Origin of the sequence: Microbacterium sufflavum, assembly GCF_023091155.1 — a bacterium.
GTDB lineage: Bacteria > Actinomycetota > Actinomycetes > Actinomycetales > Microbacteriaceae > Microbacterium > Microbacterium sufflavum.
This window is the reverse complement of sequence record NZ_JAHWXK010000001.1, coordinates 1679366-1734943: the sequence shown is the minus strand read 5'-3', so window position 1 is coordinate 1734943 and position 55578 is coordinate 1679366. Positions and strand designations below refer to the sequence as shown.

52 protein-coding genes and 2 tRNA genes (2 of these 54 only partly in view) are annotated in these 55578 nt (G+C 71.8%); 22 read left to right on the top strand and 32 right to left on the bottom strand.

Features of this window, described 5'->3' with window-relative positions:
* From KZC56_RS08440 to KZC56_RS08415, 6 genes are all read right to left on the bottom strand, one after another.
* Positions 1–3 carry the start of an NADPH-dependent F420 reductase gene (locus KZC56_RS08440; protein ID WP_136028968.1) on the bottom strand. The gene continues 639 nt to the left of window position 1, outside the view, so only the first 3 of its 642 coding nucleotides appear in the window; the start codon lies at positions 1–3; the stop codon falls past the left edge of the window.
* A 58-nt stretch (positions 4–61) separates the two neighbouring features.
* A complete protein-coding gene (sufU, locus tag KZC56_RS08435) occupies positions 62–496 on the bottom strand; it encodes a Fe-S cluster assembly sulfur transfer protein SufU (protein ID WP_136028966.1) in 435 nt (144 codons plus the stop codon).
* Positions 493–1800, bottom strand: a complete 1308-nt coding sequence (locus KZC56_RS08430; protein WP_136035604.1) for an aminotransferase class V-fold PLP-dependent enzyme — start codon at positions 1798–1800, stop codon at positions 493–495. Before KZC56_RS08430 ends, sufU begins: the two co-directional genes overlap by 4 nt.
* Positions 1801–1848: 48 nt before the next feature.
* Complete coding sequence (locus KZC56_RS08425) at positions 1849–2652, bottom strand: DUF1206 domain-containing protein (protein ID WP_136035603.1); 804 nt, start codon at positions 2650–2652, stop codon at positions 1849–1851.
* 67 nt (positions 2653–2719) lie between these two features.
* Positions 2720–3355 (bottom strand): GyrI-like domain-containing protein, encoded by a 636-nt coding sequence (locus KZC56_RS08420; RefSeq protein ID WP_247638348.1) that lies wholly within the window; start codon positions 3353–3355, stop codon positions 2720–2722.
* 96 nt (positions 3356–3451) lie between these two features.
* Complete coding sequence (locus tag KZC56_RS08415) at positions 3452–4315, bottom strand: AraC family transcriptional regulator (protein WP_247638347.1); 864 nt, start codon at positions 4313–4315, stop codon at positions 3452–3454.
* A 178-nt stretch (positions 4316–4493) separates the two neighbouring features.
* Here KZC56_RS08415 and KZC56_RS08410 point away from each other — a divergent pair, with 178 nt between their 5' ends.
* Positions 4494–5012 (top strand): hypothetical protein, encoded by a 519-nt coding sequence (locus KZC56_RS08410; protein ID WP_247638346.1) that lies wholly within the window; start codon positions 4494–4496, stop codon positions 5010–5012.
* A 94-nt stretch (positions 5013–5106) separates the two neighbouring features.
* Here the strand turns inward: KZC56_RS08410 and KZC56_RS08405 are convergent.
* Positions 5107–5198: transfer RNA gene (locus KZC56_RS08405), tRNA-Ser, on the bottom strand.
* Positions 5199–5356: 158 nt separating this feature from the next.
* Between KZC56_RS08405 and KZC56_RS08400 the strand changes: the two genes are divergently transcribed.
* Positions 5357–6061, top strand: coding sequence for a potassium channel family protein (locus KZC56_RS08400; RefSeq protein ID WP_136028680.1), 705 nt, complete (start codon positions 5357–5359; stop codon positions 6059–6061).
* A 17-nt stretch (positions 6062–6078) separates the two neighbouring features.
* On the opposite strand, the gene KZC56_RS08395 is transcribed toward KZC56_RS08400, so the two are convergent.
* Positions 6079–7083, bottom strand: coding sequence for a LacI family DNA-binding transcriptional regulator (locus KZC56_RS08395; RefSeq protein WP_247638345.1), 1005 nt, complete (start codon positions 7081–7083; stop codon positions 6079–6081).
* 147 nt (positions 7084–7230) lie between these two features.
* Here KZC56_RS08395 and KZC56_RS08390 point away from each other — a divergent pair, with 147 nt between their 5' ends.
* The 7 genes from KZC56_RS08390 to KZC56_RS08360 all read left to right on the top strand — a co-directional run bounded on the left by KZC56_RS08390 (position 7231) and on the right by KZC56_RS08360 (position 14502).
* Positions 7231–8748: a sugar ABC transporter ATP-binding protein gene (locus tag KZC56_RS08390; RefSeq protein ID WP_247638344.1), complete on the top strand. Its 1518-nt coding sequence runs from the start codon at positions 7231–7233 to the stop codon at positions 8746–8748.
* The gene (locus tag KZC56_RS08385; RefSeq protein ID WP_206251788.1) at positions 8745–9764 is read left to right on the top strand and encodes an ABC transporter permease; all 1020 of its coding nucleotides are present in this window, start codon (positions 8745–8747) and stop codon (positions 9762–9764) included. Before KZC56_RS08390 ends, KZC56_RS08385 begins: the two co-directional genes overlap by 4 nt.
* Positions 9761–10870, top strand: coding sequence for an ABC transporter permease (locus KZC56_RS08380; protein WP_247638343.1), 1110 nt, complete (start codon positions 9761–9763; stop codon positions 10868–10870). The genes KZC56_RS08385 and KZC56_RS08380 overlap by 4 nt, the downstream gene beginning before the upstream one ends.
* The gene (gene rhaS / locus KZC56_RS08375) at positions 10867–11901 is read left to right on the top strand and encodes a rhamnose ABC transporter substrate-binding protein (RefSeq protein WP_136028676.1); all 1035 of its coding nucleotides are present in this window, start codon (positions 10867–10869) and stop codon (positions 11899–11901) included. The genes KZC56_RS08380 and rhaS overlap by 4 nt, the downstream gene beginning before the upstream one ends.
* Positions 11902–11955: 54 nt before the next feature.
* Positions 11956–12339, top strand: a complete 384-nt coding sequence (locus KZC56_RS08370; RefSeq protein WP_136028675.1) for an L-rhamnose mutarotase — start codon at positions 11956–11958, stop codon at positions 12337–12339.
* Positions 12336–13502, top strand: a complete 1167-nt coding sequence (gene rhaI, locus KZC56_RS08365) for an L-rhamnose isomerase (RefSeq protein ID WP_136028674.1) — start codon at positions 12336–12338, stop codon at positions 13500–13502. The genes KZC56_RS08370 and rhaI overlap by 4 nt, the downstream gene beginning before the upstream one ends.
* Before the next feature lie 148 nt (positions 13503–13650).
* Entirely contained in the window at positions 13651–14502 is an 852-nt protein-coding gene (locus tag KZC56_RS08360) for an alpha/beta hydrolase fold domain-containing protein (RefSeq protein ID WP_240744484.1), read from the top strand.
* Positions 14503–14524: 22 nt separating this feature from the next.
* On the opposite strand, the gene KZC56_RS08355 is transcribed toward KZC56_RS08360, so the two are convergent.
* Complete coding sequence (locus KZC56_RS08355; RefSeq protein WP_136028673.1) at positions 14525–15253, bottom strand: SDR family oxidoreductase; 729 nt, start codon at positions 15251–15253, stop codon at positions 14525–14527.
* Positions 15254–15399: 146 nt separating this feature from the next.
* Here KZC56_RS08355 and KZC56_RS08350 point away from each other — a divergent pair, with 146 nt between their 5' ends.
* On the top strand, positions 15400–17550 hold the full coding sequence (locus tag KZC56_RS08350) for a nucleoside/nucleotide kinase family protein (protein ID WP_247638342.1): 2151 nt from the start codon (positions 15400–15402) through the stop codon (positions 17548–17550).
* A gap of 16 nt (positions 17551–17566) precedes the next feature.
* Here the strand turns inward: KZC56_RS08350 and KZC56_RS08345 are convergent, their stop codons facing one another.
* Positions 17567–18550, bottom strand: a complete 984-nt coding sequence (locus tag KZC56_RS08345; protein ID WP_247638870.1) for a LacI family DNA-binding transcriptional regulator — start codon at positions 18548–18550, stop codon at positions 17567–17569.
* 69 nt (positions 18551–18619) lie between these two features.
* Positions 18620–19528: a hypothetical protein gene (locus KZC56_RS08340; RefSeq protein ID WP_247638341.1), complete on the bottom strand. Its 909-nt coding sequence runs from the start codon at positions 19526–19528 to the stop codon at positions 18620–18622.
* Between the two features lie 84 nt (positions 19529–19612).
* Between KZC56_RS08340 and KZC56_RS08335 the strand changes: the two genes are divergently transcribed.
* The gene (locus tag KZC56_RS08335) at positions 19613–20827 is read left to right on the top strand and encodes an HAD-IA family hydrolase (RefSeq protein ID WP_247638340.1); all 1215 of its coding nucleotides are present in this window, start codon (positions 19613–19615) and stop codon (positions 20825–20827) included.
* 18 nt (positions 20828–20845) lie between these two features.
* On the opposite strand, the gene KZC56_RS08330 is transcribed toward KZC56_RS08335, so the two are convergent.
* The 12 genes from KZC56_RS08330 to KZC56_RS08275 all read right to left on the bottom strand — a co-directional run bounded on the left by KZC56_RS08330 (position 20846) and on the right by KZC56_RS08275 (position 33291).
* Positions 20846–21859, bottom strand: coding sequence for a 1-phosphofructokinase family hexose kinase (locus tag KZC56_RS08330; protein WP_247638339.1), 1014 nt, complete (start codon positions 21857–21859; stop codon positions 20846–20848).
* 16 nt (positions 21860–21875) lie between these two features.
* A complete protein-coding gene (locus KZC56_RS08325; RefSeq protein ID WP_136036972.1) occupies positions 21876–22610 on the bottom strand; it encodes an SDR family oxidoreductase in 735 nt (244 codons plus the stop codon).
* Positions 22607–23362, bottom strand: a complete 756-nt coding sequence (locus KZC56_RS08320) for a class II aldolase/adducin family protein (protein WP_247638338.1) — start codon at positions 23360–23362, stop codon at positions 22607–22609. Before KZC56_RS08320 ends, KZC56_RS08325 begins: the two co-directional genes overlap by 4 nt.
* Positions 23349–24833, bottom strand: coding sequence for a rhamnulokinase (locus KZC56_RS08315; protein WP_247638337.1), 1485 nt, complete (start codon positions 24831–24833; stop codon positions 23349–23351). Before KZC56_RS08315 ends, KZC56_RS08320 begins: the two co-directional genes overlap by 14 nt.
* Position 24834: 1 nt before the next feature.
* Positions 24835–25602: an SDR family oxidoreductase gene (locus tag KZC56_RS08310; RefSeq protein WP_136028608.1), complete on the bottom strand. Its 768-nt coding sequence runs from the start codon at positions 25600–25602 to the stop codon at positions 24835–24837.
* Positions 25603–25661: 59 nt separating this feature from the next.
* The gene (locus KZC56_RS08305; protein ID WP_136046229.1) at positions 25662–26660 is read right to left on the bottom strand and encodes an ABC transporter substrate-binding protein; all 999 of its coding nucleotides are present in this window, start codon (positions 26658–26660) and stop codon (positions 25662–25664) included.
* A gap of 51 nt (positions 26661–26711) precedes the next feature.
* Positions 26712–27794 carry an ABC transporter permease gene (locus KZC56_RS08300; protein ID WP_247638336.1) on the bottom strand — a complete coding sequence of 361 codons (1083 nt, stop codon included), beginning with the start codon at positions 27792–27794 and terminating at the stop codon, positions 26712–26714.
* Complete coding sequence (locus KZC56_RS08295) at positions 27791–28636, bottom strand: ATP-binding cassette domain-containing protein (protein ID WP_136028610.1); 846 nt, start codon at positions 28634–28636, stop codon at positions 27791–27793. Before KZC56_RS08295 ends, KZC56_RS08300 begins: the two co-directional genes overlap by 4 nt.
* Positions 28637–28639: 3 nt before the next feature.
* On the bottom strand, positions 28640–30049 hold the full coding sequence (locus tag KZC56_RS08290; protein ID WP_247638335.1) for an FGGY-family carbohydrate kinase: 1410 nt from the start codon (positions 30047–30049) through the stop codon (positions 28640–28642).
* Positions 30046–31092, bottom strand: a complete 1047-nt coding sequence (locus KZC56_RS08285) for a class I mannose-6-phosphate isomerase (RefSeq protein WP_247638334.1) — start codon at positions 31090–31092, stop codon at positions 30046–30048. Before KZC56_RS08285 ends, KZC56_RS08290 begins: the two co-directional genes overlap by 4 nt.
* Positions 31089–32159 carry a LacI family DNA-binding transcriptional regulator gene (locus tag KZC56_RS08280; RefSeq protein WP_247638869.1) on the bottom strand — a complete coding sequence of 357 codons (1071 nt, stop codon included), beginning with the start codon at positions 32157–32159 and terminating at the stop codon, positions 31089–31091. The genes KZC56_RS08285 and KZC56_RS08280 overlap by 4 nt, the downstream gene beginning before the upstream one ends.
* A gap of 124 nt (positions 32160–32283) precedes the next feature.
* Positions 32284–33291, bottom strand: coding sequence for an aldose 1-epimerase family protein (locus tag KZC56_RS08275; protein ID WP_247638333.1), 1008 nt, complete (start codon positions 33289–33291; stop codon positions 32284–32286).
* A gap of 152 nt (positions 33292–33443) precedes the next feature.
* Here KZC56_RS08275 and KZC56_RS08270 point away from each other — a divergent pair, with 152 nt between their 5' ends.
* The 7 genes from KZC56_RS08270 to KZC56_RS08240 all read left to right on the top strand — a co-directional run bounded on the left by KZC56_RS08270 (position 33444) and on the right by KZC56_RS08240 (position 42499).
* The gene (locus KZC56_RS08270; RefSeq protein WP_247638332.1) at positions 33444–34283 is read left to right on the top strand and encodes a class I fructose-bisphosphate aldolase; all 840 of its coding nucleotides are present in this window, start codon (positions 33444–33446) and stop codon (positions 34281–34283) included.
* Positions 34280–35434, top strand: a complete 1155-nt coding sequence (locus tag KZC56_RS08265) for a Gfo/Idh/MocA family protein (protein ID WP_247638331.1) — start codon at positions 34280–34282, stop codon at positions 35432–35434. The genes KZC56_RS08270 and KZC56_RS08265 overlap by 4 nt, the downstream gene beginning before the upstream one ends.
* 31 nt (positions 35435–35465) lie before the next feature.
* Entirely contained in the window at positions 35466–36494 is a 1029-nt protein-coding gene (locus KZC56_RS08260; RefSeq protein ID WP_247638330.1) for a LacI family DNA-binding transcriptional regulator, read from the top strand.
* Positions 36495–36503: 9 nt separating this feature from the next.
* Positions 36504–37265 carry a DeoR/GlpR family DNA-binding transcription regulator gene (locus KZC56_RS08255; protein WP_206251807.1) on the top strand — a complete coding sequence of 254 codons (762 nt, stop codon included), beginning with the start codon at positions 36504–36506 and terminating at the stop codon, positions 37263–37265.
* A gap of 84 nt (positions 37266–37349) precedes the next feature.
* On the top strand, positions 37350–39386 hold the full coding sequence (locus tag KZC56_RS08250; RefSeq protein ID WP_247638329.1) for a bifunctional aldolase/short-chain dehydrogenase: 2037 nt from the start codon (positions 37350–37352) through the stop codon (positions 39384–39386).
* Between the two features lie 13 nt (positions 39387–39399).
* Complete coding sequence (locus KZC56_RS08245; protein ID WP_247638328.1) at positions 39400–40809, top strand: rhamnulokinase; 1410 nt, start codon at positions 39400–39402, stop codon at positions 40807–40809.
* A gap of 199 nt (positions 40810–41008) precedes the next feature.
* Positions 41009–42499, top strand: coding sequence for an Ig-like domain-containing protein (locus KZC56_RS08240; protein WP_247638327.1), 1491 nt, complete (start codon positions 41009–41011; stop codon positions 42497–42499).
* 144 nt (positions 42500–42643) lie between these two features.
* On the opposite strand, the gene KZC56_RS08235 is transcribed toward KZC56_RS08240, so the two are convergent.
* The 4 genes from KZC56_RS08235 to serS all read right to left on the bottom strand — a co-directional run bounded on the left by KZC56_RS08235 (position 42644) and on the right by serS (position 46175).
* Complete coding sequence (locus KZC56_RS08235; protein WP_136030468.1) at positions 42644–43873, bottom strand: LCP family protein; 1230 nt, start codon at positions 43871–43873, stop codon at positions 42644–42646.
* A 52-nt stretch (positions 43874–43925) separates the two neighbouring features.
* Positions 43926–44010: transfer RNA gene (locus tag KZC56_RS08230), tRNA-Ser, on the bottom strand.
* A gap of 42 nt (positions 44011–44052) precedes the next feature.
* On the bottom strand, positions 44053–44874 hold the full coding sequence (locus tag KZC56_RS08225; protein ID WP_136030471.1) for an HAD family hydrolase: 822 nt from the start codon (positions 44872–44874) through the stop codon (positions 44053–44055).
* Positions 44871–46175, bottom strand: coding sequence for a serine--tRNA ligase (gene serS / locus KZC56_RS08220; RefSeq protein WP_136030473.1), 1305 nt, complete (start codon positions 46173–46175; stop codon positions 44871–44873). The genes KZC56_RS08225 and serS overlap by 4 nt, the downstream gene beginning before the upstream one ends.
* Before the next feature lie 56 nt (positions 46176–46231).
* On the opposite strand from serS, the gene KZC56_RS08215 reads away from it, so the two are divergent.
* Positions 46232–47230 carry a diacylglycerol/lipid kinase family protein gene (locus tag KZC56_RS08215; protein ID WP_241115050.1) on the top strand — a complete coding sequence of 333 codons (999 nt, stop codon included), beginning with the start codon at positions 46232–46234 and terminating at the stop codon, positions 47228–47230.
* Positions 47231–47256: 26 nt separating this feature from the next.
* Here KZC56_RS08215 and KZC56_RS08210 read toward each other — a convergent pair whose 3' ends face one another.
* Positions 47257–47916 (bottom strand): TetR/AcrR family transcriptional regulator, encoded by a 660-nt coding sequence (locus KZC56_RS08210; protein ID WP_136028483.1) that lies wholly within the window; start codon positions 47914–47916, stop codon positions 47257–47259.
* Positions 47917–48069: 153 nt separating this feature from the next.
* Here KZC56_RS08210 and KZC56_RS08205 point away from each other — a divergent pair, with 153 nt between their 5' ends.
* Positions 48070–48513 (top strand): hypothetical protein, encoded by a 444-nt coding sequence (locus KZC56_RS08205; protein ID WP_247638326.1) that lies wholly within the window; start codon positions 48070–48072, stop codon positions 48511–48513.
* A gap of 596 nt (positions 48514–49109) precedes the next feature.
* Here KZC56_RS08205 and KZC56_RS08200 read toward each other — a convergent pair.
* The 3 genes from KZC56_RS08200 to KZC56_RS08190 form a co-directional block, all read right to left on the bottom strand.
* Entirely contained in the window at positions 49110–49856 is a 747-nt protein-coding gene (locus KZC56_RS08200; RefSeq protein ID WP_247638325.1) for a hypothetical protein, read from the bottom strand.
* A 58-nt stretch (positions 49857–49914) separates the two neighbouring features.
* Positions 49915–51375 carry a cardiolipin synthase gene (gene cls, locus KZC56_RS08195; RefSeq protein WP_136029579.1) on the bottom strand — a complete coding sequence of 487 codons (1461 nt, stop codon included), beginning with the start codon at positions 51373–51375 and terminating at the stop codon, positions 49915–49917.
* A gap of 86 nt (positions 51376–51461) precedes the next feature.
* Complete coding sequence (locus KZC56_RS08190) at positions 51462–51635, bottom strand: hypothetical protein (protein WP_168387235.1); 174 nt, start codon at positions 51633–51635, stop codon at positions 51462–51464.
* 110 nt (positions 51636–51745) lie between these two features.
* Here KZC56_RS08190 and KZC56_RS08185 point away from each other — a divergent pair, with 110 nt between their 5' ends.
* The gene (locus KZC56_RS08185; protein WP_247638324.1) at positions 51746–52858 is read left to right on the top strand and encodes a DUF4192 family protein; all 1113 of its coding nucleotides are present in this window, start codon (positions 51746–51748) and stop codon (positions 52856–52858) included.
* 11 nt (positions 52859–52869) lie between these two features.
* Here KZC56_RS08185 and lysS read toward each other — a convergent pair whose 3' ends face one another.
* The gene (gene lysS, locus KZC56_RS08180) at positions 52870–54402 is read right to left on the bottom strand and encodes a lysine--tRNA ligase (RefSeq protein ID WP_136029575.1); all 1533 of its coding nucleotides are present in this window, start codon (positions 54400–54402) and stop codon (positions 52870–52872) included.
* A gap of 80 nt (positions 54403–54482) precedes the next feature.
* On the opposite strand from lysS, the gene KZC56_RS08175 reads away from it, so the two are divergent.
* Positions 54483–55578: the 5' portion of a DUF2207 domain-containing protein gene (locus KZC56_RS08175; RefSeq protein ID WP_247638323.1), read on the top strand. Its footprint extends 818 nt past the window's final position; only the first 1096 of its 1914 coding nucleotides appear in the window; it begins with the start codon at positions 54483–54485; its stop codon lies off the right edge, out of view.

Below are 55578 nucleotides of genomic sequence, written 5' to 3'. Positions count from 1 at the left end.
CATGTTCGGCCCAACGCCGAGCGGGCGACTCTATTCCCGTGAATCGGTCATCGGGGACGGCTCACAGGCGCGTCAGCGCGTCCTCGGTCGCCACCCACGCGAGCATCGCGCACTTCACGCGCGCGACGTACTTCGAGACCCCGCCGAGCGCGGCCGCGTCGCCGAGCAGCTCCTCGTCGGGGGCGATCGTGCCGCGCGAGCGCATGGCGTCGCGGAACGCCGCGATGCGCACCTCGAGCTCCGGCACGCTGAGCCCCTCGGCGAGCTCGGCCAGCAGCGACGCGGACGCCTGCGAGATCGCGCACCCGTGCCCCTCCCACGCGATGGCATCGATCGTCCCGTCGTCGCCCCGGTGCACCTGCAGGGTGATCTCGTCACCGCACGTCGGGTTGAGCTGGTGCGACTGCGCCGGGATCTCGTCGCGCAGCCCGTAGCCGTGCGGCGTGCGCGAGTGGTCGAGGATCAGTTCCTGGTACAGGCTCTGCAGGTCGCTCATGCGCCCCTCCGGAAGAAGTCGATCGCCCCGGCGACACCCGCGATCACGGCGTCGACCTCGGCCTCGGTCGTGTACAGGTACGTGCTGGCCCTGGTCGACGACGTGACCCCGAGCCGCCGGTGCAGCGGCTGCGCGCAGTGGTGCCCGACACGCACCGCGATGCCCAGGTCGTCGAGGAACTGTCCGACGTCGTGCGCGTGGATGCCCGCCACGTCGAAGCTCGCGAGTCCCACGCGCGGCAGATCGATGCCGGCTCCGAGCACGCGCACGCCGTCGATCGCGCGGAGCCCGTCCACCAGGCGCCGGCCGAAGGCGGCCTCGTGCGCGGCGATGCGCGACATGCCCACCTCGTCCAGGTAGCCGACCGCCGCGGCGAGCGCGATCGCCTGCGACACCCGCTGCGTGCCCGCCTCGAAGCGCTGCGGCGGCGGCAGGTACTCGGCCTCGGTCGTGGTGACGGTCGTGATCATGGAGCCGCCCGTGAGGAACGGGGGCATCGCGGCCAGCACCTCGCGCCGGCCGTACAGCGCACCGATGCCCGTCGGCCCCAGCATCTTGTGGCCGGAGAGCACCGCGAAGTCCACGCCCAGCGCCCGCACGTCGAGCGGCAGGTGCGGGGCGGACTGGCACGCGTCGAGGAGCGTCAGGGCACCGACCCCGCGGGCGAGCGCGACCAGCTCGTCGACCGGGTTGATCACGCCGAGCACGTTGGACACGTGCGTGAAGGCGATCAGTTTCGTGCGCTCGGTGACGAGCTCGGCGGCTACGTCGAGCCGGAGGGCGCCGTCGTCGTCGAGCGGGATCACCCGCAGCGTGGCGCCCGTGCGCGCCGCGAGCTCCTGCCACGGGATGAGGTTGGCGTGGTGCTCCATCTCGGTGGTGACGATCTCGTCTCCCTCGCGGAGGCGCAGGCGCTCCGCGGCCGTGCCGCCGCGTCCGAGCGAGGCATTCGAGAGGGAGTAGGCGACGAGGTTGATCGCCTCGGTCGCGTTCGAGGTCCATACGATCTCGTCGTCGTCGGCACCGACGAAGCGGGCGACGGCGGCCCGCGCATCCTCGAACAGCTCGGTCGCCTCGGCCGCCAGCGTGTGCGCACCCCGGTGCACCGCGGCGTTCATCGTGGTCGCGTAGTCGCGCTCGGCGTCGAGCACGGCGTCCGGTCGCTGCGACGTCGCGCCGGAGTCGAGGTACACCAGCGGATGGCCGTTCACCTGCGCGCGCAGGATCGGGAAGTCCCCGCGGATCCGCTGCACCTCGGTCTCGGTCAGCGGTGCGATCACGTCGACTCCGGGAGAAGCGCTCATCGTTCCAGTCTCCCATCTCCCGGACGCGGCCGGCGCGGGGGTCTGGGGCTACGACATGCGCGCGAGCCGGGCCCTGGCCATGCAGAACACGCCGTACAGGGCGAACCCCACCCCCACCGCGCCGAGCACCAGCCCGCCCAGCGGCAGCGCGAGCAGGCTGTGCAGCGCCGCATCCAGTCCCGCCGCCTTCTCCGGGTCCTGGGTGACCGCGGCGACCACGAAAAGCACCCCCGTCACGGCGACCGCGACGCCCTTGCCGAGGTAGCCCGCCACCCCGAGCACCACGATGCCCGCGCGCCCCGCGCCGGTCGGCAGCTCGATCAGCTTCTCGAACGACCGCGTGATGCCGCTGCCGATGAAGCCGAGGCCCACGCCGACCACCGACAAGCCGAGGATCACCAGCAGCGCCACGCCACCGGGCGCCGACAGCACGATCTCGCTGAGCGTGCGCGACGCGTCCTCCGACTCAGCACGACCGCCCACCGCGTAGATGGTCGCGAGGACCGCGACCACGAGATAGGAGCCCGAGATCCCGGCGAGCTTGATACGGCGGCCCCACTTCTTCGTCTCCGCGGGGTCGGCGGCGAGGAAGGCGCTGGCGATCTGCCAGGCGGCGAGCGCGATGAGGCCCACCGCGATCGACAGCAGCAGCAACCCGCCGATGGGGTTGTCGCGGATGCGCTCCATCGCCCCGTCCTGGTCGGCGTCGCCCGAACCGCCCACCGCGATGCTGAGGGCGATCGCGCCGATCACGACGTGGATGAGCCCCAGCACGACGAAGCCGACACGGGCGGTCCTCCGGAACGCGGTCGAGTCCTTCGCCGCGCGCGCCGCATGCTTCACGCTGCTCATGGGGGAAGCGTATCGCTCGGCATCCGAGCCGAAGAGGGGGTTGCTTTCGTCCGCGCCCGCGGTGAACTCACTCGACCCGCGCGACCGGCTGCCGCAGGATCGTGCGGAGTTTCGCGGGGTCGGTGCGGCGGATGTCGCTCAGGTACACCTCGTGGTGCCGACCGGTCATGCGCAGTCCGTGCTCCGGGATGAAGCGGTGGTGCAGCTCATCGAGCACCGGGGCCTCGTCGTCGAAGGGGCCGACGTGGAGCGTCTGCACGCACAGCCCCTCGTGCAGGGTCTCCAGCCGCACGGAGCGCAGGGCCGGCAGGGGCTCGCGCTTCTTCGCGCTCTTCGCCTCGACGGTATCGACCGCCCGCGCGAAGAGGTCGGGGGTCACGTGGTCGCCCACCAGGAGAAGCAGCGTCCACTCCCACTGCGACTTGTCCCGGCGCGACGTGAACGACGCCATGTCGGCCGCGTGCCACAGCCCCTCGAGCGGCATCACGACGGTGTCGATGCCGAGCTCTTCACGGCTCGCGAACTTGAGCGTGTACGCCAGGGGGAACAGCGCCGCCACGGCCTGCGCATACACGGGCGAGGTGTTGGGGTCTCCCGCGCCGTCGATCATGAGGTACCGCAGCGGCGGCACCTCGAGCACGCGGAACTCTCCGCGTCGTGCGCGGTAGGAGTCGAGGGTCTTCTTGGGGTCGATGGCCGCCATCGCCTGCCTCTCTGGGTGGGACTGCCCGGTGCGGCACAGTGTGCCAGGGGCCTCCGACACCGGGGCGGGACGGCTCGGCCGCCCCGCCCCGGTGACTCACTCCGCTTCCACGGGCAGCCACAGCTCGCACGAGGCCGTGTCTCCGCGGAACTCGCGATACCGCACCATCGACGGACCGGGGCGCAGTCGCCACGGGTTCGACGGGAACCACTCGGTCGCGGTGGCCGCCCACAGGTCCTGCAGGGTCTGCGGGAACGGGCCGTCGGCGGCGAACACGGCCCAGGTGCCCGCCTCGAGCCGCAGCACGTCGAGATCCTCCGGCACCGGGGTCGTCTCCTCCAGCGCGACGCCGTGGAGATACGTGAGCGGTGTGCCCTCGGGCGCGTCCGGCTCCACGTCGGCTGTCACGGCGAGGATGCCCGAGGGCTCCGCGTCGTTCAGACGCTTGAGCCGCGCGTGCTCCTCCGCCGGGATGGCCGCGATGTGCTGCTGGATGTGCGGGTTCTCGCCGCGGTGGATCAGCGGGACCTGCGTGGCATGACCGACCAGCTGGAGGGCGGGTCGGGGGGTGATGGTGACGTCCATCGGGGTGCTCCCTTCGACGCTCAGGCGGAACCGGAGCGTGGGTTGTGTACGGAGAGGACCCCCGTCACGGCGCGCCTCGGCCGGACCGATGCCGTGCACGGCGCGGAACGCCCTGCCGAACGCCTCGACCGAGCCGTAGCCGTGCCGCACGGCCACGTCGAGCAGGCTCGGCGCACCGCCGACCAGTTCCGCGGCGGCGATCGTCATCCGCCGACGGCGCACGTACTCCGACACGGGCATGCCCGCGAGGGCGGAGAACATCCGCCGCAGGTGGTACTCGGTCGTGCCGTGCGCACGCGCGACGGCCGCGACGTCGAGCTCCTGGTCTGGCGCGGCTTCGACGCGGTCGATCAGGGCGTTGAGGGTGCCGATCATGGGTTCCTCCTTTCCCCACCAGCGTGTCCGTCCATCGGGGTGCGGCACCCGATCATTCTGGTCCGTTCCGGTCGTGTGCCGCCGCTCCCCGTGCACCGTTCACACCCCGTTCAGACCCTGTGTGAACACGCATCCCGTATCGTCGGAGTTTCTGGGGGAGCACGGGGAGCGAGTCGGCATGCAGGTGAGAGACCTCCTCTTCGGCGTCCCCTCCGGCCTCCCGCCGCTCGCAGACACCGAGGATCCGTTCGCCGACGCCCTGGCTCTCGTGGACGCTCAGGTCACGCGCGTGATCGTCGACATCCCGGCCGGCGTGGTCGGGGTGCTGCTGGAACTGCGCCAGTCGACCCGGCTCCGCGGCACGACGGCCCTGCTGCGGGTGACCGGGGCGGTGCGCCAGGAGTGGACGGGCTCCGCGTCGGCCAACCGCTTCACGGCGTGGTCGATCACGGACGCTGCGGTCGACCGCGACCTCACCGCGATCCGCATCGCCCTGCACTGCCTGCCGGCGGGGTCGCTGCACCTGACCGGGACCGCGGCGGACTTCGTGCTGCTCTCCGCGCGACCCGATCGCACGCCGCCCTCCTCGACCGATCCCGCCGCCCTGCTCCGGTTCGGCGTGGTCGACGAGTCCACCGTGTGCGACCCGCTCGGCGCCGCGCACCTGCGCTCCTCGGCACCGTTCCCGCGCCACTGAGCGGCGACCGCACGGGCGGACCGCAGGCTACTCGCGCTGCGCGATCGCTCGAGATCGAGCGCCGTACCGTGATCGCGGTTCGAGGGGGAAGAACTGGCGGAGACGAGGGGATTTGAACCCCTGGTCCCCGTAAGGGGACTCCACCTTAGCAGGGTGGTGCACTAGGCCGGACTATGCGACGTCTCCAGGCATCCGGCCCGAGAGCGCGGATGCACTCGACCAGTGTAACGGGTTCGACGCGCCCTGACGAACCGCGGCCACGGCCGCGCCTCCCGACCCGCGCGCGACCGGCTGGGATACTGGCCGCGCGCGGGAGTCACACCACCGCGACGGAGAGGATCGCCATGAATCCGCACCCGCACGTCGGCGCTTCCCTGGGCACCGAGGACAGCGCCTGGAGCTACCGGGCGGTCGGCTACGCGATCGTGCTGCTGCTCTTGGGCGTCTCGTACGGCCTGTGCGCCGCGCAGCCGAGCGCCGACCCGAGCCCGTGGGCGTTCCTGGTCATGCTCGCGACGGTCGCGATCGTGTTCCGCGTGACGGGCGCCCGTGCGCTCGTGCAGCGGGTGACGTGGGTCGTGCTGTCCACCGCGGGCGCGGCGGCCCTGCTGGCGACCTTCTTCGGCACCGGCAGTCCCGCCCTGGCGGTCGGGCTGTCTGCGGCCTCGATGGTGGCACTGCTCGTCGCACCGTGGGCGATCATCGCGCATCAGGTCACGCGACGCGGGCTCGACATCGAGGCGCTGCTCGCCGCGGTGACGGCGTACATCCTGGTGGGGATGTTCTTCGCCTTCGCGTACAACCTCGCCTCGCAGTTCCTGTCGCAACCGCTCTTCATCGGAGCGGAGACCGACTCGCTCGGCGATCAGCTGTTTTTCTCCTTCACCGCCCTCACCACGACCGGCTACGGCAACCTCATCCCCCGGGGTGCCGGCATGCAGGCCGTCGCGGTGGCCGAGGGCATCACGGGGCAGCTGTTCCTGATCACGGCGGTCGCCCGCATCATGCGCGGCGCGAGCGCCCAGCACCGGTCGTCAGCCTCAGCCTGACGGCATCGCCGGCGGGGTCACGCGCCGGTCGTGGAGCGCCGCGCCACCAGCTCGGGGCGGAACAGCACGTGCTCGGGCTCCGGCGCCCGCTCCCCCTGACCCTGCAGCAGCAGATCGACCGCGGTGGAGCCGATCAGGGCGGCGGGCTGACGCACCGAGCTGAGCGGGATCACGGCGGCCGCGGCGAAGTCGATGTCGTCGTAGCCGATGATCGCGATGTCGTCGGGCACCCGGGCGTCTCCGGTCATCACGAGGCTCTGCAGCAGGCCGAGCGCGACGAGGTCGTTCGCCGCGAACACGGCATCCGGACGATCCGCCGGGGCGCGGCCGAGGATCCGCGACCCCGCCTGCCTCCCCTCCTCGACCGTGAGAGCGGCGGTCGCGAGGAACTCCAGGGCGACCCCGGCGTCGGCGGCCGCGGCCTGTGCCCCGCTGAGCCGGTCGGACACCTGCCGCAGCGACACGGGCCCCCCGACGAAGGCGATCCGCCGACGGCCGACCGCGAGCAGATGCTCCATGGCGATGCGGCCGCCCTCCACGTCGTCCACGGCGACCGAGGCGAAGCGCTCGTCCTGCGACTCCCGGTCGACGAGCACCGCGTGCGTGCCGCGCTCGTGCATGCGTGCCAGGCGCGGCAGCGACTCGGCCACGGGCGTCACCAGCACGCCCGTCACCCGCTGCTCCTCGAACAGGTCGAGGTGCATGGCCTCGCGCTCCTGCTTCTCGTCGCTGTTGGCCACCAGCACCGAGAGCCCGTGCTGATCGGCGCGCTCCTCGGCGCCGCGGATCACCTCAGCGAAGAAGGGGTTGCGGATGTCGAGCACGACCAGTCCGATGGTGCGGCTGCGTCCGGCGCGGAGCTGCCTGGCCGCGTCGTTGCGCACGAAGCCGAGCCGATCGATCGACGCCTGGACCCTGGCCACCGTCTCGGCGGCCACCTTCTCCGGCCGGTTGAGGACGTTCGACACCGTGCCGACCGAGACACCCGCGTCCTCCGCGACCTCGCGCACGCTGACCGCCATCCGCGACCTCCCGTCCTCCGGCGTGTGAAACGACTCACATTCCGCTCGGGACTCACACTCTCACGCCGTCTTGACAGCAGTCAACACATCGCCTAATCTCATCTCCGACAGGGTTTGAAACGATTCATTCCCTCAATGGAGAGAGAAATGATGTCCTCACCCGCGACGGCGCCCGTGCTCGAGCTCGCCGACGTCCAGAAGGCCTTCGGCTCGGTGATCGCCCTGCGCTCCGGCACGATCACGGTCGACCCCGGCTCCATCCACGCGCTCGTCGGCGAGAACGGTGCCGGGAAGTCCACGCTCGTGAAGATCGTCGCCGGCCTCTACCAGCGCGACGCCGGAACGTTCCGCCTGAACGGGGCCGACGTGGACTTCACCTCCACCGCCCAGTCCAAGGCAGCCGGTGTCGCCGTCATCTACCAGGAGCCGACCCTCTTCCCCGACCTGTCGGTGACCGAGAACATCTTCATGGGCCGCCAGCCCCTCGGACGCTTCGGCCGCATCGACCGGAAGGCCATGCGGCACGAGGTCGAGCGGCTCTTCACCCGCCTCGGCGTCACCATCGATCCCGACCGCCCCGCGGAGGGGCTCTCGATCGCCGACCAGCAGGTGATCGAGATCGCCAAGGCCGTCTCCCTCGACGCGGCACTGCTCATCATGGACGAGCCCACCGCCGCCCTGTCCGGCGTGGAGGTCGAGCGCCTGTTCGCGATCGCGCGCAGCCTGCGCGACGAGGGGCGCGGCCTCATCTTCATCTCGCACCGCTTCGACGAGGTGTTCGCCCTCTGCGACACCGTCACCGTGATGCGTGACGGCGCGTACATCGCCACCTCCGCCGTGGCCGACACCACGGTCGACGAGCTCGTGCGCCAGATGGTGGGCCGCGAGGTCGCCGAGCTGTTCCCCAAGCAGGAGGCCGCGATCGGCGAACCGCTGCTCGAGGTGGAGGGCCTCACCAGCCCCGGGCTCTTCCACGACATCTCCTTCACCGTGCGCGCGGGCGAGATCGTCGGACTCGCCGGGCTCGTCGGCGCGGGACGCAGCGAGGTCGCCCGGGCCGTGTTCGGCGTGGACGGCTACCGCGAGGGCACGGTCCGCATGACCGGCCGGCGCATCCCGCCGCGGCGCCCCGTCGACGCCATGCGGGCGGGACTCGCGCTCGTCCCCGAGGACCGTCGCAAGCAGGGCCTCGTGATCGAGTCCGGCGTGGGCGGCAACATCACCCTCGCGATCCGCCGGCGTCTGGCCCGGCTCGGCCTGCTGACGACCGCGATGGAGAACCGGGCCGCCCGTGAGTGGGCCTCGCGCCTCGAGGTGAAGACGCACGCGCTCGACACGGTCGCCGCCACCCTCTCCGGCGGCAACCAGCAGAAGGTCGTCCTGGCGAAGTGGCTCGCGACGCAGCCCCGGGTGCTGCTGATCGACGAGCCCACCCGCGGCATCGACGTCGGCACCAAGTCCGAGGTGCACCGGCTGCTCTCCCAGCTCGCCGGCCAGGGCATGGGCATCCTCATGATCTCGTCGGAGCTGCCCGAGGTGCTCGGCATGGCCGACCGGGTGCTGGTGATGCGCGAGGGTCGCATCACCGCCGAGATCCCCCGCTCGGAGGCCACCTCCGAGAACGTCATGTTCGCCGCGACGCACGCATCGGAGCTCTCCTCGTGACCACCGCCATCCCCGTCTCCGCGCTCACCACGCGCATCTCCGGCATCGGCAGGGCGCGCGAGTTCGGCATCCTGCTCGCCCTGGTGCTCGTGATCACCGCCGCGACCCTCAACAACCCGAAGTTCCTGTTCAGCGCCGACGGCTGGCGCGACCTGCTGCTCACGCCCTCGATCCTCGTGCTCGTCGCGGTCGGTCAGGCCATCGTGCTCATCACCCGCAACGTCGACCTCTCCGTCGGCTCGGTCATGGGCCTCACGGCCTACCTCACCGGACGGCTCTTCATCGACGTGCCCGGCATCCCCATCGTGCTGGTCGTGATCGCCGCCGTCGTGCTCGGCGCCCTCCTCGGACTCGTCAACGGCGCCCTCGTCGCCTACGCGAAGGTGCCCGCCATGGTCATCACGCTCGGCACGCTCTACGCCTACCGGGGCATCAACGTGCTGTGGACCGGCAGCGACCGCGTCAACGCCTCCGACCTCCCCCGCGACTTCCTGGCGCTGGGCACCGGACAGCTCCTGGGCATCCCGATCCTCGCGGTCGTCGCGGTGATCGTGCTCGCCGCGGCCGCCTGGTACCTGAAGAACACGCGCGGCGGGCGGGAGTTCTACGCGATCGGCTCCGACCCCGCAGCCGCCGAGCTGTACGGCCTGCGCGTCACGCGCCGCGTGCTGACCGCGTTCGTCCTGTCGGGTGCGCTCGCCGGGCTCGCCGGGGTGTTCTACGCGGCACGCTACGGCACCATCAACTCCCAGGCCGGAGCCGGATGGGAGCTCGACGCGGTCGGCGCCGCGGTGATCGGCGGCGTCGCCATCACGGGCGGCATCGGCTCGGTCTGGGGTGCGGCGATCGGAGCCGTGCTGCTGCTCACCATCAACCGTGCCCTGCCGATCCTCGGCATCCCCGACTTCTGGCAGCGCGCCGTCGTCGGCCTGCTCATCATCGGCGCCATCGTGCTCGACCGCGTGCTCGCGGTCCGGCAGAGACGGCGGCTCATCGAGGCGAGGGACCAGTCATGACCACCGCGACCACCACCACCGCGAGCGCCCGCGTCATCCGCGACTACGACAAGCCGCTGTGGCGCCGGCTGCTCCTCACGCGCGAGGCCGCGATCGTCGGGCTGCTGATCGTCGTGGCCGTCGTGGCCGCCACGAGCATCCGCGGCTTCGGTCAGCCGATCACCCTCACCTACCTGCTGCTCGACATCGCCCCGATCCTGCTGATCGCGCTGCCGATGACGCTGATCATGATCACGGGCGAGATCGACCTCTCGGTCGGCAGCATGGTCGGACTGTCCAGCGTGGTCACCGGAGCGCTCGTGCAGGGCGGCCTCCCGTTCGAGGTCGCCGCGCTCGCCGCGCTCGCGGTCGGCATCGTCGGCGGCGCGTTCAACGGCTTCCTGGTGACCGTCGTCGGGCTCCCCTCGCTCGCGGTCACGATCGGCACGCTCGCGCTCTACCGCGGCCTCGCGGTGGGCCTGCTCGGCACGGCCGCCGTCACCGACTTCCCGGAGTTCTGGAGCGACCTCGCGAAAGCCAAGATCGCCGGCACCCCCATCCCCGTCATCACCATCCCGTTCCTGGTGCTGGTGGCCGTGTTCGCGGTCCTGCTGCACTTCACCCCGTTCGGTCGCGGCGTGTACGCGGTGGGACTGTCGAAGGACGCCGCGCACTTCTCCGGCGTGCACGTCGAGCGCACCAAGCTCGTGCTCTTCGTGCTCTCCGGCGCGGTCGCCGCCTTCGCCGGCATCTTCTACACGCTCCGCTACGGCAGCGCCCGCGGCGACAACGCCACCGGCCTCGAGCTCCAGGTGATCGCCGCCGTCGTCCTCGGCGGGGTGTCCGTCTTCGGCGGTCGCGGCAAGATCTACGGCGTCATCGCCGCCGCCTTCCTCATCGGGGCGCTCGCGAGCGCGCTCCGCCTGGTGAACGTCACCTCCGACGTCATCAACATCATCACCGGCACGCTCCTCGTGATCTCGGTGGTGGCCGCAAGCGTCCTGGCCTGGCTGCAGAAAGCACGCCGCCGACCGGGCAGAACCCCCGCCGGTGCCGGCACCACAGCGCCAGGGGCACCGATGGACGCCGCGACCGCGGCATCCCCCGACGAAAGGAACGAACAATGACGTTTGCACGCAAGCGCGTGACCGCCTTCGCCGCCCTCGCGGTGGCCGCGGCGGTCGCCCTCACCGGCTGCGCCGGATCCGGCGACGGCGGCAGCGGCAGCGGCGGAGAAGGCGGCGGCGACGCCTCGATCACCTTCCTGCCCAAGAACCTCGGCAACCCGTACTTCGACACGTCCAGCGAGGGCGGCAAGAAGGCCGTCGAGGAGTTCGGCGGCACGTTCTCCGAGGTGGGACCGGCCGAGGCCACGCCCGACGCCCAGGTCAGCTACATCAACACCGCCACGCAGCAGGGCGTCGGCGCGCTCGTCGTCTCGGCGAACGACCCCAAGGCCATCTGCGACGCCCTGAACGAGGCCCGCGACGCGGGTGTCAAGGTCGTCACGTTCGACTCCGACACCAACACCGAGTGCCGCGACCTGTTCATCAACCAGGCCGACTCCGAGGGCATCGCGAAGGTGCAGATCGACCAGATCGCCGAGCAGATCGGCGGCGCGGGCGAGATCGCGATCCTCTCCGCCTCGGCCAACGCGACCAACCAGAACGCGTGGATCGACCTGATGAAGGAGTACGTCGCGAGCGACTACCCCGACATCACGATCGTCGAGACCGTGTACGGCGACGACGACGACCAGACGTCCTTCGACAAGACGGCGGCACTGCTGCAGAGCCACCCCGACCTGAAGGGCATCGTGTCGCCCACCACGGTCGGCATCGCGGCCGCCGCGCGCTACCTCTCCACGTCCGACTACAAGGGCACCGTGGCCCTCACCGGGCTCGGCACCCCGAACCAGATGCGCGAGTACGTCGAGGACGGCACCGTCACGTCGTTCGCGCTGTGGAACCCGGAAGACCTCGGCTACCTCGCCGCGTTCGCCGCCCACGCCCTCATCGCCGGCGACATCACCGGCAAGGAAGGCGACACGTTCGACGCGGGCGACCTCGGCGAGTACACGGTCGGCGCCGACGGCGTCGTGCTGCTGGGCGACCCGTTCGTGTTCGACGCCGACAACATCGGCGACTTCGACTTCTGAGTCGCCCGTCCGGCCGGTGCCGCGTGGCACCGGCCGGACACCGAAAGGACCCTCATGACCCGCGTGGCCTTCCAGCTCCAGGTGCGCCCCGAGCTGCTCGACGAGTACGTGGCCAGGCACTCCCCCGTGCGGCCGGAGATGCTGGCGGAGATCGCCGCCGCCGGACGACGCGACTACAGCCTCTTCCTCGGCGCCGGCGGCACGCTCTTCGGCTACTACGAGACCGACGACGACCGGGCGGCCCAGGCGTACCTCGCCGCGTCGCCCGTCGCCGCGCGGTGGGAGGCCGAGATGAGCCGCTTCTTCGTGGGCCTCGACGGCCGCCCCGATCAGGCCGCCACCTCCCTCACCGAGGTATTCCACCTCGAAGACCAGCTCGCCGCGGCGAGCGCCACCGACTCCTCCGCCACCACCGACACCGAAGGCCGTGCATCGTGAGCATCCTCACCCCCGACATCCTCGCCGCGCTCGAGAAGCAGAGCATCGAGCTGCCCAGCTGGGCCTTCGGCAACTCCGGCACCCGGTTCAAGGTGTTCGGCACGCCGGGCACCCCGCGCGACCCCTACGAGAAGATCGCCGACGCCGCCCAGGTGCACGCGCACACCGCCCTCGCGCCGACCGTGGCGCTGCACATCCCGTGGGACCTGGTCGACTCCTTCGACGACCTGCGCCGTCACGCCGAAGACCACGGCGTGACGCTCGGCACCGTCAACTCCAACACCTTCCAGGACGACGACTACAAGTTCGGCGCGCTCACGCACGAGGACGCCGCGATCCGCCGCAAGGCCATCGACCACCACCTCGCGTGCATCGACGTCATGGACGCCACGGGCAGCCGCGACCTGAAGATCTGGCTCGCCGAGGGTTCCAACTACCCCGGGCAGGCCGATCTGCGCGGTCGTCAGGACCGCCTGCACGACTCGCTGCAGCAGATCTACGCGCGCCTCGGCGACGACCAGCGGCTCGTGCTCGAGTACAAGTTCTTCGAGCCCGCGTTCTACCACACCGATGTGCCGGACTGGGGAACGTCGTACGCCCAGGTGAGCGCGCTCGGCGACAAGGCCCTCGTGTGCCTCGACACCGGTCACCACGCGCCGGGCACGAACATCGAGTTCATCGTGATGCAGCTGCTGCGGCTCGGCAAGCTCGGCTCGTTCGACTTCAACTCCCGCTTCTACGCCGACGACGACCTCATCGTCGGCGCGGCCGACCCGTTCCAGCTGTTCCGCATCCTGTTCGAGGTGATCCGCGGCGGCGGCCTGAACAACCCCGACGTCGCCTTCATGCTGGACCAGTGCCACAACGTCGAGGACAAGATCCCCGGGCAGATCCGTTCCGTGCTGAACGTGCAGGAGATGACCGCGCGTGCCCTGCTGGTGGACCGCGAGGCGCTGTCTGCCGCGCAGCGCTCGGGCGACGTGCTGACGGCGAACGCCGTGTTCATGGACGCGTTCTCGACCGACGTGCGCCCGGCGCTCGCGGAGTGGCGCGAGTCGCGCGGCCTGCCGGCCGACCCGATGGCCGCCTACGCGGCGTCCGGGTACCAGCAGCGCATCGCGGAGGAGCGCGTGGGCGGCGTGCAGGCCGGCTGGGGAGCCTGACCCACCGGCGCGAACCGTCGCTCGTCTGCCATGCTCGACGCATGTCCTCCCCCGACGAGAAGCCCTCCCGCCGCGGCGCGATCATCGGTCTGCTGTTCTTCGTGATCGGCACCCCGCTCGCGGTCTGGCTGCTGTACACGGTGCTGCCGTGAGCGCGGACCTCCACATCGCCGACCGGGTGCTGGACGGACCGCACGGAGCGCTGCGCGTACGCCTCTACACCCCGGCGTCGCCGACCGGCGCGGGTCTCGTCTGGGCGCACGGCGGAGGCTTCGCGGGCGGCGACCTCGACATGCCGGAGGCGGATGCGGTGGCGCGGGCCTTCGCGGCGCACGGCATCGTCGTCGTGAGCGTGGACTACCGCCTGGCGCCGATGACCCCGGACTGGACGAGCCGCCTGGGCTCGCCGGAGCGCGGCGGCATCCACTACCCGGTGCCGCACGACGAGATGGTCGCCGCGTTCCGCTGGGCCGTGTCCTCCCCGATCGCCGCGCGGGGATGGGCGATCGGCGGCGCGAGTGCGGGCGGCAACCTCGCCGCCGGCGCCGCCCTGCGACTGACCCACGACGGCGGACCGGTCCCGGGCCTCGCGGTCCTGGCCTACCCGACGCTCCAGGCCGTTCAGGACGCCCCCACCCGCGAGCTGCGCGCCCTGCTGGACGCGCAGCCGGACGCCGACGTCTTCACCGCCGCGTTCGTGCGCGGCATGTACGAGAACTATCTGGGCGGACCGCTGGACCGCGCCGACGTCTACGCGATCCCGGGGACCGCCGCGCCCGCGCAGCTCGCGGGCTTCCCCCCGACGATCATGGTCAACGACGAGACGGACGAGCTGCGCATGTCGGGAGAGGCCTTCGCGCGCGCCCTCTCGGCCGCCGGCGTCGACGTCGACGTGTCGACCGAGCCGGGCACCACCCACGGGCACCTCAACCGCCCGGACGCTCCGGCGTTCGCGGCCACCGTCGAGCGCTTCGCCGAGCGCCTGCGACAGCTTCCCTGAGGTGCCGGGCGCCGTGGCCGCCTCAGCGACTGGTGTAGCCGCCGTCGATGGGGAGCGAGACGCCCGAGATCATCGCGGCGCCGTCGCCCAGCAGGAAGACGATGGGGGCGGCGATGTCGTCTTCGGTGGCCCACCGGTGCAGAGGCATCGCGTCGAGGAAGGGACCCTCGATCTCGGGGCGTCCCCAGTACCAGGCCGACATCGGCGTCATCACCACGGTCGGGTTGACGCTGTTGACCCGGATGCCGTGGCCGCCCAGCTCGAGCGCCGAGACGCGCGTGATGTTGTCGAGCGCCGCCTTGGACGAGCCGTAGGAGATGTGCCCGGCGAGGGCGACGAGGCTCGCCTGGCTCGACACGTTCACGATCGCGCCGCCCTTGCCCCCGCGGATCATCTCGCGCGAGGCGTACTTGGTCACCAGCAGGGCCCCGCGCGCGTTGATGCTCATGACCCGGTCGAACACCGAGATGTCGGTGTCCATGGGGGTGGCGATCTCGCCGCCCCAGCCGCCGCAGTTGACGACGCCGTAGAGGTCGCGGCCCTCGATCGCCGCGCGGATCTCGCCCTCGTCCTCGAGGTCGAAGGCGAGCGGCGTGGCGCCGGTCTCGCGTGCGATGTCGGCGACGCTCTCCGCGGTGCGGCCCGCGGCGAGCACGTCGGCCCCGGCCGCGACGAGGTGGCGGACGGTCGCGCCGCCGATGCCGCCGCCGGCGCCGGTGACGAGGATGGTGCGGCCCTGGAATTCGGTCATGCGCGTCTCTCTCCATCGAGGGGTGTTGTCCTGTGCCCCGGGTCACTTGACACCGGTGACATGGCCAGCGTAGCGTGCTCCGCAGTCGCCCACATCGTCCCTCGCCCTCCGATGCCCCGCGTCGACCACAGGAAGACCACGAAGCCGTGATCCAGACCCCGCCGCCCGCGCCCGACTCCGACGTCGCGCTCTCCGACCTCGTGGAACGGGCGCGGCGTCTCATCGCCGACGGCCGCCGCCGCATCCTCGGGATCGCCGGCACCCCCGGCGCCGGGAAGTCGACGGTGAGCGCCGCCCTCCTCGACGCGCTCGGGCCGCAGGCGGTGGTCGTGGGCATGGACGGCTTCCACCTCGCGAACGCCGAGCTCGTGCGCCTCCATCGCCGCGACCGCAAGGGCGCCCCCGACACCTTCGACGTCGACGGCTACCTCGCCCTGCTGCGGCGGCTCCGGGCCCCGGCCGACGGCGTCGTGTACGCCCCCGCGTTCGACCGCGGGCTGGAGGAGCCGATCGCCTCCGCGATCCCGGTCCCCGCCGACGTGCCGCTGATCATCACCGAGGGCAACTACCTCCTGCACACCGGACACGGATGGGAGCGCGTGCGCGAGCTGCTCGACGAGAGCTGGTTCCTCGACATCGAGCCGGACACGCGCCGGCGGCGGCTGGTGGCACGACGTCGCAGCCACGGCCATCCCCTCGACGAGGCGACCGCGTGGGTGCGCGACGTGGACGAGGCGAACGCCGCCGTGGTCGAGGGGAGCCGCGCGCGCGCCGACCTCGTCGTGCGGCTCTCGTCACCCGCCGCCCCGGCCGCCCCGATCGCCCTCGCGGCCGGGACGCTGCAGCGGCTGCCCGCCGCCGTCGCCCGCCCCGCCTACGACCGGGCCCGCGTGCGACCCGGCATCGTGCACCTCGGCGTCGGCAACTTCCACCGCGCGCACGAGGCCATGTTCGTCGACCGGCTACTGGCCGCGGGCGACGCGGACTGGGGCATCTCCGGCGTCGGCCTGCTGCCCCACGACGCCGCCATGCGCGACGCCCTCGCCGCGCAGGACGGGCTGTACACGCTCGTGACCGTGACGCCCGACGGCACGGAGTCGGCCCGCGTGATCGGTGCACTCACGGAGTATCTCTTCGCGCCCGACGACCCCGAGGCCGTCCAGGCGCGCCTGAGCGACCCCGCCACGCGCATCGTCTCGCTCACGATCACCGAGGGCGGCTACGGGATCGACGAGCGCACCGGCGCCTTCGTGCCGCAGGACGCCGCGACCCTCGCCGACCTCGACGACGCCGCGCACGGGCGCGGCACCCCGCCCCGGAGTGCTCTCGGACACCTCGCCGCCGCCCTCGCCCGCCGCCGTGCGGCCGGGGTCGCGCCGTTCACCGTCCTGTCGTGCGACAACATCCCCGGCAACGGCGGCGTCGCCCGCACGGCTCTCAGCGGCTTCGCCGACCGGCTCGACCCGGAACTCGGGGCCTGGATCCGCACGAACGTGGCGTTCCCCCCTTCGATGGTCGACCGCATCACTCCGGTGACCACCGACGAGACCCGCGCGCTCGTCCGGGAGCGCTTCGGCGTGGACGACCGGTGGCCGGTACGCTCCGAGGACTTCGTGCAGTGGGTGCTCGAGGACCGTTTCCCGCTCGGCCGCCCGGCGTTCGACACGGTCGGCGTGCAGCTCGTCGACGACGTCGAGCCGTACGAGCTCATGAAGCTCCGGCTGCTGAACGCCTCGCACCAGGCGATGAGCTACCTCGGCATCCTCGCCGGGGCGACCATGGTGCACGAGGTGTGCGCGGACCCGCTCTTCCGCACCTTCCTGCGCGGGTACATGCAGCAGGAGGCCGTGCCCACCCTGCGGCCCGTACCGGGCATCGACCTCGACGCGTACGGGGAGCAGCTGCTCGCCCGGTTCGGCAGCACGGCCGTGCGCGACACCCTCGCCCGGCAGGTCGTTGACGGCTCCGACCGCATCCCCACCTTCCTGCTCCCGGTCGTGCGGGAGCGGCTCGCCACGGGCGGCTCGATCGCGCACGCCGTGCTCGTGCTCGCGGCCTGGAGCGTCTTCCTCGAGGGTGTCGCGGAAGACGGGACGCCGGCCCCGGTGTCCGACCGCCGGCTCGCCCTGCTGCGCGCGGCGGTGGCCGCCGAGGCCGCGGAACCCGGCGCGTTCCTGGACTGCACGGAGGTCTTCGGCGATCTGGGGCGCGACGCACGGCTGCGGGCGGAGTTCGTCGCCGCGCGCACCTCGCTCCGCACCCTCGGGGCCCGCGCGAGCATCGCCGCCCTGGGCTGACCGCGGGTCGAGCGGCTCAGACCGGGGCGGCCCCGGTGCGGCACGACTCGCGCTCGACCAGGTCGACGTCGATCACCGCGACCGCCGGCCCTGCGGGCTCCACACCGCCGAGCCGGTCGAAGATGCGCTCCGCGGCGAGCGTGCCCAGGCGATACGGGTCCTGGTCGATCACGGTGAGCGCCGGCGTCAGAACGTCGGCCATCGGGAAGTCGCCGAAGCCGACGATCGCGAGGGGCTCGTCGCGCAGCGCCGCGGCGAGCGCCATCGAGCACCGCGCGTTGGCCGAGAAGAGGGCGGTGGGCGGGTCGTCGAGGGCCCGCAGCTGCGCCACCGCCTGCCGTGCCGCCTCCCGATCCGAGACGCCGGATCGCACCAGCTCCGCGTCGGCCGCGATCCCCGCCTCCGCGAGCCCGCGTCGCCAGCCCTCCAGCCGGTTCGCCTCGGTGGACAGGTGCACGGCGTCGCCGACGTAGGCGATCCGCCGGTGCCCGTGGCCGATCAGGTGCTGCACCGCCGCCACGGCCCCGCGCTCGTCGGCCTCGACGAACGTGTCGGCGTCGAGGCCGACGGGCGCCCGGTCGACGAACACGATCGGCGTGTGCTCGCGCCACCGTTCCAACCAGGAGTGGTCGACCCCGACCGGGGCGATCACCAGTCCCGACAGCTGCCGGCCGAGCATCGACTCGATCGCCGGACGCTCCCCCTCCGGGTCGGACCCCAGACTCGTGACGAGCGTGGACAGTCCGCGCCCGCGCGCGACGTCTTCGATGGCGCGGGCGATCGAGGCGAAGAACGGGTCGACGATGTCGGGCACCGCGACCCCGATGACCGAGGTCCGCCCGGCGCGGAAGGTGGTGGCCAGCACGTTGGGGACGTAGTTGAGCTCGCGCATGGCCTGCTCGACCAGGGCCCTGGTGTGCGGCAGCACGTGCGGGTCGTCGTTGAACACGCGCGAGACCGTCTTGGTGCTCACGCCCGCGCGCGCGGCGACGTCACGCATGGTCGTCACAGGTACCTCCTTGCCCCCGGGGCGGGGCAGCCTCCGGCCACCCTACCGGCCGCGCCGCGCTCAGCCGCGCCCGTCGACGGCGGCGGCCAGCTCGCGCAGTCGCGGCAGCGCGCGGGTCGTCAGCAGTTCCTCGCGGCGGGCGGCGTCGTACGAGAGGCTGTCCTTCCACAGCGAGCGTCCGGCCATCGCTCCCGCCGCCCCGTTCGCGACCGCCGTGGTGACCTGACCGATGAAGGTCTCGTGGTCGACCCCGGCCGACAGCACCGCCCACGGCACCCCCTGGGCCGCCTCGGTCACCGCGGCGCTGGCCTCGGCGGATCCCGGGTACTGCAGCTTGAGGATCTTCGCACCGGCCGCGACGGCGAGCGCGGCCCCCTCGGCGACGAGCGCCGGGAAGGCGTCCGCGTACTCCTCCTCGGTCTCGTCGTCGAGGCGGTAGGTGAGCAGCTCGACGATCAGCAGGAGTCCCTCCACCTCGCACTCGGCGATGAGCGCGCGCATCTCGTCGGCGACGCGGGAGTCGCGCCCCTGCCGGTCGGGCCGCGTGTAATAGAGCATCTTGGCGACCCCGCCGCCGAGCTCGCGCACCGTGCGCGGGGTGACGCCGGGCACGAAGCGCGTGTAGCGCAGACCGTCGACGGTCTCGAAGCCGGACGCGTCGAGGCCCACCACGAGGGCGGTGTCGCGGTCGAGCACGCCGTCGTCGACGACGGCCGGCAGGGCGACCTCGGGGTCGAGCAGGATGGCCGGCGCGTGCACGGCCAGGTGGCGCACGAGGTCGGCCTTCACCGCCGACAGCTCTTCGCGGGTGATGGCGTCGGGGCCGCCCGGTGCGTCGGGGATGGCGGCCTTCATGCCGTTGCGCTGGTCGGCGGCGACGATGAGCATGCCGCCGTCGGGGGTGGAGAGGGACTGCAGGGCACGGCGTTCGAGCGTCGTGAGCGGGTTGGCGACGGTGCGGGTGAGCATGGGTTCCTCTTCTCGTGGGCAGAAACCGATGATCCGCGGAAAATCAACCATGACACCGGTGTCTTTCTCTTCTATGGTGGGGGTATGACCGAGACCTGTCAACCGTCGGACGCCCACGTGGTCGTCGTGGCCGGGGTCGCGGGAAGCGGCAAGACCACCCTCGGCCGGGCCCTCGCCGCCGAGCTCGGCGTCCCGCTCCTCGACCTCGACGCCGTCACGACTCCCCTCCTCGACGCGCTCCCGCCCGAGCTCTGGGACGGCCACTGGCTGCGCGGGCCGCATGCCGCCGCCGTACGCGAGGGTCGCTACGCCGCGCTGCGGGCCGTGGCCGCCGACGCCGTCGCCACCGCGGGCGGAGCCGTGCTCGTGGCGCCCTTCACGCGCGAGCTGCAGGGCGGAGCGGCGTGGGAGCTGCTCCGCGCCGCGGTGGCTCCGGCGACCCCGCACGTGCTCCACCTCACGGGCGACTCCGACCTGCTCGCCGCGCGACGCGCCGAACGGGCGACCCCGAGAGACCTCCACCGCGCCGACGAGACCCCGCCTCCCCCGGCGATCCCGGTGACCCGCATCGACGCCGACCTGTCGACCGCGCAGCAGCTCGCGCGCGTGCGCGTCGTCGTCGGGCCGCGTCCGTCGCTCGACCCCGACGCCGTGGTCTTCCGCCGGACGTTCGACGCGGTGCTGTTCGACCTCGACGGCACCCTCGTCGACTCCACCGCCTCGGTCATCCGGTCGTGGCGCCGCTTCGCCGCCCACTACGGCGTCTCGGCCGAGGCCCTGCACGAGAACCACGGGCAGCCCGCTCACGTGCTCGTGTCGCGGCTGCTCGCCCCCGCGCAGCACACCGAGGGCCTCGACCGCATCCTCGACCTGGAGCTCTCCGACGCGGTCGACCTGCCGAGCGTGCCGGGAGCGCGGGCCCTCTACGACGCGGTTCCCGCGCACCGGCGCGCCATCGTCACCTCGGGAGCCGCACCCCTGGCCGCCGCGCGACTGGCGGCCGCCGGGTTCGCGGCACCGGGGGTGTTCGTCACCGCCGACGACGTCACCCGCGGCAAGCCCGACCCCGAGCCGTTCCGCACCGCGGCGACACGCCTGGGGGTGGACCCCGCGCGCTGCCTCGTGGTGGAGGACGCGGCCGCGGGGATCGCGGCCGCCCGGGCCGCCGGCTGCACGGTGCTCGCGGTCACCGGCACGGTCGACGCCGAGGCGCTGCCCGCCGACCTGGTCGTGGACGGCCTCGACCGCGTCGCGCTCACCGCCGACGCCGACGGCCTGCACCTGCGCCCGCTCGGCTGACGGGCGCCCGGGGCGGGGTCAGACCGCCGGTTCGGTCAACCGCGTCGCCGGGTCGGGCTCGTCCGTGACGACCGCGCGCGGCGCCGCCTCCACCGCGTCGAGCAGCGTGGTCGGACGGCTCACGGCGAGCGCCCCCCAGGAGGCCGCGGTCGCCGCCGCCGTCGTCAGCGCCGCCCGTCCCCCGGACGCGCCGCCGAGACCGTGCAGGAAGCCGGCGAGAGAAGCATCGCCCGCGCCCGCCGTGTTCACGACGGCCGGAGCGACCGCCCGCGCGTGGATCACCGCCGCATCCGTCACGACCAGCACGCCGTCGGCCCCCATGCTCGTGTACACCGTGGCGACACCGCGGGCGACCAGCTCGCGCGCGGCCGCCGTCACCTCGCCGACCGTGCGCAGCGGACGCCCCACGAGCTCGGCGAGCTCGTGCGTGTTCGGCTTCAGCAGCGCCACCTCCGTGGGGTCGGCCACCAGCTCCGCGAGCGCGGCGCCGCTGGTGTCCACGGCCACGCGCACCCCGGCGCCGCGCACCGCGCGTACGACGTCGGCGATCCGGGCCTCGGCGCCGGTCACCTCCGGGAGCGTGCCCGACACCACCAGCCACGAGGCGGCGAGCGCGCGGCACGCCCCTACCACGGCGGACCGCGTCTCCTCCCAGGCCGCCGGTGTGAGCGGCGGCGTCGGCGCGTTGACCTTCGTGGTGGCACCGCCCGCATCGATGATCGACGTGTTGACCCGGGTGGCCCCCGGCACGGTCACGATCCGCAGCACGTCGGCCAGCGGCGACTGCGCCGCGAACGCCACGTCGTCCGCCCCGAGCACCACCACCGCCGCGGTGGCCACCCCGGCCGCGCGCAGCGCCGCCGACACGTTCACGCCCTTGCCGCTGACCTCCCGCTCCCAGCCGGACGCGCGCACGAAGGCTCCGCGCTCGATCGGGACGGGCAGCCGGTACGTGGCATCGATCGCCCCGGCCGCCGTCAGCGTCACGACGGGCCCGGCGGTCCCCTCCGGCAGCGCACGCGGCTCGGTCACGGCTGATCCCCCTCGCTCAGATCGGCTGCCCGGTCGGCAGCAGCACCAGGTCGCGCACGACCACGTGCGCCGGCCTGGTCAGCATGAACAGCATCGCATCCGCCACGTCCGACGACCGGATACCCGTGCCCTCGGCGATGCGCTCCGCCTCTTCGGGCGAGCCGTGCGCGAAGCCCCACAGCGGATTGAGGACGACCCCGGGCGCGATCGCCCCGATGCGCACCCCGCTGTCGGCGTACTGACGACGCACCGTGTGCACGAACGACTGCACGGCGTGCTTGCTGGCGGAGTACACCGGCTCCCACTCGATGTCCTGGTGCCCCGACACCGAGCTCGTGACGAGGATGTCGCCGCTGCCCTGCGCCAGCAGCGGGGGGAGCGCCGCGCGCACCAGCGCCATCACACCGGTGACGTTGGTGGCCACCACCGCTGCGATCTGAGCGACCGTCGCATCGGCGAGATCGCCGCCGAGATAGATCCCCGCGTTGGGCAGCACGATGTCGAGGCGGCCGTGGCGGCGCAGGGTCTCGGCCACGACGTCCTCGGCGCTCTGCGGCTCCGACACATCGGCGGCGATCGTCGTGACCCGCTCCGGATGCTCCGCGGCGAGCGCCGCGAGCCGCTGCTCGTCGCGCGCCACAGCGACCACGTGGCAGCCGGCTGCCGCGAGCGCCTGCGCGGTCGCCAGCCCGATGCCCGAGCTCGCCCCGGTCAGCAGCGCCACCCGGTCCTTCACCGACACACCGCTCATCGTTCCCCTCCTTCTGCGAGCAGCGCCCGCCGGTAGATCTCATCGGGCCGGGTGTCGATGCGCCGCACCTCGTCGGCCGGCATGAACCGCACCCCGCCCAGCGTCTCGGCACCGATGATCGCCCGCGCGCACTTCTGCGCCATCGCGGTCATCCCGATGACCTGGTCAGCCGTCGCGCCGGTCGCGAACATCCCATGGTTCTGCAGGTACACGGTGACGGGCGGTGAGCCGTGGGCGTCGATGTGCGCCGCGAGCCGCGCCCGCACCTCCCGCGCGAGGGCGAGACCCGGATCGATGTAGGGCACCAGCAGCGGGGCCGCTCCGAGCACCACGATCTGGTCGGGGAACAGCGCACCCTCCACCAGCAGCTCGGGTCTCTGCGAGCACAGCACGGCGTTCACCGCGGTCGGATGCGCGTGGGCGATCACCCGCGCCGGCGCCTGGTCGTAGAGCACCACGTGCAGCAGCGCCTCGACCGAGGGCCGTCGTCCCTCCGCCTCCGCGACGCGGTCGAAGTAGCGGTCGACATCGGTGCCCGTCGCGCGCTCGTCGTCGATGAGCTCGCGCGCCTCGGCGAGCACCAGCGGTACGAAGTCCTCCGGGCGGGCGGCTCCGAGCACGGCGCCCGAGGCCTTGACCAGCATCGTGTCGCCCTCGCGCATCGAGGTGTTGCCCTCGCCGAGGACGGCCGCGTCGAGGGCGGGGTCGCCGAGGCGGCGGCTGAGGGCGGCGAGCAGCTCACGCGAGGTCATGCAGGGGCTCCGATCGGGTGGGGGCGGGGTGGTGGACGCGCGGCGGGCCGTCGCCGTCGTCGACCGGGAGGGCACGGGCGGTCGCGGCGTCGGGCAGGTCGCCGGCGGCGAGCGCGACCTGCAGCAGCACACCGCGGACGGATGCCTCGACGGGTCCGGCGATGACGGGAAGCCCGCTGCGGGCGGCGGTGCGGGCGCACAGCAGGGCGTTGCGCGCGCCGCCGCCGACGATGCGGATGCGCTCCAGGGTGCGTCCGCTCCGGCGGGCGGCGAGCGCGACGGTGTCGGCGTAGGCGACGGCGAGGCTGTCCACGATGGCGCGGACGAGGTCGGCCCTGGTGGACGGCGGCTCGGCCCCGCCCTCGACGCACGCCCGCACCAACCGCGCGACCAGGTCGTCCGGGGCCTGCAGCGCGGGGTCGGCGGGATCGAAGAGACCGGGGTACGACGACCGGGCCGCCGCGTCGAGCAGCGCGGTGAGCATGTCGAGCGACGGCTCGGCCTCGCCGTCGGCGGCGGCCCACTCGCGCAGCGTCTGCTGCAGCAGCCACATGCCGCTGAGGTTCTTCACCAGCAGGGTGTCGCCCCCGGCGCCGATCTCCTGGGTGAAGCCGTCGCGGCGGGCGCGGTCGTCGCGCAGCAGCGCGGGCAGGGCCACCCCGGCCACCCCCCAGCTCCCGCTGGAGACGACACCGGTCCCCTCGTCGTCGGCGGCGGTCACGGCCATGAATGCGGCGGCGGTGTCGTGCGCCGTCACCGCGAAGACGGGCACGGGGTGCGCGGCGCCGATCGCCGCGGTGACCCGGGCGGTGGTGGGCCCGGCCGACGATCCCGTCGGCACCACGGGAGGGAGCCGGGCGGGAAGACCCGCGGCGAGCGCGGCCGACCAGTCCCCGGTCGCCCGGTCGAGCAGCGCGGTGGTCGAGGCGAGCGAGGGCTCGGCCCCCACCCGCCCGGTGAGCAGGTGCACGACGATGTCGGCGGTCAGCAGGATCGTGTCGTCGGGGTCGCCGATGCCCGCGGACTGGTCCTGCCGCAGCTGATGGGCCGTGTTGATGGCCTGGTCGAGCACCCCGGTGACGGCGTAGTCGGCGGCGAGGTCGCGGCCGGCGGAGGTGCGGGCGGCGAGGTCCGGGTCGGCAGCGCGGTGGTGCCGCACGAACGGACGCAGGGTGCCGTCGACGGTGAGCCGGGCGTAGTCCACGCCCCACGCGTCCACGCCGATGCCGCGCAGCTCCGCTCCCTCCTCCGCGGCGATCGCGACGCCCGCGCGGAGTCCGGCGAGCACGCCGTCGAAGAGCGCAGGCACGTCCCACCCGAGCCCCTCGGCGCGCGGCACCGGGGTGTTGGGGAACCGGGCGGCCTCCCGGACCGCCATCCGGGGCCCGTCCGGCGCGTCGGGGCGCAGCAGGCCGACCATGACGCGCAGGCTCGACGAGCCCAGGTCGACGGCGAGGTAGGCGGCCGTCATGTCAGATCGCGGTGTAGCCGCCGTCGATCACCAGCGTCTGCCCGGTGAGGTACGACGAGGCCGACGAGGCGAGCAGCAGGAGCAGGCCGTCGAGGTCGGCGGGCACGCCCATGCGGCCGGCCGGGATCATCGACACCCAGTCGGCGGCCAGCTCGGGGTTGGCCTCGGTGAACTGGCGGGTCATGTCGGAGAGGATGTAGCCGGGCGCGATGGCGTTGACCCGGATCGCGGGCGCCCACTCCACGGCGAGCGACTTCGCCAGCTGGTCGACGGCGGCCTTCGACGCGTTGTACGACGCCTGATGCTGGGGCACGTTGACCACCCGGCCCGACATCGACGAGATGAGGATCGCGGACCCCTCGCGGCCCTCCGCCCGCAGCGGTCGGGCGAAGGCCTGCGTGCAGTAGAACGTGCCGCTGAGGTTCACGTCGACGACCTTCGCCCACGTGCCGGGATCGACCTCGGTCGAGTCGCCCCAGATGGTGATGCCGGCCGCGGTCACCAGCAGGTCGGCGACGCCGAGCTCCTCGCGCACCGCCGCGAAGGCGCGCTCGACCGAGTCGGCATCGGTGACGTCGACCAGGGCGGCGGCGGTGCGGGCTCCGGTCTCGGATGCCAGCCGCGCGGCGGACTCCTCGACCTCGGGCAGCAGGTCCAGCAGCGCCACGCGCACACCGGCGCGGGCGAGGGCGGTGGCGAGCGAGTAGCCGATGCCGCGGGCGCCTCCGGTGACGACGGCGACCTTTCCGGCGAGATCAGGGAAGCTCATGGGGTCCTCTCGGGGGTGACTCCGGCGACCGGGGGATCCCCCGGTCGCCGGAGGGGGTGTCAGCAGGTCGACTTGTAGACGGCGTCGGCGCCGTCGGTGTCGATGTTCTCCTTGGTGATGACCGTGAACCCGGTCTGGATCTTCTCCTCGGTGGCGTCTCCCTCGAGGGCGGCGAGCGCCTGGGCGACGCCGTCCTTGCCGATGGTGGCCGGCTCCTGGGCGACGAGCGCCTGGACGACGTCGTTGCGGAGCGCCTCGACCTGCGCGGGTCCGGCGTCGAAGCCGACCACGGTCACCTCGCCCTGCTTGCCGGCCTGCTGGATGCCGGTCGCGGTGCCCTCGGCGGCGAACAGGTTGGCGGCGAAGATGCCGACGATGTCCGGGTTGGCCTGCAGCGCGGCGGTCACGATGCGGGCGGCCTCCGCGGGCTCGTTGTGCGAGTACTCGATGCCCAGCGACTCGAACTTCGAGTCCTCGGCGACGGCCTTCTCGAAGCCCTCACCGCGCGCGTCCGACGTGGAGATGCCGGGGTCGATCGAGACCACGAGCACCTTGCCGCCCTCGGGGTGCGCCTTCTGGATGGCCTCGAACGCCGCGGCGCCACCGCCCTCGTTGTCCGACGCGATCTGGGAGACCGCCATCGACGGGTCCTCCAGGGTGGTGTCGACGAGGACGACCTTGATGCCGGCGTCGGCCGCGGCCTGGATGGGCGCCTGCATCGCGGTCACGTCGGTCGGGGCGATGAGCAGCGCGTCGGGCTTGGAGGCGACGAGCGCATCGACGATCGGCTTCTGCAGCGTCGGGTCGAACTTCTCCGGGCCCTGCACCTGCACCGTCGCTCCGGCCTCCTTGGCCGCTTCTTCGATGCCGCACTGCATGGAGATGTAGAACTCGTCTCCGGCCACGCCCTGCACGAACGCGATGTTGTAGCCGTCGTCGCCGCCGCTGGATCCGCCGTCGCCGCCCGCGTCTCCGCCCCCGCCTGCGCAACCGGCGAGGATGAGCGTCGCGGACGCGCCGAGTGCGGCGATGCTGATCGCTTTCCTGTTCCACTTCATTGTGATCACCGTTCTTCTCTTGACTGTGTGTGGATGGTGGTGGGCCGGGCGTCAGGTACGCCGGCCCCCGCTGACGAACTTGCGCCAGAGGCTCTGGGAGTTGCCGCGCATGGCGGCCGAGCGGCGGACCTGGTCGACGTAGACGGCGGTGATGAGCACCGCGCCGACGGCGACCTGCTGCCAGAACGGCGGCACGCCGGTGATGACGAAGCCGTTCTGCAGCACCGCGGGGATGAACAGGCCCACGACGGTGCCGACGATGGTGCCGACGCCGCCGAAGAGGCTCGTGCCGCCGATGACGACCGCGGCGATCACGTTGAGGTTGGTCTGCGACTGCCCGGCGATCGCGGTGGTGGAGAACTGCGACAGCGAGAGGATGCCCGCGACGCCGGCGAGACCGCCGGAGAGGGTGTAGATCGCGATGAGGTGGCGGTCCACCTTCACGCCCACCCGTCGCGCGGCGAGCTCGCTCGATCCGACCGCGTAGGTGTGCAGGCCGAAACGGGTGAAGTGCAGCACCACTCCGCCGATCACGATGATCACGAGGGCGATGACCGAGATGGTGGGGATCGTGCCGAGCACGTTGCCGTAGCCGATGGTGGTGGTCAGCACGGCGGGCACCTCACGGATGTCGACGCCGCCGGTGAGGATCTGCGCGAGGCCGAGCGACATGCCCAGCGTGCCGAGCGTGACGATCAGCGGCGGGATCTTCGCCTTGGCGATGAGGAACCCGTTGAGCAGTCCCCAGCCGATGCCGCAGGCGATCGCGACGAGGATGCCGACCACGGCCGTGCCCCAGCCCGCCCCGCCGATGACGCGCATGACCATGGCCGAGACGACGCCGGAGAACACCAGCACCGAGCCGATCGACAGGTCGATGCCGGCCGTGATGATCACGTAGGTCATGCCGACCGCGAGCACGGCGAGGATCGAGGCGTTCTGGATGATCAGCCGGAAGTTCGACCACTGGGCGAACGTGTCGGGTGCCAGCAGGCTGAACACGACGACGATCGCGATCAGCACGAGCAGGATCTGGAAGGCCTGGGCGCGGAGCAGGTTGCGGAAGTAGCCGTTCTTCGGCTCCTCGAGGGTGCCGATCGCCACGGTCTCCGTGGGGGGCTTCGTCGTGCTCATCGGTTCGGCTCCTTGTCAGCGGCGGAGGTCTCGGCGACGTCGCCTTCGGGGGCGACGTCGGCCACGGGCGGGGCGGCGTCGCGGGTCACGGCGCCGGTCATGAGGCCGACGAGCTCCTCCATGGAGGTGTCGGCGGCGGGGATGTTGGCAACGCGCGTGCCCAGGCGCAGCACCTGGATGCGGTCGGAGACCTCCATGACGTGCGGCATGGAGTGCGAGATGAACACCACGGCGATGCCCTTGTCGCGCACCCGGCGGATCGTCTCGAGCACGTTCTGCGTCTGCCGCACCCCCAGCGCCGCGGTGGGCTCGTCGAGGAACACCACGCGCGAGGCCCAGTGCACGGCGCGGGCGATGGCGATGGCCTGCCGCTGGCCGCCCGACATCTCCCCCACCGGCGAGGTGAGCGAGCGCACGGTGGCGCCCAGCTCGTCGAAGGCGGCCCGCGACTGGGCGCGCATCTCCTTGGTCTTCATGAAGCCGAGGGCGCCGGCGACGCCGGTCTGGCGCAGCTCGCGGCCGAGGTACATGTTCTGCACCGGGTCGAGGTGGGGCGCGAGCGCGAGGTCCTGGTAGACGGTCTCGACACCGAGCGCGCTCACCGCGGACGGCGTGGACATGTCGGCCTCTTCGCCGTCGAACAGGATCGTGCCGGAGTCGACGGCGAGGTTGCCCGAGAGCGCCTTGACGAGCGTCGACTTGCCGGCGCCGTTGTCGCCGATGAGGGCCGTCACCTCCCCCGGATACACCTCGAAGTCGACGTCGTTCAGCGCGCGCACGTGGCCGAACTGGCGCGAGAGTCCGCGCGCCTGGAGAACCGGAACCGTAGAACTGAGCGACATGGGTCAGCTCCTTCCCTTGCTGTTGTCGTGATCGGAGTGGCCGGAGCGGAACGCCGCGGCCACGCTCTCGAAGTCGGTGCGGGTGCTCGCGGCGAACGCGGCGAACAGCGCGGCGCCGTAGGCGGTGGCCTCGTCGTGCGTGGCGACCGTGACATCGGGCAGCACGAGTCGGCGCGCGCGGACGACGCTCGCCATGCTCGACCAGCCCCCGGTCAGCACGGTCGAGGTGGGCGGCGCGACCTCGCGGTCCATGACCTCCATGAGCTCGGCGCACATGTCGTTGCCGTGCAGCAGCGTCGCGGTGAACAGTTCCGCCGGGTCGAGGCCGTCGCCGTTCGCGACGATCTTCAGCTCGCCGTCGTCGTTGCGGGCACCGCTGACCGCGAGGGCCCCGTCGGCGAGCGTGCCGGTGACGGGCAGCGCCATCACGGCTTCATCGATCCGCGCCCGGCCGGCGGCGTCGGCGATGCCCAGCAGCTGCAGCACGCGCCGCATGAGCAGACCGGACTTCGTGCCGGCGAGCAGCACGTATTTGCCCGGCAGCACATGACGCACGGTGTTGATGCCGGCGAGGGCGAGCCGTTCGCGCGCGTCGAACGGCAGCGGGCCGTCGAGCACCCGCACCAGCGCCTCGGCCGTGCCCATCGAGTCGTACAGCTGTCTGCTGTGGACGGCGCCCACCGCGACGGCGGAGACGAGGTGGTCGTGGCCGGCGACGGTGAGCACGGCGCCGCGGAAGCCGTCGGGCATGGCGTCGTCCGAGAGGATGCCCACGGCGCTGCCCGCGCCGACGCGCTCCGCGAGCAGGTCGTCGCCCACGCCGAGCACCTCGAAGGCGGCGTCCCACGGCGTGCTGTCGTCCTGGTCGAGCAGCCCGGTGCGCGACGCCAGGGAGTACTCGGCGACGCGGGGGCCGCCGAGGGCGTGCACCACCAGCTCCGGCACGGTGAGGAAGGTGCGTCCGCGCAGGTCCACCCCGGACTCGCGCAGGTGCAGGATCTTGGCGATGGAGGCCAGCGGGCCCACCGGCAGTCCGGTCCGTCCGAGGAACTCCGCGCGGAAGGCGTCGGGGGTGGCGAGGATCTCGGCGGCACCGCGCGGGTCGAACCAGGCCATGACGGGCGCCGCGGGCTCTCCGGCGGCGTCCAGCAGCACGCCGGCCTCGGCCATGCCCGACACCCCGAGCGCGAGCACGCGGTAGGGGCCGTGCACGCGCAGCAGGACGTCGGCCTCGTGGGCGAGCTCGCGGACGGTGTCGACGGCGACCGCGGCGGGCATCTCGGCGCGGCCGTGCTCACGGCTCGTCCACGGCGACCGGCGGCTCGCGACGAGCACCTGGCGTCCGTCGGTGTCGGCGACGAGGAGCTTGATGCTGGTCGATCCCATGTCGACCCCGACGACGTAGCCGTTCATCGGATCCCGGTCCCGGTGAGCGTGGTCGGCCATCCCGCGCCCGGCTCGGCGACGAGCACGCGCGCGTCACCCGCGAGGTGCCAGGCGCCGAAGGCGTGCGGCACGGCGAAGGCCTGGCCGTGCGAGACGGCGATCCGACCGGACGCGCCGACCAGCTCGCCCTCCCCCTCCTGCACCAGCACGACGCCGAAGCCGGCAGGGCGCTCGGTCGAGACGTCCCCGGAGACGGCCGCGTCCCAGAGGCGGAAGAAGGGGTCGGCGGCGGCGGGCAGGAGCGAGCGGAAGCGCGGGCCGGCGGGCGTCGTGCCCGCGTCGCTGATCAGTGCGGCGAGCTGCTCGGGGGCGAGGCGGTCGGCCGAGACGGCGGGCATCACGGCGTCGAAGCCGAGGTCCAGGTGCGACTCCTCGCGGGTCGAGGTGGTGACCGACCACTCCAGCAGGATGGAGAAGTCGGTGGGCTCCTGCACCTCGGCGACGAAGATGCCGCCGTCGATGGCGTGCGCGGTGCCGGCGGGCACGAGGATGCCCATGCCCTGGCGCACGACGACGCGGTTCATGTGCACGAGCATCCACTCGCTGTCCTGGGCGTCGCGGCGGCGGTCCAGCTCGGCCCGGTCGAGGTCGGTGTTCCAGCCGAGGTGCACGGCGCTGTCGGCCTCGGTGTCGAGCACGAACCACGCCTCCGTCTTGCCGTACGGGCAGTCCAGGTGGCTCGTGGCGAACGCCCGGTCGGGGTGCACGTGCACGGGGAGGCGCTGGCGGGCGTCGAGCAGCTTGACCAGCAGTCCCACGTCGCCCGCGTCGGCTCCGCTCCCCGGGCCGGTCCAGGCCGCGGGGTCGGCGGTCACGAGGTCGCGCAGCAGGGCGCCGTCGGCGGTGACGGCGAGACCGGTGTCCGGCGTGCCGAACCGCGACACCGTCGCGCCCAGCCACTCCTCGGGCTGGTGGTCGGTCTCCGGCTCGATCCCGCGCAGCGCCGCGATGCGGTCGCCGCCGCGGTAGAAGTGCTGGACGGGGTTGGGCGGCAGCAGGACCGGGTTCATCGCAGGTCTCCGATCGGGCGGGCCGATGCGTCGCGCTCGGGGGCCATCTCGCCCGAGCCGCGGGCGATGAGGCGGGTGGGGACGACGATGTGCTCCGGCTCGGCCTGGGGGTCGGCGCCGAGCTGCATCAGCCGCCGGAACGTCGCCTCGCCGATCAGCCGGGGGTCCTGGTCGACGCAGGTGATGCCGGGGGTGAACACGTCGGCGAACTGGAAGTCGCCGAACGAGATCAGCGCGGGCATCGGCACGCGGTCGGCACTGAGCACGTGGATGGTCGCGATGGCGGCGGGGCTGGTGGCGCAGAAGAGGGCCGTCGGCGCGTCGGGGCGGGCGAGCAGCTCGCTGATCGACCGCTCTTCGCGGTGGCGGCCCTGCGCGATGATCAGGCTCTCGTCCACCTCGACCCCGGCCTCGGCGTGGGCGTCGCGGTAGGCGCTCAGGCGCTCGAACACGGTGGGGTACGGGATCTCCTCGCCGATGAAGCCGATGCGGCGGTGCCCGCGGGAGAGGAAGCCGCGGACGGCTTCGAGCGTGGCGCCGTAGTCGTCGACGACGATCGAGTCGATGCCTTCGCGCGAACGGTCGACGCAGATCACCGGGAACCGCTGCCGCAGCGCCGCCAGCTCGGCGGACTCGATCGCGAAGGGCGAGATGATGAGCCCGCGCAGGCGGTCGCCGGTGAGACGTTCGAGCTGTTCGCGCTCCTGTGCGGCGTCGTGCACGGTGCTGGCGAAGAGCACGTTGAGGCCCTCGGCGACGGCGAGCTCCTCGACGGCGCTGACGAACGCGGCGAAGAACGGGTCGGAGATGGCGTCGATGAGGATGCCGATGGTGTCGGTGTCGCCGCGCTTGAGCGACCGGGCGCGACGGTCGGGCACGAAGCCGAGCTCGAGCACCGCGGCGGCGACGCGTTCGCGGGTCTCGGGAAGCACGCCGCTCTCGCCGTTGACGACGCGCGAGACGGTCTTGATGCTCACGCCGGCGAGCTGCGCCACGTCGGTGATGCGCGCCCGGCGGCGCCCGTCACGCTGGGTGCCCACCGTCGCGCTCGACTCGTCGCGCTCCATTGCCACCTCGACATCGTTGTCATCGTTGAATCCGCGGCCATCGCGAGTTCGATGGGAACATCATGCGACCGGGTCGACAACGTTGTCAAGCGCCGATTCGATCGCAGCCCACCGCTGCGAGCGGTCACCCGCCGGGCGCCACCTCGACGTCGACGCCCAGTTCGAGCACCCCGCCGGGCGCCAGCGGGCGCAGCAGTCCGCGAGCCCGCGCATCGGCCCGGCCGAGGATCGTCGGCACGGTCGCCGGCTCGATCCCCAGGACGACGTGGCCGCGCTCCTCGGCGACGCGCCACTGGAACAGCGCCGGCAGGCGTGCGGTGTCGACGGCGATGCGGACCGCCGCCCCGCGCGGGCTCTCGACGACGATGTCGACCCGCTCCCGAAGCGGCAGCTCGTGGCGGAACACCTGCTCGGGATACGACACCGCCGGGGCCGGGAACCGGTCCCACGAGCCGAGGCCCGCCCGCGCTTGCGCGTCCCGGGGCTCGACAGCGGTCGCCGGCGAGTGCAGCACGGTCCCCTCGTCGACCAGCGGCCAGCCGAGGTTGAGGTGGTAGAGCACCATGGGCTCCACGGCGGCCGCCCCGCGGTTGACCACGAGGTCCTGCACCCGGACCAGGCGCGACCCGATCGGCGTGCTGATGCGGCGCCGGAGTTCGAGGTGCACCCCGAAGACCTCGACCTCGCGGACCGTGCCCTCGACCACGACCTCGCGGTCGGTCACCTCGGTGCGCGTGACCTCGGCGCGCAGCGACGAGTATCGGCCGTGCAGCGGATGCGCCTCACCCTCGTCGACGGACGGCGCTCCGAAGCTGCGCAGTCCGCAGGTCGTCAGCAGCCCACCCCCGAACGACCGCAGCCAGCCGTCGTCGTCCGGCCCGGGGACGATCGGGGGGAATCCGGTCGCCGAGGTCCACGCGAAGGGCATGCCCGCGACCCGCAGCTGCCCCAGGTCGAGGCCGCGATCGGGCAGGACCTCGAGGTCGAGGTCGCCGTTGACGACCCGGATCCGACGGCTCCCCGCATCCGGTCCGTCGGTCCGCAGCGACGACTCCACCGTCACGGCCTGCCCGCGGTGTCCGAGCCGTCGCCAGGCCTCGTCGATCGGCGCCCCGTACAGCTCCGCCACCATCGCCCGCCCTTCTCCCGCGCCGTCCTGGCGCGCGTGCGGCCACCGTAGCAGGCGCTCGTCCGGCCCGGATCCTCGCAATTGACAACGTTGTCTCGTCTCTGCATACTGATCGTGCGCATCGCCGCGCCACCCTCACGCAGAGAGCACCATCGATGACGAAGCCTCGCCTCCACCGCCTGTTCCACGCCCGCTCCGGTCGCGCCCTCGACGTGGCCGTCGACCACGGGGCCTTCCACGAGCACTCGTTCCTCACCGGCATCGAGGACATGGCCGCGACCGTCCGCACCCTCGTCGACGCGGGCCCGGATGCGATCCAGCTGACGCTCGGCCAGGCCCCGCTGCTGCAGTCCGTCCCCGGCAAGCAGAAGCCCGGCCTCGTGCTGCGCACCGACATCGCCAACGTCTACAACGACCCGCTGGAGTCGCCGCTGCACTCGATCCACGTGCCCGACGCGATCGAGGTGGCGGTGCGGCTCGACGCGGTCGCCGTGTGCGTGAACCTGCTCGACATCCCCGGCCACCCCGAGGTGCGCGAGCAGTGCATCCGGTCGATCCTCGCGCTGCGCACCGACGCCGAGCGTTACGGCATGCCCCTGATGATCGAGCCGCTGGTGATGCAGACCCGGGCGGGCGCGGGGGGTTATGCGGTGGACGGCGACACCGCCAAGATCGTCACGCTCGTGCGGCAGGCCAGGGAGCTCGGGGCCGACCTCATCAAGGCCGATCCCACCGACGAGATCTCCGACTACCACCGCGTCATCCAGGCCGCCGGCGACACCCCGGTCCTGGTGCGCGGCGGCGGACGCGTCGACGATCGCACGCTCCTCGAGCGCACGGTCGCCGTCCTCGCGCAGGGTGCCCGCGGCATCGTGTACGGCCGTAACGTCATCCAGCACGACGACCCCCGGGGCATCACCGCAGCCCTGATGGCCGTGGTGCACGACGACGCCTCGGTCGACGACGCGCTCCGCCTGATCGGAGCGACGCGATGAGCGGGCGCCGCGTGAACGTCGGCATCATCGGCGGGGGTCTGATGGGCCGAGAGATCGCGGCGGCCCTGCGCCGCTGGCCCGCGCTCGTCGACCACCCCGCCGACCCGCAGCTCGTGGCGGTGTGCGACATCAACCCCGCGGCCCTGGAGTGGTTCGCCGGGATCGACACCGTGCGCCTCACCACCACCGACCACCATGAGCTGCTGGCCGATCCCGACATCGACGTGGTCTACATCGCCGTCCGCCACGACCTGCATGAGCAGCTCTACGTCGACACGATCCGGGCGGGCAAGGCCCTGCTGGCCGAGAAGCCCTTCGGCGTCGACGGGGCCGCCGCCGACGCGATCCTCCGGGCGATCGACGAGACCCCCGGGTCGTTCGTACGGGTGTCGAGTGAGATGCCGTACTTCCCCGGCGCCCAGTGGGCGGTCGACTACGTGCGCTCCGGGGCGCTCGGTCGCATCGTCGAGGCGCGCTGCGCGTTCCTGCACGCCAGCGACCTCGATACGGCGAAGCCGCTGAACTGGAAGCGCCAGCAGCGGTTCTGCGGCGAGGCCGGGGTGCTCAACGACCTCGGCATGCACACCTGGCACGTGCCGCTGCGCCTGGGCTGGATGCCCGAGACCGTCAGCGGCGTGCTGCAGGACATCGTCACCGAACGGCCGGGACCCGACGGCACCCCGCAGCCGTGCGACACCTGGGACAACGCTGTCCTGCACTCGTGGGCGACGCACGACGGGGCGCGGTTCCCGCTCACGACCGAGACCAAGCGGATCGCCCCCGGCGAGAAGAACACCTGGGAGTTCGAGGCGATCGGCATGGAGGGCGCCGTGCGCTTCAGCACCAAGAACCCCAAGGAGGTACAGGTGTTCGCGCTGATCGACGTGCCGGGGGTCGGGCGCGAGCAGAGCTGGCAGCGCATCGACGCCGGCAGCCAGTCGGTGTGGCCCACGGTGACCGGGCCGAACTTCGAGTCGGGCTTCTCGGACGCGATCCTGCAGATGTGGGCGGCGTTCCTCGCCGAGCATCAGGGGCTCCTCGGCGACGGCTTCGGCACCGTGCGACCGGAGGAGGCGGCCGCGACGCATCGGATCTTCGCGGCGGCTATCGCCTCGCATCAGTCGGGCGCGGCCGTCGCGCCGCGCGGGTGAACGGCGCGCACGCTCCTATCGTGGAGAGGTGGTGAGCGGAGGGCGCACGATGCGCGGCAGCGGCAGGCCGACGATGAACGACGTGGCCGCCGCGGCGGGGGTCAGTCTGAAGACCGTCTCGCGCGTCATCAACGCGGAGCCCAACGTCGACCCCGCCCTGGCCGACCGCGTGCGCGAGGCCATCGACCGCCTCGGCTACCACCGCAACGCCCTCGCGGCGAGCCTGCGCTCCGGCACCAACGACACCATCGGGTTCCTCGCCGCCGACCTCTCCAACTCCTTCTCGATGGGGGTCGCCGCGGCCGTGTCGGCCGTCGCGTCACAGCGGGGTCTGCACGTCCTGATGGCCTCCAGCGAGGAGGATCCCGCCGTCGAGCGCCGCCTCGCCCTCGACCTCTGCCAGCGCCGGGTGGGCGGGCTGATCCTGGTCCCCGCCGCAACCGATCACGGCTACCTGGCGCCCGAGGTCGCCCACGGCACGCCGGTCGTGTTCCTCGACCGCCCGGGCGACGGCATCCCCGCCGACACCGTGCTGCTCGACAACCGCGGCGGTGCACGCGCGGCGGTCGCCGAACTGCTGGGCGGGCATGAGCGGATCGGGCTCCTGCTCGACGCGACGGAGATCTACACGATGCGCGAGCGGCTGGCCGGGGCCGAGGAGGCGTTCGCCGCCGCGGGCCGCGCGCTCGATCCGTCGCTCCTCGTCACGGGCATCCACACCCCGCAGGACGCCGCGGCTGCCACGGCGCGCCTCCTCGACGGCCCCCGCCCGCCGACGGCCCTGTTCTGCGGCAACAACCGCGCGACGGTCGGAGCCCTCGAAGAGCTCACGCGGCGTGACGCCGACGTCGCGGTGACCGGCTTCGACGACTTCGAGCTGTCGTGGATGCTGCCGCGGCCGCTGCGCGTGGTGGCCTACGACGTCGCCGCACTGGGCGCCCTGGCCGCCACCACCCTGCTCGACCGCATCGCGGGGGACGCCGCCGCGCCACCCGCCCTGCACCTCGTGCCGACCACGCTCGTCGATCGCGGCGGTCGGCAGCGCACGCCCACCGGCTAGATTCCCGGTATGGCTCTTTCCGGAAACCTCGACGCTCAGCGCCGCCGCGACGAGCTGGTCGCGATGGCCGAAGGCCCCGAGGGCGTCTCGATCGACGGGGCAGCGGAGCTGTTCGCGGTGTCGTCGATGACGATCCGGCGCGACCTCCTCGAACTCGAGGCCGAGGGGCGGGTGCGACGGGTGCGCGGCGGGGCGACAGCGGCTCCCCGCGCCCGGCCCTTCGACGCCCGGCGCAGCATGCGGGCGAGCGCCAAGAGGGTGATCGCCGAGAAGGCGCTGCACCTGGTGCCGGCCGCCGGGACGGTGGCCCTCGACGCGTCGACGACGATCAGCACGCTCGCCGCGGTGCTCGGACCGCGCGACGCACTCGCCGTGTACACCAACGCCGTTGAGACCTTCCAGCTGCTGCAGCCGCGGGAGGGGGTGACCGCGGTGCTGTCGGGCGGCACCGCCGAGCCGACCACGGGCAGCCTGATCGGACCCCTCGCCCTCCGCAGCCTGCAGGCGGTGTACTTCGACGTGTTCTTCGCCTCGGCCGATGCCCTCGACGAGATCGACGGCTCTTCCGAGGTGTCGGTGGAGGAGGCCGAGGTCAAGCGGGCGCTGGCCGCGCAGGCGAGCACCACGGTGCTCTGCGTCGATGCGACCAAGCTGGGTCGTCGGTCGGTCGCCCGCGCCCTCGAGCCCGCGCAGGTGGACGTGCTGATCACCGATCTCGATCCGGCGGATGAGCGCCTCGACCCCTTCCGGGGGATCGCCGAGGTGCGCTGACCCTTGGCGCTGGCGTCAGATCGTGTTATCTTTCACAGGACTTAACAGCGCTGCGGCGCTCCCCCGATGGTGCAGGAGATCGTCATGACCAACCCGACCGCCGCCGAGCTGATCGCGCGGAGCAACCGTCTGGGCGCAGACCCGAAGAACACCAACTACGCCGGGGGCAACACCTCGGCCAAGGGCACCGAGATCGATCCCGTCACCGGGCAGCCCGTCGAACTGCTGTGGGTCAAGGGCTCGGGCGGCGACCTGGGCACCCTCACCGAGAGCGGCCTCGCCGTGCTGCGCCTCGACCGGATGCGGGCGCTCGTCGACGTGTATCCCGGAATCGACCGCGAAGACGAGATGGTCGCCGCGTTCGATTACTGCCTGCACGGCAAGGGCGGGGCAGCCCCCTCGATCGACACGGCCATGCACGGACTCGTCGACGCGGCGCACGTCGACCACCTGCACCCCGACTCGGGCATCGCGATCGCGACCGCCGCCGACGGCGAGGCCCTGACGACCGCGATCTTCGGCGACCGCGTGGTGTGGGTGCCGTGGCGGCGCCCTGGTTTCCAGCTCGGACTCGACATCGCCGCCATCAAGGCGGAGAACCCCGCCGCGATCGGCTGCATCCTCGGCGGGCACGGCATCACGGCGTGGGGCGACACCTCCGACGAGGCCGAGGCGAACTCCCTCTGGATCATCGACACCGCGGCGGCGTACCTCGCCGACCACGGCCGCGCCGAGCCGTTCGGTCCCGTCCGCCCGGGGTTCGAGGCGCTCCCCGAGGCCGACCGTCGCCGTCGGGCCGCGGCCCTCGCCGGCACCATCCGCGGCATCGCCTCGACCGACAAGCCGATGGTGGGGCACTTCACGGACGACGCCGTCGTGCTCGACTTCCTCGCAGCCGAGAAGGCGCCCGCCCTCGCGGCCCTGGGCACCAGCTGCCCCGATCACTTCCTGCGCACCAAGGTGAAGCCGCTGATCCTCGACCTGCCCCCCACGGCGACCGTCGACGAGCAGATCGCGCGTCTGCACGAGCTGCACACGCAGTACCGCGCCGACTACCGGGCCTACTACGACGCGCACGCCACCCCCGACTCCCCCGCCATCCGCGGCGCCGACCCGCTCATCGTGCTCGTGCCCGGCGTGGGCATGTTCTCCTACGGCGCGAACAAGCAGACCGCGCGCGTCGCCGGCGAGTTCTATGTCAACGCGATCAACGTCATGCGCGGCGCCGAGGCCGTGTCGAGCTACGCCCCGATCTCCGACGCCGAGAAGTTCCGCATCGAGTACTGGGCGCTGGAGGAGGCCAAGCTCCAGCGGCTGCCGAAGCCGAAGACCCACCAGGGTCGCATCGCGTTCGTCACCGGCGCCGCCTCCGGCATCGGCAAGGCGATCGCGACCCGATTGGCCGCCGAGGGCGCCTGCGTGGTCGTGGCCGATCTCGATCTCGAGAAGGCGCAGGCCGCGGCCGCCGAGCTCGGGAACACCGACGTCGCGATCGGCGTCGCCGCGAACGTGGCGGATGCCGAGGCCGTGCGGGCCGCGCTCGACGAGGCCCTGCTCGCGTTCGGCGGCGTCGACCTGGTCGTCAACAACGCGGGGCTCTCCCTGTCGAAGCCGCTGCTGGAGACGACCGAGAAGGACTGGGACCTGCAGCACGACGTCATGGCCAAGGGCTCGTTCCTGGTGTCGAAGGCCGCGGCCCGTGTGCTGATCGATCAGAAGCTCGGCGGCGACATCATCTACATCTCGTCGAAGAACTCCGTGTTCGCGGGCCCGAACAACATCGCCTATTCCGCGACCAAGGCCGACCAGGCCCACCAGGTGCGGCTGCTCGCGGTCGAGCTCGGCGAGCACGGCGTGCGGGTCAACGGCATCAACCCCGACGGCGTCGTGCGCGGCTCCGGCATCTTCGCGTCGGGCTGGGGCGCCAACCGTGCCGCCACGTACGGTGTCAAGGAAGAGGACCTCGGCCAGTTCTACGCCAACCGCACGATCCTCAAGCGCGAGGTCGTGCCGGAGAACGTCGCCGATGCCGTCTACGTGCTCACCGGACCGGAGCTGAGCCGCACCACCGGCCTGCACATCCCCGTCGACTCCGGCGTCGCCGCCGCGTTCCTGCGATGAGGGTCACCGGCCGATGAACGACACGAGGGTCAGGGCGGTGGCGGCGGTCGACCTGGGCGCGACCAGCGGCCGGGTCATGATCGGGCGCATCGGCCCCGGGGTGCTCGACCTGGAACCCGTCTCGCGGTTCCCGCACGGAGCGGTGGAGCGTGCCGACGGACTGCACTGGGACTTCGCCGCCCTGTACGAGCACGTGGTGGACGGGCTCGCCGAGGCCGTCCGCCGCGAGCCGTCCATCGAGAGCATCGGGATCGACTCCTGGGCGGTGGACTACGGGCTGCTGCGCGACGGCGAGCTGCTCGGGGAGCCGTTCCACTACCGCGACCGCCGCACCGCCCGTGGCGTGGCCGAGGTGCATGGCGAGGTGCCCTTCGCGGAGCTGTACGAGCGCAACGGCCTGCAGTTCCTGCCGTTCACCACGCTGTACCAGTTCCGTGCCGACCCGCGTCTCACGGAGGCGGACACGGCTCTGCTCATCCCCGACCTCCTCGCGTACCTCCTCACGGGCCGGCGCGTGGCGGAGCGCACGAACGCCTCCACCACCGGCCTGCTCGGGGTGCGGTCGGGCGAATGGGACACCGAGCTCGCGGTCAGGGCGGGGATCCCGCCACGGCTCCTGCCCGAACTCGTCGACGCCGGCACGGTCGTCGGCACGCTGACCCCCGGGGTCGCGGCACGCATCGGTGCGAGCCTGCCCGTGGTGGCGGTGGCCTCGCACGACACCGCGTCCGCCGTCGTCGCCGTTCCGCTGGAGTCGTCCTCGTCCGCGTTCATCTCGTGCGGGACCTGGGGCCTGGTGGGCGTCGAGCTGCGCGCACCCGTGCTCACCGACGACGCGCGGGAGGCGAACTTCACGCACGAGCGCGGAGCCGACGGCCGGTATCGCTTCCTGCACAACGTCACGGGGCTCTGGCTGCTCAGTGAGACGGTGCGCGCGTGGGAGGCCGAGGACGGTGCGCCGATCGCACTGCCGGAACTGCTGGCCGTGGCGTCGGCCGTCACCGACCAGGTCCCGGTGTTCGACGCGAACGACCCGTCGCTGAGCGCGCCGGGGGACATGCCCGCCCGGATCGCCGCCCTGCTGCCGCAACCTTCACCGTCGACGCGTGCGGCATTCGTGCGCTCGATCATCGAGTCCATCGCCGCGGCGTTCGCCGAGGCGGTGCACACGGCCGCCGAGCTCTCCGGCCGCAGTCTCGACCGCATCCACCTGGTCGGGGGCGGCGCGCTCAACGACCTGCTCTGCCAGGCGACCGCCGACCGCTCGGGCCTCCCGGTCCTCGCGGGCCCGGTCGAGGCGACCGCCCTGGGGAACGTCCTGATCCAGGGCCGCGCACGCGGTGCGACCCTCGGCACGCTGGAAGACCTTCGCGCCCTCGTCGCCGCCACGCATCCCCCGAAGGTCTTCGCGCCCGGCGCCTGATCCGAACGGCGAAAAGGGGCGGTTCCTTTCCCGTCGGAGAGGAACCGCCCCTTGTTCGTCGCACCGCTGGTGCTTTCGCGCCTGCCGAGCTCGGCCCCTCCGCGAGCTCGACGGGCTCGACCCTCCCAGCCATAGGGTAACATGCTACGCGTTAGTGTCACCACTCGCCTCTTCAGGCAGCGCTCACGAAGGACAATCAATGACGAAGACCAGATATTCGCGCGCCCTCGCCACCACCGGCGCTTTCACCGCTCTCCTCGCGAGTTCCCTCGCTACCGCGTCCACCGCCTCGGCGGCGACCATCGATGGAGCCATCACCAGCGTGGAGGTGGTGCAGAGCAGCGCCGCCGCCGGATCGGACGTGCAGATCGACCTCGCGTGGAGCGTCCCCGACGACTCCCGCGCGGGCGACACGTTCACGCTGCAGCTCCCACCCGAACTGCTCGCGCTCACCCAGGGGTTCGCCCTGACCGACACCGATGGCGCCGAGGTCGCGGAGGCGTCCCTCTCCCCCGAGGGGCTCGCGACCTTCACCCTCACCGACTACGTCACCACGCACCCGCTCTCCGTGCACGGCACGGCGCACTTCTCGGCCGAGTTCCAGACCACGCAGACCGGCACGACCGTGCCGATCATGTTCACGGGTGACGGGGGCGTCACGTTCGACGATGGCATCGAGGCCACGGGCGTTCCGGGCATCGACCGCACCGCCCCCAGCAAGGCCGGCGCCTGGACCGACCTCGCCGATCAGGGCACGACCCACCCGCAGGGTGCCCTCCAATGGACCGTGGCCTCACCCCGCGGTCCGTTCTCCTCTCTCGTGTTCGACGACCCGGCACAGCCCGGCCAAGAGGTCGATTGCACGTCGCCGATCCTCGTGCGGCACACCTCGACGGCGGATGCCGACGGCTTCCTCACCGATCTCGTGCCGGTGGACGCCGGCGACTACACGGTCGACTGCACCGCCCAGCAGCTCACGGTCACGATGGGCCGCGCCGTGGCCGACGGCGAGATCGTGCAGGTCAAGTTCCAGAACAGCGTGACCGACCCGTCGCTCGACGTGTACCGCAACACCCTGTCGGTCACGGCGGACGGCGAGTCCTGGAGCACGCCAGGATCGGTCCGCCGCCTGAGCGCCGGCGGCGAGGGCGCCGGCACCGGTGTGGGACAGCTGGCGATCACCAAGACGGTCGAGGGAGCCGGGACGCCGACGGGGCCGTTCGCCGTCGTCGTCGACTGCCAGTGGGCGGGGGAGTCGGCACCCGACTATCCGCGCACCCTGACCTTCACCGGTGCCGAGACGCAGACCCTCACGGCACCGGTCTCCAGCGTGTGCACCGCCACCGAGACGGAGAACGGCGGCGCGGCGAGCGTCGCCGTCGGCCCAGCGGCGACCGTCACGGATGAGGCCGCGGGTACGGCGGAGATCGTCGTCACCAACACCTTCCCGGCGGCCCCGCCGGTGGACCCGGCCGACCCCGGCACTCCGGCCGACCCCGGCGCCCCGGCCGACCCCGGCACGCCGGGCACGCCCGCGCACCCGGCGGCTCCGGCCGATCCGAGCGCCGGATCGCTCGCGACCACCGGCGGCAGCACGTCGCCCTGGGTCCTGACCGGCGGAACGGTGCTCGCGCTCATCGGCGCCGGGCTCGTGGCAGCGCACGTCGCGCGCACACGTCGCGCGCGCTGACGCCGGGCACCGCCCCACGCACGGAGGGCGGGGGCGAGGTCTCACGACCTCGTCCCCGCCCTCCGTGCGTGCCGGCTGGAGCCTCGATCGCTCTGGGGCGGACGGGTCCGCGCCCGGCCGCGCGCAGAGACGACGCCTGGCGCGTCAGCGCACGTTGCCGTTGGAGCAGGTCTGCTGTGCGGCCGAGTTGCCCTTGATGCTGTCGGGCAGCGCCACCACGTCGCTCGGCGTCGCGTTGGGATCGGGCGTCGCTTCCACGGGGGTGGTGGGCTCCGCCACGATCACCCCGTCGTTGCTCGTGTTCTGATGCGTGACCTGGAGCTGGGCGTTCTTCTCGATCGCATCCCACATCACGTCAGCCGCCTGCGTGTTCGGAACCACCTTGTTGGGGTCGGCGCTGTCCTGGTTCGTCGGGTACTGGAGGAACACGATGTCCTCGAAGGGAACGGACTTCACGGCGAGCGCGATCTGCGCGATCTTCATCGGATCGGCGAGCGACGTGCTGGTCTCGAGGTTCTGGAGGCCGATGTTGGCGAGCTTCAGCATGACCGGGACGTTGCCGAGGGTGTCGCTGCTGATCAGCGCGCGCGCGAGGCTCGACATGTACTGCTGCTGGTTGCCGATGCGTCCCAGGTCGCTGCCGTCGCCGACGCCGTGCCGGGTGCGCAGGAACTGCAGCGCCTCGAGGCCCTGGAGCCAGTGCGTGCCCGCCTCCATGTCGAGGCCCGTGTAGCGGTCCTTGATCGGGTTGGCCAGGCAGACCTCCACACCACCGATCGCGTTGGTGATCTCGATCACGCCGCCGAACGTGACGGATGCCGCGAACTGCACCTCCTGGTCGGTCAGCTGCGAGATCGTCTGGACGACGCAGTTGAGGCCGCCGTCGGTGTAGGCGGTGTTGAGCGGCTGCTTGCTCATGGCGGAGTGGACGTTGCCGTCCTCGTCCTCGCACTCGGGGATCGGCACCATGAGGTCACGCGGGAAGCTGACCACCGTGATCCGCCGGGGTTCCTGCGAGACGTGGACCAGCAGGTTCACATCGTTGAGCGTGCCCCCCGCGTCGCGACCGGTGCAGCGATCGCCGAAGAGATCCTTGTACTTCTCCTCGCACGTGTCGACGCCCGTGAGAACGAGGTTGAAACCACCCTTGTACTCGCCGATGTCCGGCGGAACGTCTTCCTGACCGTCGAGATCGACCGCGTTGGCGGAGACCGTGCTGGAGAAGTCGTAGAAGATGTAGGTGCCGACACCGATGCCGCTGACCAGCACCACGGCCAGGCCGATCGCGATGAACTTCATCAGCTGACCCAGGGTGCCGGGGGTGTGCTGCTGACCGTGTCGCGCGAGGGTATGACGGCGTCGGTTGTCGCTCACTCGGGCCCTTTCGGATTCGGCACGGCGTGGAGGGTTCGCCGTGCTCGGTATGCGGAGGGTGTGGGATTCGAACCCACGAGACATCTCTGCCCACTGGTTTTCAAGACCAGCTCCATCGGCCGCTCGGACAACCCTCCCGACAGATACGTCTGCCGACCAGGCGTGAGTCTAGCCGAACTCTATTCTCGTGCGTCGACCTGGGCGGGCGCTGGAAGCGTGTCGAGCGCGGTCGCGAGGCCCCCCGTTTCGACGTCGGTCGTGACCTCTCCCGCGGCGTCCTTCACCTCGTCCGGCGCCTGCCCCATCGCCACCGCACGGCCCCCGCCCGCGAGGGCCCAGCCGAACATCCCGATGTCGTTGCGACCATCCCCCGCGACCAGCACGCGGTCGCGCTGCAGTCCGAGCTCGTGACGCACCCGCTCCAGCGCCGTTCCCTTGTCGACGCCCTGCGGAGCGATGTCGAGCCAGGCGGTCCAGCCGATCGCGTACGACACCTCGTTGAGCCCCGCGTCGGCCACGAGCCGGTGGAAGTCGTCCTCGTCGTGATCCGGCGAGACGACCACGATGCGCGACACCGGGAGATCGCCGAGCCGGTCGAAGTCGACCTGCCGTCCGCCGTCGAGCGTCCAGTCGTCGAGCTGCTCGGTGAAGAGCCGCTGTCCGGAGCCGAGCTCGACCATGTATCGCGCGTCCGGGAGGCGGTCACGGAGCAGAGCCAGCGCGGGAGTCGGGTCGAAGGTCTCGACGTGCCAGCGCTCCCACCGGTCGCCCACGCGCCGCATCGTCACTGCGCCGTTCGAGCAGACGACGAGATCCGCCGTGAGACCCAGCTCCTCCACGTAGCGCTGCGTCCCCATCCAACTGCGCCCCGTCGCGATCGTGACCAGGTGTCCGGCGTCGCGCACGCGGGCGATCGCCTCCGGCACACCGGGGCTCATGGTCTCGTCCTGGAGCAGGATCGTGCCGTCGACGTCGAGGCCGACCAACCAGGGCGCGCTCACCGGGCGGCCTGCGCGTCGGCGAGCGGGCGGATCACCTCGAGTCCGCCGAGGTAGGGGCGCAGCACCTCGGGCACCCGCACGGAGCCGTCCGCCTGCTGGTGCGTCTCGAGCAGGGCGACGATCCACCGGGTGGTCGCGAGCGTGCCGTTGAGCGTGGCCACGTGCTGCGTCTTCGGCGCGGACGCCCCCTCCTCCACCGGCGGCCGGTACCGCACATCGAGGCGCCGGGCCTGGTAGGTCGTGCAGTTCGAGGTCGAGGTGAGCTCGCGGAACGCACCCTGGGTGGGCACCCACGCCTCGATGTCGTACTTGCGCGCGGCGCTCGAACCGAGGTCGCCAGCGGCGACATCGATCACGCGATACGCGAGGCCGAGCGCGGTGAGCATCTGCTCCTGCAGCGCGACCAGCCGCAGGTGCTCGGCCTCCGCGTCCTCGGCCGAGGTGTAGACGAACATCTCGAGCTTGTTGAACTGGTGCACGCGGATGATGCCGCGGGTGTCCTTGCCGTGCGATCCCGCCTCGCGGCGGTAGCACGTGGACCAGCCCGCGTAGCGGAGGGCGCCGTCGGACAGGTCGACGATCTCGTCCTTGTGGTAGCCGGCGAGCGCGACTTCGCTCGTGCCGACCAGGTACAGGTCGTCGTCCTTGTCGAGGTGGTACACCTCGTCCGCGTGCTCGCCGAGGAAGCCGGTGCCCTGCATGATCTCCGGCCGCACGAGCGTGGGCGTGATCATCGGCACGAAGCCGTTCTGCAGCGCCGTGTCGAGCGCGAGGTTCATGAGGGCGATCTCGAGCCGGGCGCCGATCCCGCGCAGGAAGTAGAAGCGCGCGCCGGAGACCTTCGCGCCGCGCTCCATGTCGATCGCGCCGAGCAGCTCCCCGAGCTCGAGGTGGTCGCGGGGCTCGAAGTCGAACGCCGGGACGTCGCCCACCCGCCGCAGCTCGACGAAGTCCTCCTCGCCCCCCGCCGGCACACCGTCGATCACGACGTTCTCGATGCGCGCGAGGGCCGCGGCCGCGTGCTCCGAGGCTTCGTTCGCGGCGTGCTGCGCCTGCTTCACGCGGTCGGCGAGGTCCTTCGCCTGGGCGACGAGCGCCGCCTTCTCCTCCTTGGGGGCCTTGGCGACCTGCTTGCCGAAGGCGTTCTGCTCGGCACGCAGCTCTTCGAACGCGGCGAGCGCGGCCCTGCGCGATCGATCGGCCTCGAGTGCGACGTCGACGGTGCTCTGGTCGTTGCCACGGGCAGCCTGCGAACGGCGGACGATCTCCGGGTTTTCGCGGAGGAGTGCGAGGTCGATCATTCCGCAAGTCTACGAGGTGCGGCGGAGCCCCTCGGCTGCCGGTCTAGAGTAGCGCCATGCGCACGAGCCCCCCTGTCACCTCGCAGGCGGCACTCGTGTACAACCCGGTGAAAGTGGACGGGAAGCGGCTGCGGGCGCAGGTTCGAGACCTGTGCCGCGAGGCGGGCTGGCAGCACCCGGCGTTCTACCCGACGACGGTCGACGACGCCGGGCAGGGAGCCACGGCCGAGGCGCTCGCCCGCGGTGTGGACGTGGTGCTGGTGGCGGGCGGCGATGGCACGGTGCGCGCGGTCGCGGAGGCCATCGCCGGCACCGGGGTGCCGCTCGCGATCCTGCCGAGCGGCACCGGCAACCTCCTCGCGCGCAACCTGGGACTGCCGCTGACCGACCCCGCCGAGATGATCCGTGCCGCTCTGGGCGACTTCCGCCACCCGATCGACATCGGCTGGGCACGGCTCACCCGCGCGGACGGCGAGGAGGTCGAGCATGCCTTCGTGGTGCTCGCCGGCATCGGCCTGGACGCCGACATGATCGCGAACACGCGCTCCGACCTGAAGCGATCGGTCGGGTGGATCGCGTACGTCGACGGTGCTGCGCGATCGCTCCCCCGGGCCCAGCCGTTCCGCGCCGTCTACCAGATCGGTGAGGGGCGCCTGCACTCCACCAAGGTCCACAGCATCCTGTTCGCGAACTGCGGCACGCTGCCCGCCGGCATCTCGCTGATCCCCGACGCGTCGATCACCGATGCCGCACTCGACGTCGCCGTGATCCAGCCGACCGGTGTGCTCGGCTGGCTGGGTGTGTGGCGCAAGATCTGGTGGGACAACTCGGTGCTGCGCCGCTTCCGCGCGGGACGCCTCGTGCTGGAGCGCCGCGGCACGGACGCCTCGGTGCACTACTTCCGCGGCGCGGCGGCCGAGGCGGCGGCGCCCGCTCCCACGCCCGTCGAGCTCGACGGCGACGAGTTCGGCGAGGCCGTGCGGGTGGTGTGCCGCGCCGACCCGGGCGCTCTGCTGCTGGCGCTGCCCGCCGGCCACCCCGTGCACATCCTCTGACGCGGTGGCGCGGGGGTCAGCGCACCCTACGCGCGAAGCTCACCCGCCCGCGGGCCGACGACGATGTGAGCGAGCCGGTCGCGAGTGAGCAGCACAGCGTCTTCGACAAGCCGCAGGTAGGCGCCGCTGTCCCTTGCCAACTCGGCAAGTCCGATGATGCCAGATAGGAGGTACTTCGCCTCTCTTGGCGGATCGGCATCCGGAGCGATCAGCTCTTTCCGTTGCGCTTCTTCGAGGTAGTCGGTCAAGCGCGCGAGCCACCCGCTGAACTTGGGACTTGCGGGCGGCGAGCCGTCGGTCCTCCGATCCATCAGCATGAGCGACACTCGCGCCAGCGGGTCGTGCAGAAGGCTGTCGGTCACTTGCTCCGCTACGGCGACGATCGCATCGAGCGGGTCATCATCCGTGCGTTTGGTTCCCATGAAGACGCCGCCGGGGAAGGCGAGATCGACGATGGTCCCAACCAAGGCCTGTTTGGTTGGGAAGAAGTAGGTGACGAGGGACTTCGAGGTTCCCGCAACCTCCGCAATGCGACGGAAACTCGTGCCCTCATAACCGAACTCGTCGAACACACGCACGGCTGCCTCGATGATCTCGGGTGCCGCGTTCAAGTCCGGGCTCATCACCGAGCGGGCATTGAGCGCCCTCAAAGCCGTTGTGCGCACGCCGTTCCGTTTCGCACTCATCGCTCCACCTCCTCGTGTCCACTTTGAGTGACCCTACGCACTGGACAGCCGGTCAGGAGGTGGCGCGTAATACTTCAGTTCCCTAACCGATTGGTCAGTTCATAGCTTCCCGGGCATCGCGGCGCTCACCGCGATCGAGAAGGGAAGAACATCATGAAGAGAAGTGTCGTAACCCTGTGTGCTGCCGCGTGCATCGCCATCGGAGCGGCTGTGGCTCCGCAAGCAGCGAGCGCGGCCACAAGCGCACAGACCGAAGTACGCACGGCCAGCCCCATCGGCTCCGCAACGATGAGCACGGGTCAGTACGAGTACATCTGCATCGGCTCGGACGGAAGCAGTTGGTCGCTGCGCGTCGGAGAGCCAACCACGGACTGCCACGGCAGCTTCCTACACAAGTACATCAACGGCGTGATGGTGGCGAACTACAAGTTGTCGGTGACAGGAACCGTGATTTATCACCCAAAGCCGGACCCGATCGGGTGTCTGATGTCCATCGTCAGCGGCGTCTTCGGCGTACTTAGCGCAGACGGATCGCTCATCTGGATTTCCGCGCTCGGCTTCACCGGAATGGGAGGAATCATGACCTGCCTCGCGTAACGCTCATTGATCAGAGGGGGCGACGGTGAGCCGGCGTCCCCTCGCCCTGCGAGGGCAACTGAAGGAGTACGAGCAAGCAGGTGGTGACAATCATGAGCACGAAAGTCGCCGCGGGCACGTACCACGTGACCCAAGGTCGCAGAGGGACCCCCAAAGACCGCAATGGAATCACGATCCCCAGCATCGCTGGGATGAGAATCGCCGCGAACGAGAAACTCCTTGCGTCCCATGCCCTCTGACGCCTACCGCGACTTCGCCGATCAGAGGCTTGTGCCGCAGTTCGGCTGGATGCGCCGAGGATCACGAGAGCAATCGGCCAGACCCAGAAGTCGCCGACCAGAAGTAACAGAGCCCCGACTGCGGCGAACAAAGCCGCGACCACCACGCGGGCAAAAACTTCCCACCTCCACCGGGCAGTGATGCCAGTCGGTAACACTTCACTTTCGCGCATGTCTGCGAGCATACGCCCGTCGAGCTCGACGGCGATGAGTTCGGCGAGGCCGTGCGGGTGGTGTGCCGCGCCGACCCGGGCGCTCTGCTGCTGGCGCTGCCCGCCGGCCACCCCGTGCACATCCTCTGACGGGGCGGCGCCGGGGTCAGCGCACCTGCACCGTGCCGTCGAGTCCGCCGCCCACGAGCGTGAGGGTGAACGGCGCGTCGTCGTCCACGTCGTCCTCGGGGAACTCGATCACGGTCGCGCGCGGGGCCATGTCCATCGTGCACACCTGGGTGTCGTCGGTGACGAAGGTGACCGTGCCCGCGGAGCCCGAGCCCTCGGCCGATTCCACGACGGGCGGGCATCCGGACGAGCCCCACGTCAGCAGCACCAGCCCGCCGTCGTCGAACCATCCCGCGGACGGCTCGTACGACGTCGGGTCGCCCGGGGTGCCGGTCGCGTCCGGGTCGCCGTCGAGGTCGATGTCATCGGAAACGCCCCCGTAGGTCACCTGGAGGGTGATGTCCTTGGTCGGATCCACGCCCTGCGGCAGCGCGCCGACGCTCGCGCGCGGAGCGAGATCCGCCGTGCACGCCTTCTCCGTCGCGCCGTCGCCCTCGGGTTCGACCAGCGTGACCGACACCGTCTGGCCCTCCGCGGAGACCTGGTCGACCTGGGGCAGGCACGTGGAGGAGCCCCAGCTGACGACCGCGAACATGCGCCCGTCGTCGAGCAGTGCGCCCTCCAGGTCGCCCGAATCGTCACCGCCGCCCGCGTTGCCCGGACCGCTCGACGGCTCCGATGTCGAGTTCGGGGCGGTGTTGCCCGGACCCACCGTGCAACCGGCGAGGAGCAGGGCCGCGGCGAGCGCGGAGGACGCGACGAGGAGGAGCCGGCGAGGAGTCATGCCCTCAGGGTACTCGCGGCATCCTCCCCTGCCTACGGGGCTCGGCCCGCGGGGCCGGTCACTGCAGCGCCGAGGTGAGCCGCGCCAGGTTGTCGAGCACGGTGGACCGCAGCGGCTGCTGCATCCACTCCTCGAGCGTGAGCTCGCGGCTGAGCGACCGGTACTTGTCCTCCACCTCGCGCATCTCCCTGACGAACTCCTCGCCACGGACGAGCATCGACACCTCGAGGTTGAGGCCGAACGAGCGCATGTCCATGTTGCTCGAGCCGATCACCGCCACCTCGTCGTCGATCGTGAGGCTCTTGGTGTGCAGGATGTAGGGCTTGCGGTACATCCAGATGCGCACCCCCGCCCGCAACAGCACCTCGTAGTAGCTGCGCTGGGCGTGGTAGACCATCGCCTGGTCGCCCTCCTCCGAGACGAACAGCTCGACCTGGACGCCGCGATCGACCGCTGCGGTGACGGCCAGCAGCAGCGCCTCGTCCGGGACGAAGTACGGGCTGATGATCATGATCTGCTTCTTCGCCGCGTACAGCAGCGCGAGGAAGAGCCGGAGGTTGTTCTCCACCTCGAACCCCGGACCGGACGGCACGACCTGGCAGTCCAGATCGCCGGACCCGATGTTGGCGTGCGCGATGTCGATCTCCTGGAGGACCACATCGGTCTCGCTGTACCAGTCGCTCAGGAAGATGGCGTTCACGCTCAGCACGACCGGCCCGTCGAGGCGCACCATGAGGTCGACCCAGTGCAGTCCGCGGCGGATGTTCTTGCGCAGGTTGTAGGTCGAGTCGGTGATGTTCTGCGACCCGAGGAACGCGATGTTCCCGTCGACGACGAGCAGTTTGCGGTGGTTGCGCAGGTCGGGGCGCTGCATCTTCCCCTTGAGCGGCTGCACGGGCAGCATCAGGTGCCAGTCGGCCCCCATCGCGTTGAGTCGTGCGACGGTCTGGCGGTAGCGCGGCTTGCCCCGGTTGGCCCAGTGGTCGAGCAGGACGCGCACCGCGACCCCGCGTGCCGCGACCTCTTCGAGCGCGCGGAAGAAGTTGTCGGTCGATTCGTCGGACTGCAGGATGTAGAACTCGACGTGCACGTAGTCCTGGGCGGTGCGGATCGCCTCCGCCATCTCGTCGAGCGACTCCTGGTAGTCGGAGATCAGGTGCGCGCCGTTGTCACCGGAGAGCGGGAGGGCTCCGAGGCGCTGGTTCATCTGCACGATCGGTCCGAACCACGCGGGGGCGTTCGGACGCAGCGTGCCGAAGTGCAGGTGCTCGCTGGTCTCGGCGATGTACTCGTTGATCTGGTCCTGCTTGCGGCGGCGGGCCCGCGGCAGTCGCGGGTTGCCGATGAGGAGGAAGAGGAACACGCCGACGAAGGGGATGAAGAACACCGCCAGCAGCCACGCCATCGCTGCCGTGGGACGCCGGTTGCGCGGGATCACGATGATGGCGGTGACGCGGATCGTGATGTCGAGGAGCAGGAGGAAGACCGCGAACCACCAGCCCCAGGTCCAGGCTGTCATCGCACCCCCTCGCCCGCATCAGGGGTCATGACCCCGGTGCGCGCCAGACCAGGCACGCTCGCTTCACAGTAGCGGATGGGTCGGACTCAGGTGCGCGGCGGGAGTCCGCGCGCGGCGCGTTCCTCGGCCTCGATCTGGGCGTGCACCTTCCGCTCGGTGCGGTCGAAGCGCAGGATGCCGCGGAGGACGACGACGAACACGATGCTGACTCCGATGGTCGGCAGGAGCGACCATGCCGCGGCGAGCCAGAAGTTGTCCATGACTCCATGGTACGCGAGGGTCTCCTCCACAGAGCCCGGTTCCCACGAATGCTCCCCCGACTGCGGGTTCGCGGCCCGCCACGCGATGCCGACCGGGCGATGCTCTCGGGATGACCACCGTGCTCAACGCCTCCGACTCCGCCCAGTTCCTGGGCATCGTGCCCACCCTCGCCGGGTTCACTCCGCGCCGGAGCATCGTGCTCCTGCCGTTCCGCGGCTCCCGCACCGACGGGGCGATGCGGCTCGACCCGCCCGACGACGCGATGCCCCCCGGCCGCTACGCCGCCTCGGCCGTGCGGCTCCTGCAGCGCGTCCGCGGCACGGACGGCGCCGCCGTCGTCGTGTACACGGACGAGGAGAGCGTCACGACGGCGGATGGCCTGGTGCTGCCCGGCGCCGTGGTGGTGGATCATCTTCTCGCCGGCCTGCGCGGTGCGGGCATGCGAGTGATGGATGCTCTCTGCGTGACGCCGGGCGGGTGGAGCAGCTACCTCGACCGGAAGCCGACGCTGAAGCCGCTCGCCGAGATCGGCCCCACGCCCGCGCACCCCTCGATCGGCGACGTGTCCGGCGACCAGCTCGCGGGAGCCCGGGTACCGCGCGTGGGGGCGCCCGAGCGCCAGCGCGTCGAGCGCGCGCTGACCGGGCTCCGCGGCGCGCTGGACGGGAAGGGCCGCGTGTCCGGTCGGGAGGATCCGCAGGCGCTCGCCGCGCTCGCGCTGCTGGACGACCTCCCCGGGCTCTTCGAAGCGGTGCTGAAAGGCCCGGACACGATCCCGCCCTTCGCCTGGGCGGCGCTGCTCTGGTGCCTTCAGCGCCCCGCGCTCCGCGACGCCGCCCTTGCGCAGTGGGCGAGCGATCGAGAGGGCGGTATCCGTGCGCTCCAGGCGCAGCTCGCCTTCACCGCCTCGGGCAGCCCAATTCCCGACGAGCTCGGGCGGGTGTTCGTCGGCCGCGGACCCACACCCGATCCGAATCGGCTCCGCAGCGCGTTGGAGGTGGTGCGTCATGCCGCAGCGAGGGCACCACGCACGGCACGACCCGCGCCCCTCACCGCAGCGGCGTGGCTGTCGTGGGCACTCGGCCGCGCCACGCACGCCGGTCGCTACGTCGAGCTCGCGCGCGACATCGATCGGGAGTACAGCCTCGCCATGCTCCTCGAGAGGCTGATCGCCGAGGAGGCGCTACCCGACTGGGCCTTCCGCGGACGGACCCGCCGATGAACGGGTGCCGGTCACTTCACGAGGGGGAAGAGGATGGTCTCGCGGATGCCCAGGCCGGTGATGGCCATCAGCAGACGGTCGATCCCCATCCCCATGCCGCCGGACGGCGGCATGCCGTGCTCGAGTGCCCGCAGGAACTCCTGATCGATCGGCATCGCCTCGACATCGCCACGGGCCGCGAGCTTCGCCTGCTCCTCGAACCGCTCCCGCTGGATGACAGGGTCGACCAGCTCCGAGTACCCCGTCGCGAGCTCGAACCCGCGGATGTAGAGGTCCCACTTCTCCACGACGCCCGCGATCGAGCGGTGCTCGCGCACGAGGGGCGAGGTGTCGACGGGGAAGTCCATCACGAAGGTCGGGCGCACCAGGTCGCCCTTCACGAAGTGCTCCCAGAGCTCCTCCACCAGCTTGCCGTGCGTGGCCTGCGGTGGCACGTCCACACCGTGGGCCTGCGCGAACGAGATCAGGTCCTCCACCGCGTCCTGCGGCGTCACCGTGCGGCCCGACGCCGCCGACAGCGACTCGTACATGGAGATGCGGTCCCACTCGCCGCCGAGGTCGTACTCGGTGCCGTCCGCCCAGGTCACGGTCGTCGAGCCGGAGACCGCGATCGCCGCCTGCTGCACGAGCTCCTGCGTGAGGGCGGCCATCTGGTTGTAGTCCCCGTAGGCCTGGTAGGCCTCGAGCATCGCGAACTCGGGGCTGTGCGTCGAGTCGGCGCCCTCGTTGCGGAAGTTGCGGTTGATCTCGAACACGCGCTCGATCCCGCCGACCACGGCCCGCTTGAGGTACAGCTCCGGAGCGATGCGCAGGTAGAGCTCGGTGTCGAACGCATTCGAGTGCGTGACGAACGGACGCGCCGATGCCCCACCGTGCTGCACCTGCAGCATCGGGGTCTCGACCTCGAGGTAGTCGTGGCTCGCGAACGTCGCCCGCAGGCTGGCGTTCACGGCGGCGCGCGCCCGGACGGTCGTGCGGGCCTGCTCGCGCACGATCAGGTCGAGGTAGCGGCTGCGCACGCGGCCCTCCTCGCTGAGCTCCGCATAGGCGTTCGGCAGCGGCAGGATGGCCTTCGACGCGATCGCCCAGTCGTCCGCCATGATCGACAGCTCTCCGCGGCGGCTCGAGATGACCTCGCCGTGCACGAACACGTGGTCGCCGAGGTCGACGTATTCCTTCCAGTCGGCCAGCGACTCCTCGCCCACGTTCGCGAGCGAGACCATCGCCTGGATGCGGCTGCCGTCGCCGGCCTGCAGCGTCGCGAAACAGAGCTTGCCGGTGTTGCGGCTGAAGACCACGCGGCCAGCCACCCCGACCACGACACCGGTCTCCGCGCCCGCCTCCAGCTCGCCGTACTCCGCGCGTAGGGCGGGGATCGAGTGGGTCACCGGCACGCCCACGGGGAACGCGCCGCCCCCCGCATCCGAGCGTCGGGCGATCAGGCGCTCGCGCTTGGCGAGTCGCACCGCCTTCTGCTCGTGGACGTCGTCCTCGGGGGAAGAGTCGGTCGTGGCCGATTCGGGCGCGGCGGACGCGTCAGTCATGTGCGGGGCTCCTTGAAAGTCTCCCCCAGTTTACCGAGGCGCGATGCGGGCCCGCGGCCGTCGCTGGGTAGCCTCGGTGCATGGCCCTCTCCAGGATCGCCCGCGCTTCCGCCGCCCTCGTCCTCGCCGCCGGCGCCATCGTCCTCCCCGTCGCCTCGGCCTCCGCCGCTCCGGCACTCACCTCCGCCCGGTCGGACCGCGCTGCGGTCGCGCCGGCAGCCGCGGCCGCCACGGGCACCGCGGGCACCGCGGCGCGTACGGTCGCCGCCGACGTGGACGACTTCTCGTACGCGTCGTGGGACGCCACCTACGACCTGAGTCTCGTCGACGGTCGCGCTCGCCTCCACGTGACCGAGACCCTCGTGGCACGGTTCCCTGAGTTCGACCAGAACCGCGGGATCGTCCGGGGCCTCGCGACCTCGTACGAGAACGCCCGCATCGACACCCGCGTGCTGTCCGTCACCGACGGCGAAGGGCGCGACGTCCCGTTCGAGACCGACGACGAGGACGGACTGCTGCTGGTGCTCACCGGCGACGACCAGTACGCGCGCGGCCTGACGACGTATGTGATCGAGTACGAGATGAGCGATGTCGTCTTGGCCACGTCGCCGAGAGACTCCGCGACGCCCGCGGTCGACGAGTTCTACTGGAACCTCCTTCCGCTGGACAGCACGCAGCCGATCGAGCGGTTCGACGCCGAAGTCCACGTGGACGCTGCGCTGGCCGCGAGGCTCACCGGTTCGACCCGCTGCTACCAGGGGCCGGCGGGATCCACGACCGCGTGCACGCTCGACGGTCCAGACCCCACGGGCGACGGCGCCACGTTCCGCACGTCGGCGGCGGACCTTGCGGCCGGGGACGGCGTGACGGTCGCGATCGGGTTCGAGGCGGGCACCGTCCAGCAGCCGCCGGCCCGCACGCCCGACCCGGTCGCGGACGTCGGGCCGCTGATAGCGGCGATCGGCGCGGTCGGCGTCGCGGTCGCGGGGTGGCTCGCCGTTGCAGGTTTCACCCGACGTCGCCGCCGCGCGACGGGGATCGTCGTCGCCCAGTACGACGTGCCCGAGACGCTGCCGCCGCTCGTCGCCGCCGCGGTCATCCCGAAGGCGCAGGACGTCATCCCCGCGGAGATCGTGCACCTCGCGGTCCGCGGAGCGCTGCGCATCGAGGAGGGGG

Coding starts and splice junctions, on each gene's coding strand:
- sufU (WP_136028966.1), bottom strand. CDS start 496: ATGAGCGACCTGCAGAGCCTGTACCAGGAACTGATCCTCGACCACTCG.
- KZC56_RS08430 (WP_136035604.1), bottom strand. CDS start 1,800: ATGAGCGCTTCTCCCGGAGTCGACGTGATCGCACCGCTGACCGAGACC.
- KZC56_RS08425 (WP_136035603.1), bottom strand. CDS start 2,652: ATGAGCAGCGTGAAGCATGCGGCGCGCGCGGCGAAGGACTCGACCGCG.
- KZC56_RS08420 (WP_247638348.1), bottom strand. CDS start 3,355: ATGGCGGCCATCGACCCCAAGAAGACCCTCGACTCCTACCGCGCACGA.
- KZC56_RS08415 (WP_247638347.1), bottom strand. CDS start 4,315: ATGATCGGCACCCTCAACGCCCTGATCGACCGCGTCGAAGCCGCGCCA.
- KZC56_RS08410 (WP_247638346.1), top strand. CDS start 4,494: ATGCAGGTGAGAGACCTCCTCTTCGGCGTCCCCTCCGGCCTCCCGCCG.
- KZC56_RS08400 (WP_136028680.1), top strand. CDS start 5,357: ATGAATCCGCACCCGCACGTCGGCGCTTCCCTGGGCACCGAGGACAGC.
- KZC56_RS08395 (WP_247638345.1), bottom strand. CDS start 7,083: ATGGCGGTCAGCGTGCGCGAGGTCGCGGAGGACGCGGGTGTCTCGGTC.
- KZC56_RS08390 (WP_247638344.1), top strand. CDS start 7,231: ATGATGTCCTCACCCGCGACGGCGCCCGTGCTCGAGCTCGCCGACGTC.
- KZC56_RS08380 (WP_247638343.1), top strand. CDS start 9,761: ATGACCACCGCGACCACCACCACCGCGAGCGCCCGCGTCATCCGCGAC.
- rhaS (WP_136028676.1), top strand. CDS start 10,867: ATGACGTTTGCACGCAAGCGCGTGACCGCCTTCGCCGCCCTCGCGGTG.
- KZC56_RS08370 (WP_136028675.1), top strand. CDS start 11,956: ATGACCCGCGTGGCCTTCCAGCTCCAGGTGCGCCCCGAGCTGCTCGAC.
- KZC56_RS08355 (WP_136028673.1), bottom strand. CDS start 15,253: ATGACCGAATTCCAGGGCCGCACCATCCTCGTCACCGGCGCCGGCGGC.
- KZC56_RS08345 (WP_247638870.1), bottom strand. CDS start 18,550: ATGCGTGACGTCGCCGCGCGCGCGGGCGTGAGCACCAAGACGGTCTCG.
- KZC56_RS08340 (WP_247638341.1), bottom strand. CDS start 19,528: ATGCTCACCCGCACCGTCGCCAACCCGCTCACGACGCTCGAACGCCGT.
- KZC56_RS08335 (WP_247638340.1), top strand. CDS start 19,613: ATGACCGAGACCTGTCAACCGTCGGACGCCCACGTGGTCGTCGTGGCC.
- KZC56_RS08325 (WP_136036972.1), bottom strand. CDS start 22,610: ATGAGCGGTGTGTCGGTGAAGGACCGGGTGGCGCTGCTGACCGGGGCG.
- KZC56_RS08320 (WP_247638338.1), bottom strand. CDS start 23,362: ATGACCTCGCGTGAGCTGCTCGCCGCCCTCAGCCGCCGCCTCGGCGAC.
- KZC56_RS08315 (WP_247638337.1), bottom strand. CDS start 24,833: ATGACGGCCGCCTACCTCGCCGTCGACCTGGGCTCGTCGAGCCTGCGC.
- KZC56_RS08310 (WP_136028608.1), bottom strand. CDS start 25,602: ATGAGCTTCCCTGATCTCGCCGGAAAGGTCGCCGTCGTCACCGGAGGC.
- KZC56_RS08305 (WP_136046229.1), bottom strand. CDS start 26,660: ATGAAGTGGAACAGGAAAGCGATCAGCATCGCCGCACTCGGCGCGTCC.
- KZC56_RS08300 (WP_247638336.1), bottom strand. CDS start 27,794: ATGAGCACGACGAAGCCCCCCACGGAGACCGTGGCGATCGGCACCCTC.
- KZC56_RS08295 (WP_136028610.1), bottom strand. CDS start 28,636: ATGTCGCTCAGTTCTACGGTTCCGGTTCTCCAGGCGCGCGGACTCTCG.
- KZC56_RS08290 (WP_247638335.1), bottom strand. CDS start 30,049: ATGAACGGCTACGTCGTCGGGGTCGACATGGGATCGACCAGCATCAAG.
- KZC56_RS08285 (WP_247638334.1), bottom strand. CDS start 31,092: ATGAACCCGGTCCTGCTGCCGCCCAACCCCGTCCAGCACTTCTACCGC.
- KZC56_RS08280 (WP_247638869.1), bottom strand. CDS start 32,159: ATGGAGCGCGACGAGTCGAGCGCGACGGTGGGCACCCAGCGTGACGGG.
- KZC56_RS08275 (WP_247638333.1), bottom strand. CDS start 33,291: ATGGTGGCGGAGCTGTACGGGGCGCCGATCGACGAGGCCTGGCGACGG.
- KZC56_RS08270 (WP_247638332.1), top strand. CDS start 33,444: ATGACGAAGCCTCGCCTCCACCGCCTGTTCCACGCCCGCTCCGGTCGC.
- KZC56_RS08265 (WP_247638331.1), top strand. CDS start 34,280: ATGAGCGGGCGCCGCGTGAACGTCGGCATCATCGGCGGGGGTCTGATG.
- KZC56_RS08255 (WP_206251807.1), top strand. CDS start 36,504: ATGGCTCTTTCCGGAAACCTCGACGCTCAGCGCCGCCGCGACGAGCTG.
- KZC56_RS08250 (WP_247638329.1), top strand. CDS start 37,350: ATGACCAACCCGACCGCCGCCGAGCTGATCGCGCGGAGCAACCGTCTG.
- KZC56_RS08245 (WP_247638328.1), top strand. CDS start 39,400: ATGAACGACACGAGGGTCAGGGCGGTGGCGGCGGTCGACCTGGGCGCG.
- KZC56_RS08240 (WP_247638327.1), top strand. CDS start 41,009: ATGACGAAGACCAGATATTCGCGCGCCCTCGCCACCACCGGCGCTTTC.
- serS (WP_136030473.1), bottom strand. CDS start 46,175: ATGATCGACCTCGCACTCCTCCGCGAAAACCCGGAGATCGTCCGCCGT.
- KZC56_RS08215 (WP_241115050.1), top strand. CDS start 46,232: ATGCGCACGAGCCCCCCTGTCACCTCGCAGGCGGCACTCGTGTACAAC.
- KZC56_RS08210 (WP_136028483.1), bottom strand. CDS start 47,916: ATGAGTGCGAAACGGAACGGCGTGCGCACAACGGCTTTGAGGGCGCTC.
- KZC56_RS08205 (WP_247638326.1), top strand. CDS start 48,070: ATGAAGAGAAGTGTCGTAACCCTGTGTGCTGCCGCGTGCATCGCCATC.
- KZC56_RS08200 (WP_247638325.1), bottom strand. CDS start 49,856: ATGACTCCTCGCCGGCTCCTCCTCGTCGCGTCCTCCGCGCTCGCCGCG.
- cls (WP_136029579.1), bottom strand. CDS start 51,375: ATGACAGCCTGGACCTGGGGCTGGTGGTTCGCGGTCTTCCTCCTGCTC.
- KZC56_RS08190 (WP_168387235.1), bottom strand. CDS start 51,635: ATGGACAACTTCTGGCTCGCCGCGGCATGGTCGCTCCTGCCGACCATC.
- KZC56_RS08185 (WP_247638324.1), top strand. CDS start 51,746: ATGACCACCGTGCTCAACGCCTCCGACTCCGCCCAGTTCCTGGGCATC.
- lysS (WP_136029575.1), bottom strand. CDS start 54,402: ATGACTGACGCGTCCGCCGCGCCCGAATCGGCCACGACCGACTCTTCC.